This window comes from Clostridium sp. AM34-11AC, from assembly GCF_003435375.1.
GTDB lineage: Bacteria > Bacillota > Clostridia > Lachnospirales > Lachnospiraceae > Pilosibacter > Pilosibacter fragilis.
In genome coordinates this window covers 1-57671 of record NZ_QWGL01000019.1, presented here as the reverse complement: position 1 = coordinate 57671, position 57671 = coordinate 1, and the positions used below count along the sequence as shown (strand labels likewise).

Below are 57671 nucleotides of genomic sequence, written 5' to 3'. Positions count from 1 at the left end.
TATTGCATTTGAATGTGATACTGTTAATATTTTGAGGCGCATGGTGCAGGAGGGGTTAGGAATCGCCATCTGGCCAAGGTATTCCTGGAGAGATCACCTGAGAAGCGAGACAGATTTTGAAAATGTCTGTTACCGGCCGATCGATAACAACGAATTCAAACGATCTCTGTATCTGATCCTGCAGAAAGATCTGAAAATGACAGAAGAATTGGCTAAATTCTGTAAATACACAGAAGCATATTTTAATAGTATCAAAAAAGAATAGATAAATTTATACCGTATTTATTCGAAATGAGAATATAAGCCATTCATGAATAATATTTGAACAATAAATATAATTAATATATAATTAACTTATAAAAGAAAGCGCATCTTTTTAAGAATCAGCCATATGAAACTATGGTGAAGGCCTGAAAGACCTTCTTAAAAAGGAGCGCTTTTGTCGTGTTTCTATTATTTTTTGTTACCAGTAGTTGTTGATCACAAATGGAGGATGAAGCATGTATCAGGTATCAGAGCGGGTAAAAAAACAGTTTGCATATACAATGAGTATTCCGTGTGTAAAGGAAGCTATGAAATTTATACAGGAAGATGAGAGGAATACGATTGAAGAACAGAAAGAACTGGTTCTCATAGAGGCTCCGACGAGAGAGGAAGAAAAACGAGCTGCGGTCATGATGGAAAAATTTAAAGCTCTTGGCCTTGAAAATGTTCACATTGACCGCGGTGGAAATGTTGTTGGCCTTCGAAGAGGAAGCGGCAAAGGACCGAAGGTATTGATCGAGGGTCATCTGGATACAGTCTTTCCATTTGGAACGGTACATGGTGTAGAGGAGAGAGACGGATTCCTCTACGCACCGGGAATCGGTGATGATACAAGAGCACTGGCAATGCTGTTGGGACTTTTAAGAGCATTGAATCAGAACGAGATCAAGACATTCGGAGACATTGTATTTGTGGCAACTACCCGCGAGGAAGGTATGGGCGGCCTCGGCGGAATGAAAGATTTCCTGAATGATAATGACGACATTGATATTTCACTTACAATTGATAACAATGACATGAGCGCACTGATCTTCGAGGCGACAAGCGGAGAAACCTACGAGGTCAACTTTTATGGTATCGGCGGTCATGCGTTTGGATCGTTTGGCGAGATGGCACAGCCGATCCATGCAGCAGCCAGAGCAGTTGCGAAGATCGCTGATTTTACAGTTCCATCAGATCCGAAGACAAGCTTCTGTGTCTCAAATTTCCACGGTGGAACTGCGGCCGGAGTGCATGCGATCGCATCGCAGGCAACCATCAAATTTAATTTCAGATCAAATTCACCGGAGGAGCTTGCAAAGCTTCGCACAAAAATCTTTGATGCGATCGAAGAAGCATGCCGGGAAGAAACAGAAAAATGGGGAAAAGATGAGATCACCTGGGATAAAAACCTGATCAGTCAGGTTCCGGGCGGAACTCAGGATTCCCATACACCACTGGTAGAATCCGCGTGGCTTGGTTTGAAGTCTCTGGATATTGAACCGGTATTCCATAAAGGCGGCTGCACAAATGCGAACGTAGCGGTTTCGAAAGGAATTCCATCGATCTGTCTTGGACGCGCGTTTGCACCGGATGAAAATAGAAAAAATATAATGAATCATAGTGTTCATGAAAAGTTTCCGATCACCGACTCATATAAGGCAGTTCAGCAGGCATTTATGGTATTGATGATGGCAGCAGGAATCGACGGGGAGACTAATTCTGTTGTGGAGGGAAAATAGATTATGAAGAAAATGACACTAATCGCTACAGGAGATGCGTTTATCACAAGAAGATTTCCGGAAGGCGGTTATGAAGGATTTGAGCAGGTCAGAGACGTGATCAGTCAGTATGATGTGAAATTTTCGAATCTGGAGATGACATTCCACAATGAGGAAGGATATCCGGCAGCATTTTCCGGAGGAACCTGGGCAATGGCAGATCCAAGAACCCTTGATGATATGAGATCGTTTGGTTTTAATCTGTTTAATACGGCAAATAATCATTCCTGTGACTACAGTCATGGAGGCGTTCTTGCGACCATCCGGAATCTCGAAGAGAGAGACATGATCTTTGCCGGAACAGGAAAAAATCTTTCCGAGGCATCAAAACCATGCTATCTGGAGACGAAAAACGGACGTGTCGCAATGATTGCGATCTCTTCAAGCTTCCATGAGTCAGGAATGGCTGGTGGACAGAGCGCGGAATTGATCGGAAGACCTGGATTAAATCCTCTTCGTTATGAAACGATTTACCATGTCACGGAAGAGAATTATAAGAAAGCAGAAGAACTGGCGGCGCTTACAAAGATCAACGCAACGATGGAGCGGTCTGTAAAAAACGGATATAAGAATCCGCCGGCTTCCGGAACACTGCCCTTTGGAACATACAAATTTGTTCTGGATGAAAAAGACTGGATCGAGAGCGTTCCGTTCCCGGCTGATATGGAACGTGTCGAGAAGGAGATCATTGAGGCAAAAAAACAGGCAGATATCGTTCTTGTAAGCTTTCATGGTCATGAGACAGATGGGGAAGACACAACGGTTCCATCCATGTTCCTTGAGACATTTTCAAGAAGATGTGTGGATGCGGGAGCTGATGCGGTAATCGGACACGGACCGCATGAACTTCGTGGAATTGAGATCTATCACGGAGCGCCTATCTTCTACAGTCTGGGAAATTTCCTCTTTGAGACAGAAACTGTGGAAAAGCAGCCTTACGATGCATACATAAATAAAAAAATGCCGCTGGATACCAAGGTTGGTGCTTACATGGATGCCCGTAGTAAAAATGGCACGGCCGGATACGGAGTGCTTCCGGAGATCTGGTTATCCGTGATGGCAGGCTGGACCATGGAAGATGGACATTTAACAGAAATCAAACTGTATCCGATTTCTCTTGGAATGACAGAAAAAAGGCCGCAAAAAGGAGTTCCGGTGTTGACCGGTGATGAGAACGTACTGTCATACCTGGCAGAGCTTTCAAAACCTTATGGAACTGAGATGGAAATTAAAGACGGCGTAGGAACGATCAGACTTTAAAGAAGGTAGAAGGTGAGCGGATATGGAAGAGAGAAAGAGTAAAATCCTGAGCGAAATTGATCGGGACAGGGAAGAACTTGAATAAATCGATCAGAATCGATATAATCAATATGAAGACTGCGCACCTGTGTGAGAATCAGATCACCAGGTGCGCGCAGCGTAAAGGAGAGGAGTACCTATGAACAAAATCACAAATGCGTCAAGATTTCTTTTTGAGGAACTTGTATCCAGAATACAGGAACGTTCCAACGCAGTGGGAATCGCGGTTGCGATCGTTGACCGAAATGGAAAGACGCAGTATGAAAAGTTTTTTGGATACCGGGATCAGGAGAAAAAACTGCCGATCGATGAGGATACGATCTTCGGATTAGCGTCCGTCACGAAATCCTTTGTGGCTTTATCGATCATGCAGCTAGTCGAAGCTGGAAAAGTAGATCTGGATGATCCGGTGAGCAAATATATTCCGGAATTTACAAACCGCAATCAGAAACCGATAAAGCTATGGCACTTTTTATGTCACACAGCGGGCTTTTATCCGATGCACCGCACAATCATCAATGAGATCGCGCAGAAGGCAGGACTGGATGAGAATGAGACAGGGGATTTTGCGTTCTGTGAGAAGATCGCATTGGAAGGAACAAAGGCAGTCGCTGAGCTGCTGGATGCCCAGACAAAGGAAAACGGCGGTCTGATCGGAGATCCGGGAAACTACATGAGCTATTGCAATGATGGATTTGGACTTTTGTCAGAGATCGTGCGTCGTGTCGGCGGGGAGAACAGCTTTGCGGAATATGTGAAAAAACATATTCTTGAGCCTCTTCATATGGAGCGGAGCAGCGGAGAGTATGTAAGACCGGCAGCGGATGCGAATGCGGCAGTTCTCTACAAAATGCAAAAAGGTGTCATGACCTCCGGCAGAGATTACCATGACAATGCATTTTCCCTCGGAGGAGCCGGTTCCCTGAAATCTACGCTTGCCGACATGAAAAAATACATCTGCATGTATCTGAATTACGGAAAGGGGATCGATGGAACAAGGATCCTCTCCCAGGAGGGTGTACGGACGATGTGCCGCCCAAGAATCGATTATCGCCCGGATAGCCATTATTGCTTTGGCCTTGCGCAGAAGAAGCTGGATGACCTGACGGTTATGGAGCATGGCGGAAGCCTGCCGGGAGTTTCGTCGAATTTATCCTGGTCGTATGATGCCGGAGTGGGTGTTATGGTACTGTGCAACACGTCGGGCGTGCCGGTTAGCACGATTGCGGATGCAGCAATGCGGATGTATCATGGAAGAAATCCGATCGAGGACCGATTTGTTTATCAGGAGACGGAGTGGAATGCGGAAAAGAGAAAGGCGATGTGCGGCACCTTCCGTTCAGATGAAGATAACAATATCACGATCTTTGAAAAAGATGGAAATCTGGCAGTCAAAGAGGGAGAGACGCTTCTTCGATTTGTGCCGGTGCAGGAATTTTTAGGGATTGTGCGAAATCCGGATAAGGATGGCTACGTTAGATTTTTTGAAAATGAGAATGGTGAGATCTTTGCAATCGGATACGGCGGAAGAATGCTACCGAGAGTGAAAGACTGATTGGAGCAAGGTCTGAGTATGAAAAAATGCCGGGTGATCGGGAAGACCGATCATCCGGCATTTCGTGATTCTGATAGGAATATGTCAGCTTCGCTGACCAGAATCATGCGTAAAGTCTCACGGACGTTTCGACTTGAGTTTAACCGCCATACGGAATCCATGCAGTGCGTTTTATATGACGATCAATTAGTGGATAAAGCCTTCAGCCCACTTTTTAAAGTTTGCGAAGTCCTCTTCGTTCGGATGGGAGAGACCTTCCTGGTACGTATCGCGAAGAAGCTTTCCCTTTGCGTCCTCCGGGTCCTTTTCGAGCATTGCGGCAAATTTATCTGCGACTGCCGGCTGCATTTTCCCCTGGCAGACGAAGCCTGTAAGAACGGTGTTGTTTACGGGAATATTTGCCTCTGCCTGTTTTAAGATCGAGTGGATGTAATCAGGAGCTGCATATCCGGCTGTGCCGAAAAGAGCGATCTTTGTATTCTGAAGGTTCTTTAAGAAAACACGCGTCCTGTCATCGCAGCTTCCTTTATCGGTCCAGAAGCCGGCGAAGATAAGGTCCGCTCCAAGATCCGGGGAGTAATGGGACGTATCACCGAAATAAACACAGTGCTCATGCGGAAGGATATCATGGAGACGATCTGCAAGTGCTGCGGTATTTCCGGTCTTACTGGAATAAACGATTGCATATTTCATTGGCATTTCCTCCACTTACTGTAATGATGCGGCAATTGCGTCTGCAAGTGCGTCAAGCTCAGCCTCCTGATTGTCTTTCAGGGCAGATTTAATGGTCACATCTGACTCGAGCACATGGATATTTTTCATTGTACCGAGGATTTCCCCCATCTGTTTTGAGGTGGTTGCCGCCCAGGTTCCGTTCTGGATCAGGGCAGCGGTACGGTTTGTAAGACCGTGGGCTGCAAGCTGGTGGAGCAGTGTGTCCATATTGCAGAAGATACCGCCATTGTAGGTGATGGATGCAAAGACAATCGCGGAGGTACGGAACGCGTCTGCAATGATGTAGGACGGATGGGTCTTGGAAACGTCAAAGACGGAAATATGGCGGATGCCGCGGTCGGCAAGCTTTCCGGCAAGGATATCGGCAGCTTTTTCCGTATGACCGTAAACAGATCCGTAGGCGATCGTTACAGATTTCTCTTCCGGCGTATAGGAGCTCCATTTGAGGTATTTATCGATGAGCCATGGGAGATCTTCTCTCCAGATCACGCTGTGGAGCGGGCAGATCATCCGGATCTCGAGCCCGGCAGCCTTCTTTAAGAGACCCTGTACGGACATGCCGAATTTTCCAACGATATTTGTATAATAACGTCTCGCCTCAGAGAGCCAGGCAACCTTATCGTCGATCTCGTCAGCAAAGATATTTCCGTCGACAGCGCCGAAGGAACCGAAGGCATCAGCGGAGAACAGGATCTTTTCTGTCTTTTCATAGGTAACCATGACCTCCGGCCAGTGCACCATCGGGGCCATCACGAAGGTAAGCTCATGGGAGCCGAGAGAGATGGTATCGCCCTCTTTTACCGGAATCGCGCGGCTGTCCATATCAAAATCAAAGAACTGTTTCATCATTCCCACAGCCTTTGCGGTGCATACGATCTTTGCCTCCGGGTAAACGGCGATCACATCGGCGATGGACGCACAGTGGTCCGGCTCCATGTGGTTTACGATCAGATAGTCCAGAGTGCGGCCCTTTAAGGCAGCGGTCACATTTTCGAGAAAATCATGGGTGAAGGACGCGTCCACGGTATCGAAGAGTGCTGTCTTCTCGTCAAGAAGAACGTAAGAGTTATAGGACATTCCTGTAGGAACCGGATAAACATTTTCAAAGAGAGCGATGCGGCGGTCATTGACGCCGACCCAGAAAAGGGAATCTGTAAGCTTTCTTATGTTATTCATGTTAGAAACCTCCTGATATTAATATTGCTGTGGCGTTTTCCGAATCTGCCAGAACGAGAACGGTGAAATACCGGAAAGGTACTGGCTTCTGAAAGAGTCACAAAAGGTCAAAAAATAAAATCATCTGGACCTATATATTCCTATTGTCGGCAAATTTTAACAATATAAAAGTAAATCCAGACAAGACAGAAATATTGACGCAGATATACTATCATTTTAAATGGAAAGTCTTTGGAAAGCAAGTGAAACCATCCGGTAAAATCTTAAAAAATTATTAAATACCAGTTGACAAGTTGGGTATGAAGTCATATAATTCACTTGAAATTGATATTCGTTATCAATACGATTATTCCCATAAATGGTTTGGTGAGAGGTGATGGAAATGCTTACAGATGTAATTGTTTTGTTGCTGGTTGCCATGGCTGTGATCGGTGTGATAAAGAGTATCCGGAAACAGAAGAAGAGCGGTTCCTGTGGGGGCTGTTGCGGTTCCTGTTCCGGTTGCAGCGGATGCGGCAGTGTCCATTACGATACAGCTCCGAAAGCTCATAAAGCCTGAGCGGATGGGAGTGTAAAGAGGAGGAAACATGATGCCAATGACATTTTTACGTGCCGGTGAGACCGGCATGATCCAGCGTGTCGGCGGAGCGGAGGACACAAAGAGATTCCTCGCGAATCTTGGCTTCGTGGACGGAGCGGCAGTGACAGTGATCTCTGAACTCAACGGAAACCTGATCGTAAACATCAAGGATTCCAGAGTCGCGATCAACAAGGAGATGGCAAAGCACGTTATGGTGCAGTAGCTGTGAAAAAAGACGGTGACTGTTCAGCAGTTTGCCTTATCCCGCAGGGAAGTGCAGACTGGGAAGAATGGGCAGTTATGGATGATGAAAGTTCAAGTGGGAGATTTCCCACTTTGCTTTTTCCCCAATGGTTAGTATGCGCTAATTAGCATTGGCTAATCGAAAACTTTTGGAAAAAATTCACAAAAGGCGGGGGAATGGATCCGGACCGCAGGAGCGGTTCACAAGGATAGAAAGGAGAAGACATGACATTACGTGAAGTTCCGGTACATACAACGGTTAAAGTTGTAAAGATCAACGGAGAGGGCGCATTCCGCCGCAGAATCATGGACATGGGCATTACCAAAAACAGCGAGATCTACGTTCGTAAAGTAGCGCCGCTCGGTGATCCGGTCGAGATCACGGTCCGTGGATATGAACTGTCTTTGAGAAGAGACGATGCGGAAAGTGTCGAAGTCGTTACAGTCTGATGACGGGATAAATGTTTTACCTGATGTGTATGCAAAACATTGGCAAAACACGGTTGCTGTCCTCGCGGAGTGTGGACAGTGACAACACAAGTGCAGGAAAATAGGAGGATGAAAAATGGCTATTAAAATCGCATTAGCCGGCAACCCGAACTGTGGTAAGACGACCATGTTCAATGCCCTCACAGGCGCGAACCAGTACGTCGGAAACTGGCCGGGTGTAACTGTAGAGAAAAAAGAAGGTAAATTAAAATCTGCCAAAAGCGGTGAAGAGATCATCATCACAGACCTTCCGGGTGTTTACTCCCTTTCCCCGTACACACTGGAGGAAGTCGTAAGCCGTGATTACCTCGTTCACGAGAAACCGCAGGCGATCATCAATCTGGTAGACGCAACAAACATTGAGAGAAACTTATATCTGACGACTCAGATCCTCGAGATCGGTATTCCGGTTGTAATCGCGTTAAACATGGCTGATCTGCTTGCAAAGAGCGGGGATAAGATCGATGTGAAGAAGCTTTCCGAGATCTTCGGCTGTGAAGTCGTTGAAACCTCCGCATTAAAGGGCACAGGCCTTAAGGAGGTTGTCGAGAAGGCAATCGAGGCAGCGAAGAAGAACGAGTGGAAGAACCCGGTCGGCATCTTCTCCGGAAGCGTAGAAAACGCAATTGAGAAGGTTGAGGAGGCTGTCGGTGACGCTGTGGACGCAGACCAGAAGAGATGGTTCGCGATCAAGCTTCTTGAGAAGGACAGCAAGGTCATCGAGCAGTTACATCTTCCGGCATCCGCTATGGCAGCGGTCAACACGGAGGTTACACGTCTTGAGAAAGAGATGGATGATGATACAGAGAGTATTATCACAGATGAGCGTTATACATACATCGGAAGCGTGATCGACAGGGCTGTTAAGAAATCCGGCAAGAAGCTTTCCATCTCCGATAAGATCGATAAGATCGTTACAAACCGTATCTTAGGTATCCCGATCTTCGCGGCAGTAATGTGGTTCGTTTACTACATCTGCGTAAGTACACTTGGTACCATGGGTACAGACTGGGCAAATGATACATTCGGCGGCGGCATTCAGGAATGGGCAGGCGCGGCACTCGCGGCAGCAGGTGCAAGCGACTTCATCCAGAGTCTTGTTGTAGACGGCATCCTCGGCGGACTCTTCGCTGTATTCGGATTCCTCCCACAGATGGCACTCTTATTCTTAATGCTTTCCATCCTTGAGGACTGCGGATACATGGTACGTATCGCATTCGTCATGGACCGTGTGTTCCGTCACTTCGGACTTTCCGGTAAGAGCTTCATTCCGCTCCTTATCGCATCCGGATGCGGTATCCCGGGTATCATGGCTTCCAAGACCATCGAAAACGATAACGACAGACGTCTTACCATTATGACAGCCACATTTATTCCGTGCGGCGCGAAGCTTCCGGTTATCGCTCTTTTAGGCGGCATCATGGTCGGCTGGACCTCCGGAGATTACTCCGATGCGGGAAATACAGCATTCTTAATGTACGCGTTAGGCATCGTCTGCGTCCTTGTCGCAGCGATCATGTTAAAGAAGACAAAGCCGTTCTCCGGCGAGGCAGCTCCGTTCGTTATGGAGTTACCGGCATACCACATCCCGTCTGCAAAGACCGTTCTTATGCACACCTGGGAGCGTCTGTGGGGCTTCATCAAGAAAGCCGGAACAATCCTGTTCCTTGCATGCGTGATCATGTGGATCCTCTCCACATTCGGCTTTGAGAATGGTTCCTTTGGCATGGTAGAAGATACAGAGAACTGCCTGATGGCAATCCTCGGAAGTGCACTTGCATGGATCTTCACTCCGCTCGGATGGGGCAAATGGCAGTGTGTTGCAGCGGCGATCTCCGGATTCTCCGCAAAAGAGGGTATCGTTTCCACAATGGGTGTCCTTGCAAATGTCAGCGAGGATCTCTCCGAGGAGACAGACGTTGTCGCAGCCGCGATCAGAGACTGGTTCCCGACAATGGCAGCAGCCTTCTCCTTCCTTGTATTCAACCTGTTAAACTCCCCGTGTCTGGCGGCTATTTCCACAATGGCCCAGCAGATGCAGTCCAGAAAGTGGTTCTGGTTTGCAATCATCTTCCAGAACGTATTCGCTTACTGTGTAGCACTGATGTTCTACCAGTTCGGACTTCTTATGGAAGGCGGTTCCTTCGGAATCGGCACAGCAGCAGCTGTTGTTGTTCTTCTCGGATTCCTCTATATGCTGTTCCGTCCGGATCCATATAAGAACCAGAAGAAGGCATCCCGCCGTTCTGTGGCAGCATAATACCAGTACTCCATTACTCACCACCAACAGAGGTAGGAGCCTTCTCAGCTGAGATAAAGATCCAGGTCAGAAGTATATGTCACTTCTGGTTCTGGATCTTTTCTTTTCCGTATTACACGGTTTGATGGGAGGATTCATAGCTTATAGAAGGAGAATTGTGAAGATCTGACCGTGATTCGGAAGGTCTTTACAGAGTGAAGGAGATAAAAATAATGGGAATGATCATTCTTGGAATCCTGATTCCATTTGCCGGGACAACAATAGGGGCAGCAAGCGTTTATTTTATGCGGAATGGGATCCGGGATCACGTGAAAAAGGGATTGTTGGGCTTTGCCTCCGGTATTATGGTGGCAGCTTCCGTGTGGTCTCTTCTGATTCCGGCCATGAGGATTTCCGCGAATCTGGAGCGTCTTGCTTTTTTGCCGGCTGTGGCCGGATTCTTCTGCGGGATCCTGTTTTTGATGTTTCTTGATGGCCATGTGCCACAGCTTCAATTTGAAACAGAGAAGCCGGAGGGGATATCCGGTACATTGAAAAAAACGACGATGCTTGTTTTAGCGGTAACACTCCATAATATTCCGGAGGGAATGGCGGTGGGAGTCATGTTTGCCGGGCTCCTTATGGAAAACAGCGGGATCACGCTGGCGGGAGCGTATGCTCTGGCAATCGGGATCGGGATTCAGAACTTCCCGGAGGGAGCGATCGTTTCCATGCCGATCCACAGTGAAGGAATAAGCAAGAACCGTTCCTTTCTGTATGGGACGCTCTCCGGGGTGGTAGAACCGGCTGCTGCCGTTCTGACACTGCTTTTATACCGTCTTCTTGCTCCGATTCTCCCTTATCTGCTGGCTTTTGCGGCTGGAGCGATGATGTACGTGGTCGTGGAGGAGCTGATCCCGGAGACCGCGGAGGGAGAGCACTCGAATATCGGAACCATCGGTTTTGCGGTCGGGTTTGCCCTGATGATGATGCTTGACGTGGCACTTGGGTGATACAATATGGACGATTGAGTGTCATCTGTCTGCCCGCTGTCCGGTGGAAAAAAGACAGAAAAACAAAAAGGAAAGTGGATATCCAGAGTCCATGATGTGACTCTGGGATATCCACTTTTTATTTCCGGCAATCAGATTTTTCAACACGGATCAGTCAAATTGTCAAAATTACATCTATTATCGGTAATGTTTGCTTAATTAGAATCTCTTCCAGGTACCCCGATAGAAAAGCAGCAGCAGCGGGAAGAGCTCCAGACGTCCGGCAAGCATATCAAAGGTCAGGACAAGCTTGGAGAAGTTGGAGAAGAGCCCGAAGTTCTGGGCCGGGCCTACAAGTTCCAATCCCGGTCCGATGTTGTTTAAGGTCGCCGCGACGGCGGTAAAGTTTGTCACAAGATCGAAGTTGTCGATGCCGATGAGCAGCACGGAAATAGCGAAGATCAGGATGTATGCCGCCATGAAGACATTTACGGAGCGGAGGACCACATGATCCACCGCGCGTCCCTCAAAATGGATCTTGCGGACCTGATTCGGATGGAGACTCTGGGAGAGCTCTTTTGTCAGGGACCGGAATAACAGCACGACACGGGACACCTTAATGCCGCCGCCGGTACTTCCCGCGCAGGCACCGATAAACATTAAGAGCACCAGGATCGTTTTCGGGATCGTTGGCCAGAGGTTAAAATCCACGGTGGCGAAGCCGGTGGTCGTGATGATGGAAGCAACCTGAAACGCGACATGGTGGAACGCGAGGAACAGGCTGTCGAAGAAATCCCGGACAAAAAACGTGATGACAAGGATCGACGCGGCAATGATCCCGAGGTACCATCGCGCCTCCTCGCAGCGCAGTGCTTCCTTCGGCTTTTTCATATAGAAGAGGAAGTACACGTTAAAGTTGATGCCAAAAAGGATCATAAACACGGTAACTACGCCCTGCAGGTAGGTGGAATAGCTTCCGAAGCTGTCATTCTTGATACCGAAACCTCCGGTTCCCGCGGTGCCGAAAACGGTACACAGGGAATCAAACACCGGCATCTGTCCCACAAGCAGGAGAACAAACTCCATAACCGTCAGGAACAGATAGAGTCCATAGAGGATCTTTGCGGTGGACTGCACCTTCGGGACCAGCTTTGTGACAGAGGGGCCCGGGCTCTCTGCTTTCATGAGGTTCATATGATAGCCGCTTCCGGTAAGAGGAAGCAGGCAGAGGAGGAACACGAGAACTCCCATACCGCCGATCCAGTGTGTAAAGCTCCTCCAGAACAGGATGCCGTGCTGAAGCGGTTCCACGGCGGGAAGAATACTGGCACCGGTCGTCGTAAATCCGGACACAGTCTCAAACAGGGCATCCACCGGATTTGTGATGGATCCGCTTAAGAGGAACGGGATGGAACCCATGATACTCATGACGATCCAGCTTAAGGCAACCGTCACAGAACCTTCCCTTGTGTAGAATACCTTGTTTTTCGGCTGCTTGCGGACAAGGATCACACCTGGGATCAGGCAGAGGACGATCGTGATGAAGAATGCCAGCGCGCAGCTTTCATGGTAGATCAGGGAGACTGCCAGGGATGGCACAAGAAGCGCCGCCTCCACGTCCAGAATCCAGCCGATAATATAAAAGATCATCGAATAATTCATGGAATCGCTCCTTTATGATTTTAAGATATCCCGGATATCACCGAGACCGCGGTTTGTGGTCACGAGAATCACGGTATCCCCGACCTTGATTATATTCTGACCACGGGGGGTGAGGATCTGACCGTTGCGGTTGATGCAGCAGATCAGAAGGTTGTCTTTTAAGTTTAAGTCCATAAGCGGCACATTCGTGACAGGGGAATCCTCTTTGATGGAGAACTCCAGTGCTTCGGCACGGCCGTCCAGGATCTTATACAGCGTTTCCACGTTGCAGCCGATGGTGTTCTGGCGGGCACGGACGTACTGTAGGATATAATCTGCCGTCAGGTACTTCGGGTAGATGATGCTGTCGATACCGAAGCTGTCGATCACGTCGTCAAAGGCGATCTTATTGACCTTCGCGATGAGCTTTGCGTTGGAGTGGAGCTTTCCGTAGAGGGCGAGGAAGATATTCTCCTCGTCAAGTCCGGTGAGGGCCACAAGGGAATCAGCGTAGGTCAGGCCTTCTTCCAGAAGAAGATCCCGATCACTTCCGTCCCCGTTTATGATGTCAGCGCCGGGAATCACCTCGCTTAAGTAATCACAGCGCTCTTTCCGCTGCTCGATGATCCGGACACGGAACCCGATCTTTAAGAGGTCCTGGGCCAGATAGTGGGCGATGGTGCCGCCGCCGATGATCAGGGAATTTTTTACGGATTTTGAGCGGAGACCGATCTTTTCAAAAAACTGAGCCGTATTTTCAAGAGATCCCACGATAGAGAGGATATCCGTATCCTGAAGGACAAAGCTTCCGTTCGGGATCACGACCTCGGATCCGCGCTCAACGGCACAGATCAGGACATCGCATTTTAACTGCCGCATGATATCCATGACAGTTTTTCCGCCGAACCCGATCTCCGGCTTTAAGCGGAAGCGGAGAAGCTCGACACGTCCTTTTGCGAAGGTGTCGATCTTGATGGCGGACGGGAATTTTAAGAGCTTTAAGATCTCTCTGGCCGCCGTCAGCTCCGGGTTGATGATCATGGAGAGTCCGAGTTTTTCCTGAATGAAGCGGATCTCCTTATTATAGAGCGGGTTTCTTACGCGGGCGATGGTGTCACAGTGTCCGGTCTTCTTCGCCATCAGGCAGCAGAGGAGGTTTAATTCGTCCTCGCCGGTGACAGCGATAAAGAGGTCCGCGCTTTCCACACCGGCCTCCTGCTGGATATTGAAGCTGGCGCCGTTTCCAACGATTCCCAGGGCATCAAACTGGTTGGAAAGATGTTCCACTTTCTGCGGATTCATATCGACCATAACGAGATCGTGGCCCTCGGAGCTTAAGCGCTCCGCAAGGCTCACGCCGACTTTTCCGCAGCCGACAATGATGATCTTCATATGTTTACCGGTCCTTTCAATTAATTACGCTTCCCAGCGTCCGGAAGCGCCGCACGGGAGTACAAGTTTGGAACTTGTAACCGGAAGTCCGATCTCCTCGGAGCTTACAGTTCCGCCGAACTGCGGAACAACGGCTGTTCCGAGCATATAAGTCAGCACCGCCGGGGCGAGACCGGTGGTGTAGGAGTTGATCAGGTAGAATAACGGCTTGTCGGAGAGGAGCTTTGCGCAGAGCTTTACTAACGGGTAGATTGCGTCCTCGATCTTCCAGATCTCGCCCTTCGGGCCTCTTCCATAGGAAGGCGGATCCATGATGATCGCGTCGTAGTGGTTTCCACGGCGGATCTCACGCTCTACGAATTTTACGCAGTCATCCACGATCCAGCGGATCGGCGCGTCCTCAAGGCCGCTGGACTTCGCGTTCTCCTTTGCCCAGGCGACCATGCCCTTGGAGGCGTCAACGTGGGTCACGGAAGCTCCGGCTTTCGCGGCTGCCAGTGTCGCTCCGCCGGTGTAGGCGAAGAGGTTTAAGACTTTGACCGGGCGTCCCGCGTTTTTGATCTTTTCGCCAAACCAGTCCCAGTTTGCCGCCTGTTCCGGGAAAAGACCGGTATGCTTAAAGCTGAAGGGCTTTAACTGGAAGGTCAGGCCTTTGTAGTTGATGCTCCACTGCTCCGGGAGACTGAAGAATTCCCACTCGCCGCCGCCTTTTGAGCTTCTGTGGTAGTGGCCGTTCATCTTTCTCCACTGTGGTGCCTTTTTATCGGTATCCCAGATAACCTGGGGATCCGGACGGACCAGAATATATTTTCCCCAACGCTCCAGCTTTTCACCGCCGGAACAGTCGATGACTTCATAGTCCTTCCATCCATCTGCTATCCACATAATTGTATTCCATCTCTTTCTTTAGACTTTTTTTGCGTAAAAACGGATCAGGGGCATAAAATGCCTATGATATACCAGTATAATAGATTCGGGGGATACTGTCAAATAGGAGTGGGGATGGAATGCGGGATGTTGGCGGAAATATGGGGAACATGAACGGAAAATGTGTCTTTCTGTGGCGGGAATGCGGCAGAACTGTGGTGGGGACTTAAGAGAATTGACAGGTATTTTCTGTTGAATAATCAGGGAGTTACTGGTAAAATAAAATCAGATGTATTGCGAAATGAAAAATACGGCCGGAAGGCAGAAATCCCATCGGCGAAGCTGATCCGGAATGGATGTTGGCGATAGTTATGCGCCTTTTGGGGTACAGGAAGGAGACGGAGCGAGTGAAGAAAAAAGGGTTAAGAATACTGGCAGCAGCGGCGGTCCTGACTTTCGGATGTCTGACGATGAACGCCTACGCAGCGGAAGGCTGGGCGCTTTCCAATAATATATGGACGTATCTTGATAAAAACGGAAACCGCGTGACGAATGAGTGGAAAAAGGGCGCGGACAATCTCTGGAGATATTTAAACAGCAGCGGCGAGATGGCGGTCAACAGCTGGGCAGACAATGATTACTATGTGGATTCCAACGGAATCATGGTGTCAAATAAATGGATGCAGCTGGCTTCCCCGTACAGCAGGGATAATGGGACGACATACTGGTTCTATTTCGGTTCCAGCGGAAAAGTCACGAAGGACAGCTGGAAGAAGATCGACGGAAAGAGTTATCTCTTTGATTCCGACGGAATTATGCAGACCGGATGGTCCGAGGATGGGGATTACTATTTAAGCTCCAGCGGCGCTATGGTCACCGGCTGGAAGTATCTGGAGCCGAAGGATGAGGATAAGGATCTCTACGGACCGGAGAGCGACGACGGAAAATACTGGTTCTACTTCTCTGCGAGCGGAAAGAAGAACAGCCCGTCGACGAGCAGTAACGGCGGCGATTATAAGGTGATGAAGATCGATGGCAAATATTACTGCTTCGACGAGGACGGACGGATGCAGACCGGATGGGTGTATTTAGAAGGTGACCCGGAGAATGCAAGTAAGGACACGATCGAGAACTGGAGATATTTTGCGGAGAGTGGGATCCAGAACGCGACTCTCGGTGCGTCGATCACCGGATGGCTCTCCTTAAATCCGCCGGAACAGCTCCAGGACAATGTGGATGAGCCGGTTGTCTGGTACTATTTCGAGAAAGATGGAACACCGAAGACAGGTCCGGAGGACGGAAAAGCGTCCACAAGTGACTTTGTCAAGATCAACGGAAAGACATATCTCTTTGACCAGAAGGGAAATCCGGTGAAGGGATTAAAGAAGATACAGATCGGATCGACAGGAGAGTACACCTCCTATTACTTTGATGCATCCTCCAGAATTTCCGTAAAGGGAAAGATGACAGTGGAGGAAGGCGATGGAAATAAGACGACCTTCTACTTTAATGAGGGAACCTACGCGGGACGCGGTGTCAGCGGTGTGAAGAATGGCTATCTCTATTATATGGGTAAGCTTCAGGAAGCGGACAGCTCCAGCCGTTACGCATTGATCAGTATCCCGAATGGAAGCAACGGATACCAGACTTACGTTGTAAACTCCTCCGGACGTATCTCAAAGAATACGACGGTGAAGGACCGCGACGGAAACAAGTTTAAGGTAAATTCCAGCGGAATTTTGACTCAGATCAACGATGAGACGGCGAGCACGAAAGAAGAATACGGTGAGCCGACAGAACCAGTATTTGAGAATGATTGATGTGGATCTTGGATAAATGATAAAGGAGTTTTTGAAGGACCAGGGGCAGAGATGTTCCTGGTCTTTTCCGTTAGCTGCCATGTATCCAGGAAACTTCCGGCAGCAGGATCTGCAGCAGAGAACTTTTACATATGATGGTTAAATAAAAAGAGGATTCCGACTGCAAATACAGGCAGTCAGAAATCCTCAGTTTTTTAGTGCTTTAAACTTTCTCGCCGTTGATCAGCACATGCTTGATCACACCTGTCACATCAAACGGGCAGCCGTCAACAATGACAACATCGGCGTCTTTTCCTTCTTCCAGAGAACCGACACGGTCAGCGATGCCAATGTGCTCAGCCGGGTTGATGGTTACGGCGCGGAGTGCCTCATACTCGTCCATACCGGCTTTGATAGCGAGCCCTGCGCAGAGCGGCAGGTAGTGGAGCGGAGTTACCGGCGCATCTGTGATGATGGAAACATGACATCCGGCTTTCGCGAGAATGCCAGGTGTCTCCCAGGTCTTATTCTGGAGCTCAAATTTGGAGGCATGTCCGAAGGTCGGACCTACCGCGAGCGGGAGATTTTCCTTCGCGAGTTCATCCACGATCATATGGCCCTCGGTCACGTGCTCCAGAGTCAGGCCGACACCGAATTCTTTCGCGATACGGATCGCAGTGAAGATATCGTTTGCCTGATGGGCATGGGCTTTTAACGGGATCTCATGGTTTAATACCGGGATCAGAGCTTCGGACTTCTGGTCGTAAGCTGGAAGCTTGGAGGCGTCATCACCGGCAGCCTCGATCTTTGCCTTGTAAACCTTCGCTTTATTTAAAGCCTCGCGGATTTTTGCGGCATTTGTCATACGGCTGGAGATTCCCTGTTTCTGGTAGCAGCGTTTCGGGTTTTCACCGAAAGCGCATTTCATAGCGACGGGGAATTTAACGATCATATTGTCAACACGGGTTCCAACCGGTTTGATAGCAGCGAAGGTTCCGCCAATGGAGTTGGAGCTGCCTGGACCGGTTGCGAAGCAGGTAACACCGGCTTTCGCGGCCATCTTCATACACGGGTCAAACGGGTTGATTCCGTCGATCGCCTGTACCTGTGGAGTTACCGGGTCATTCAGTTCATTGTAGTCATGTCCCTCGTAGCCGATCCCGTAGCCGTCAAGACCGATATGGCAGTGGGCCTCAACAAATCCCGGATAAACCTGGAGTCCGGTGGCGTCGATAACCTCAGCACCGTCAGCAGAGAGACCTTTTCCGATCTTTACGATCTTTCCGCCGTCGATCAGGATGTCAGCGATAAAAGTTTCCTTTGATACCGCTGTGTGAAGTGTTCCGTTCTTGATACAAATCATGGGAATTCCTCCTCTTTTCAAATCATAACTCCATCATACATGAATTGCGAGAATATTTCAAGGATTCTTTCTGTACAGTAGTAAAAAAAGGTTACGATTCACGCTTTGCGCAAACAGTAATAAAAAAGGAACTATATCATCTAAAAAAAATGAAAAGTTCCTTATATTTGAGTTATGAAACTACATTCACCGGTGTTCCCTCAAGGAATCCTTTTACATTTCCGGCAAGGATGGAAACGAGACGCTGTCTTGTCTCAAGTCCCTTCCAGCCCATATGCGGGGTGAGGATCACGTTGTCGAGGGTGTAGAGCGGGTTGTCGGCTTTCGGCGGCTCAGTTTCCTGGACGTCGAGGCCTGCGCCTGCGATCTGGTGCTTTTCAAGCGCTTCGATCAGAGCCGGTTCATCGATGAGAGCACCGCGGGAGGTATTGATCAGGAATGCGGTCGGCTTCATGAGCGCAAGAGTCTCTTTATTGATCATATGCTTTGTCTGCGGAGTTAACGGGCAGTGCAGGGAAACATAGTCACTGTTCTTTAAGACTGTCTCAAGATCCACATAGCGGATGCCGTCTTCGTCGGCTCTCGGTGTTCTTGTATACACGAGAATGTTCATATCAAGAGCTTTTGCAATCTTCATTACAGTCTTTCCAATATGTCCGGCACCGATGATTCCTAAAGTCTTTCCGTTTACCTCAACGTGCGGAACCTGGAGATTTTTCGTAAAGTTATCATGGTTTCCGTTTGCCAGCATTTTCATCTGGACCTGCATGGTGGAGCTTAAATTTAAGATCATCATGACCGCCGTGTGGGCTACGCGCTCGGAGCTGTATGCCGGGATATTGCAGACGGTGATCCCCTTCTCCCTTGCGGCATCAAGATCCAGATTGTTGTATCCGGTACCGGCCTCACAGATCAGCTTTACGGAAGCTGGAAATTTGCGGATCAGGTCACCGTTTACCGGCATCTCCTTTGTGACGATAATATCAGCTCCCTCAATGCGCTCCAAAAGCTGTTCCGGGGTGGTATCATCGTAGATGGTCACGTCGGAAGAGAGAACGGAAAAGTCGAGATTTCCGTCAAAGTTCATTTTTTTTGCGTTTAATACAACGGTCTTGTCACTCATGGGTAAATCCTCCTGAGAATAGTAATAGTTCGTGATTAGCGGACATGTTTATTATAGCGCTCTTGAAACAAAGTAACAATAGAGATTTTGACCATCGTTTTAGTATTGTCGTGGCCTGATGGGGATTCCGACGGCTTTATCCGTCTGAAACTTGTGTGCCCAAGAGCGATACTTCCAGAAGAACTTAAACGGGCCTGTGAGACAGTGAGTGGGAAATATGCCACTGCCTAAGTGCTGGAAATTAGCGGGAAGCTACTTGCGCTGTCCTGATTTCGGAAGTATACTTATGCCATAATATTTGAAATGGATGGAATCATATGCTTGGATTAAAACCGGTAAAACTGATGCCTGCGAGGGAGCGGGTTGCTTCGGCGCTCAGAAAGGCAATTATATCGAGACAGATTAAGGAAGGCGAGACGCTGGCGCTCGAGGCGACGGCTCAGGAGCTTGGGGTGTCGATCACTCCGGTGCGGGAGGCGTTTCAGATCCTCGCGAGGGATGGGCTTTTAGAGCTGAAACAGAATAAAGGAGCCACCGTTTTAGGGGTTACGGAAAAGACGCTGCGGGATCACTATCAGATCCGGGCAGTGCTTGAAGGGTACGCCTGTGTGCTCTGCGTGGAAACCGGGGCAGATCTCTCTGCCCTGCAAAACTGTCTGAAGGCATCGGAGGAGATGCTCGCTTCCGGAGACAGCAGCAGATATTCGGATATGAACCAGTCGTTCCATTACGAGATCTGGAATGCGTCGGGGAATGAGAAGCTTGTGACAATGCTCTCAGAACTCTGGAACGGACTTTCCATGGGAGTCCAGATGACGGAGATGGAGTACGCGAAGAAATCGTTTGCGGAACATAAGGAAATTTATGAGGCGATCGCGGCGAAGGACGCGGAGACCGCGAGAGCGCGGATGGAGAAACATATCAGGAGAAGCCTGGATGATATGCTGACGCGGTACAGAGAATAAATACGATTTGTCTATAATGCACAAAAACATAAGCTACAAATTAGACAGTATGATGAAAAAGTAAAATTAGTATTGACTTTTTCATCATACTGTTTTATTTTAAATACATAAATTGTATACATGATAAAAAATAAAATATCAAACACAAGAAATCAACATGCAGACGAAAATCAAATGACTGCCGGAAGTCAAAATTAAAGCACGTACAGTCAAAAATTTTAAGGAGGTTATATGATGAACAGAGAGGAGCAGGTGGAGAAGCTTACCACATATATCGCCCATTTTACGGACTATATCGGAAAGCATCTCCCGGACGATGTAAAGGCAAAAATTTCAGAATTAGCAGAGGCGGAGACAAACCCGCTTGCAAAGTCCATCTATGAGACAATGAACTTAAACCAGAGATTAGCCTCTGAGTTAAACAGACCGAGCTGTCAGGATACCGGCGTGATCCAGTTCTGGGTAAAATGTGGAACAAAGTTCCCTCTGATCGATGATCTGGAAGTTCTTTTAAAGGAAGCGGTTGTCCGCGCGACTGTGGATGCCCCGCTCCGCCACAACAGTGTCGAGACTTTTGATGAGTACAACACCGGAAAGAACGTCGGAAAGGGAACACCGACCGTATTCTGGGATATCGTCCCGAACAGCGACCAGTGTGAGATTTATGTCTACATGGCAGGCGGCGGATGCACACTTCCTGGAAAAGCGATGGTTTTAATGCCAGGTGCCGGATATGAGGGTGTTGCGAAGTTCGTTCTGGACGTTATGACAAGCTACGGCTTAAACGCATGTCCTCCGCTTCTTGTTGGTGTAGGCGTTGCCACATCTGTCGAGACTGCAGCACTTCTTTCCAAGAAAGCACTGATGCGTCCGATCGGAAGCCACAATGAGAACGAGCGTGCCGCAAAGATGGAAGCACTTCTCGAAAAGGGAATCAATGATATTGGTCTCGGACCGCAGGGCATGGGCGGAAAAGCATCCGTCATGGGGGTCAATATCGAAAACACCGCAAGACATCCATCTGCAATCGGTGTGGCAGTAAACGTTGGCTGCTGGTCCCACCGCCGCGGACACATTATCTTTGATAAAGATTTAAATTACACGATCACAACACATTCGGAGGTGACTTTATAATGGTTGAGGTAAAGAACGGAAAGAAAATTCTGACAACACCGATCAGCGCTGAGGATCTCGAGGGGATCCATGTAGGCGATATCGTATATTTAAACGGAAGCATGACGACCTGCCGTGACGTGGCTCACCGCCGTCTTGTGGAAGAGCACAGGGAACTTCCGGTGGATGTAAAAGATGCGGCGATCTTCCACGCAGGCCCGATCATCCGCCCGCTTCCAGATGACAAATTTGAGATGGTCTCCATTGGACCGACAACGAGCATGAGAATGGAAAAGTTCGAGAAGGAATTCGTGGAGCAGACCGGCGTCCGCGTGATCATCGGAAAAGGCGGCATGGGCCCGAATACGGAGTACGCATGCAAGAACTTCAAGGCGATCCACTGCGTATTCCCGGCCGGATGTGCTGTTGTTGCCGCAACCCATGTGGAGCAGATCGTGGAAGCACAGTGGAGAGACCTCGGAATGCCAGAGACCTTATGGCACTGTGATGTGAAGGAACTTGGACCGTTAATCGTCTCCATTGATCCGGACGGTAGAAATCTCTTTGAGGAAAACAAGATCACATTTAACGAGAGAAAAGATAAGGCGTTAGAGGAGATCTATCCGCAGGTAAGTTTTATCAAATAAAGATAACAATATAATAAGTTTTGGGGGAGTACATCATGGATAATAAATTAGTCATCTGCATTGTCATATTTGCATTGACGCTTTTAAGCTACATTATCAATAAGATCCCGATGTGGGTCACTGCACTTTTATCACTCGCTGCGCTCTACATTACCGGCTGCGTGGACGCAAACGGTGCTCTCGGTGGATTCGCAAATGTCAACACGATCCTCATGGGCGCATGCTTTATGGTAGCATCGGGATTCCGCCGTACATCGCTCGTAAAGATCATGTGTGACTGGCTTTTGAAGCTCACAAATGGTTCATTCATGAAAGTTTATTTCGGATATCTGCTGCTTGGCGTATTGTTGACAAACTTCATGGGAAGTCCGATGGTTGTTTATGCTATTATTGGACCGTTACTCTGCGCACTCTGTGACAGAACCGGAAACAGCCGTTCCAAGTACATTTTCCCGTTAATGGTTATCGTGGTTGCCTGCTGTTTCGCACTTCCTCTTCCGACCTCCATCCAGAAAGCCGGTGAGTTCAACGGTTATTTGGAAACTTACCAGTTTACCGGATTGGAATTTGCTCCGCTCGATTTCTTCTTTGCAAGATTTCCGGTTATCATTCTCTGCCTGGTATGGGCTATGACGATCGGACCGAAAATGTGTCCGAGCAAGGCGGCAGTTGAACTTGCGGCAGCAGAAGAACAGAAGGATATTTCCAGCAAATTGTCTCCGATGGTTGATAAAATTGGTATGGTGATCTTTGTCGTAACCATGATCGGTCTGATTTTCTCCACACAGCTCCACATCGCATCCTGGTGGATCGCCCTTGCAGGCAGTATCCTGATGGCGATGTTCGGAGTTGTGGATCAGAAAAAGGCTCTGGCTGAGATCCCGTGGGAAATGCTGATCCTCTATGCAGGTGCTCTTGCACTTGGAAACGGACTTGTAAATACAGGCGCCGGTGACGCGATTGGTGGCTGGCTCGCGACAGCAGTCGGTGGTACCCACAACAACTACCTCTTAGGCGCTTTATTCTTCGTCATTCCGTTCTTCATGACCCAGTTCATGCTGAACCGTTCCGTGCAGGCAGTATTTGTTCCGATCTGTCTTCTGACCTGCCAGTCCTTAGGGGCAGCCCCGATGGGACTTGTTATGTGCGTGGCATCTGCATGCCAGACTGCATTTATGACACCGATGGCGACACCGGCAGTAGCAATGTGTATGGGAGAAGGCGGATATGATCTGAAAGCGCTCTTTAAGAGTGGCTGGCTGATCTGTATTCTGCTTTCAATCGTCAATGTTGTTTATACCATGACTGTATATCCTGCATTCTGATTTTACGGGGGAGATCTGGATGCGATCTCCCTCGCGGATAAATTTTTATAGGAGGAACTACCATGAAGATCACAGATGTAAAACTTGTTTTTGCGAAACATTACCTGTTCGTCCATGTTTACACGGACGAGGGCATCGTCGGACTCGGAGAGGCGGGCAACTGGGGTTATCTGATGGCGACAGCTGCGGCTATTGAGAAATTCAAGGAATATTTGATAGGAAAAGATCCGTTTAAGATTGAGGATTTTAACCAGAATTTTTACCGTTCCGTATATTTCCGCGGATCCGTAGTCATGAGTGCAATTTCCGCCATCGATATCGCACTCTGGGACATCAAGGGAAAAGCTCTCGGCGTACCGGTCTACGAGCTGCTTGGCGGTCTCACAAGAGATAAGGTCCGTGTTTATGCATCTCCGATGGTGCGGGATAAGGATCCGGAACAGTTGGCGAAGCGTTATATAGACCTGAAAAAGCAGGGATTTACAGCAGCGAAGATCTTTGTCAACGGAAATGACAAGTCCTTAAAAGAAGGCCATGACGAATATTTCTCCGGTCGTATCGAGATGGAACTTGAAAAAGTGAAGATCTGCAGAGAAGCCGTGGGATATGATTTCGATTTCATATTAGAGGCACACCGTGGAATGACGCTTCCGGAAGCAGTTGCGTTCGGACGTGCAGTGGAGCCATATCGCCCGATGGTTCTGGAGGATCCGGTGACACCGGATAATTACGATACCATGGCGGAAGTCGCGTCAAAGATCGGCGTTCCGATCGCTACCGGTGAGCGATTCACAAGTCTCAGAGAATTTGAGGTCCTGATGAGCCGCCATGCTGCTCAGTATGTCCGCCCGGACGTATGCGCCATCGGTGGAATCACCACCGCAAAGAAGGTAGCAGCGATCGCGGAGGCACACGATGTTCTCGTGATCCCGCACAATCCGTTAGGTCCGGTATCCACCGCAGCCTGCCTGCAGATCTGCGCAAGCATTCCGAACCTTGGAATTCAGGAGCTCCCGGGATTCTGCCTGAATGGTCAGGAAGATGCAATGGTGAAGGAACCGTTAAAATTCAAGGACGGTTATCTGGAAATTCCATCCAAACCTGGTATCGGTGTGGAACTTTCGGAGAATGCATCGGAGCTTTATCCGCTTCATGAGCGTGGAAGCAACTCCGCAAAACGGTACTTTGACGGTTCTGTCAAAGATATGTGATTTAGCCCCCTCATTATATAATTTTTCATATACCCCTTATTTTCAGTAACTGCTTAGAATTGTAGGCGGTTGCGATCGACAGCCGCCCCTGATCTCAGAGGCGGCTGTTGTCTTATTCTAATACACAGAGACAGGGGAGAGGGGAATCAATCGGCCACAAAGGGCAATTACAGGAAGGAGATCATCTATGAAGTATAGTTATGATAATCTGGAAATGACAGTAACATATAGAAAAGATAAAGAAATAGAAATCCGGGTCGCAAATCATAACACGTTCCGTGTCGGGAATATTACGGTGACAACAGAATACGCAGGAAAAAAACGGACAGAGTTTATTGGGAGGATCGAGGCGCATGAAACATGGAAGAGTGGAGATCGTACAGAAAATATCCCTCCGTTTCATGCGGCTTCCTTTTATGAAGGAAAAGAACAGATCATAGATCCGGGACTGTATGATGAAAAATCGGGAGTTTATCGCGGAGAACCCTTTCATGCGCTTGTATGGAGAGATGAAGAAAAAAGGAAAACATGGCAGCGGTCCCATACCTGGGTGTCTGAGGATCCGGCAGCAGAAGTAACATTAAGTTATTTTGCGGACGGACCGAGAGTGGCTTTCACCGGAAACAGCTTTACGGGACTCTGGGACAGTACTTATGAATATTTCCGTCAGATGGCGGAGGCGGACGGATACCATGCGCAGGTGGCATACAGCTACTGGGGAGGAACGGGACTTGCCCAGTATGCGGGACTGATCCCGGAGAGCATGGAACGTGCTGAGCAGTGCCAAAAGGTATTAGACGCGAATGAGGAATATGATTTTTGCTTTTTTGCGGGAAACAGCGATGAGGCTTTGTCAACCCATAGCGGAAAGCCGGGAGCAGAGGACTATTCGCTGCGGGAAAATATGGAGAAGGCAGTCAGAATCCTGAAGAAAAGGGCAGAAGAAAAACACGCGAAGATGGTTCTGTGGGCACCTCATGCTTATCAGTAGGGATTTTTCCGGGATAAGACAGCGAAACCATGGAAGGCAGGAAACGTGGGAGACTGGTATGAACGGGATGGATGGAGATATCAGCTGACCCTGTCGGAGCAGGAGATGGTGGAGAGGAATATGGAGTGGTACCGACATCTCTGTGAAGAACCGGAAAATAAGGGAATCCTGCTGGCACCGGTGGTGAGGGCATATCATGAAGTCGTGAAGTGTGGAATCGGAGATCCATATCTCGCAGAAGAGAAAACAGGAGATTTTGGACACCAGAATAATCTTGGAAATTATATCTCTGCCTGCGTCTGCTTTGAAATCGTTTTCGGAGAGATGCCGAAAGCAGACTTTGTGCCTGTCTCCCACACCTGGGGAATGGGAGGCGGAACACTTACGCCGCATCAGGCGGCGATGATCCGTAAGAAGGTCCATGAGGTGATGGAAGAGGAGCGGACTCGCTAAATACGATAAATCAGCCCCCACCTTGGGAAAAATAAGGCGGGGGCTATATAATGAATATTGGAGGAAGCAAAATTATAAAGAAATCAGCAAATTTAGTCATGCAGTACATCCGCAAAGACGCGGAGCGCATTCTGATAACATATCTTATCGATCTCAGACGGGGAAAATTCTTTTTCCATAGCGGCGATCAGTCCCGGAAATCCCGAATAATCCTTCATTTCCAGACCACACTCAATTCCGTCAAAATCAGATCCGATGGCAACGGTATCGATTCCGGCAACATCGGCGATGTACCTCATATGATGGACGATCTGTTCATTTCGGCAACAGATTCAAGACCAAACGACTTTAATCCACGGGCATGCTAAACGGGGGAATTGCTGCTGGGATATCCCATACAGTTTTCATAATTCCAGATCAGACCGATCATGCGGACACCACGGTCATAGAATGTCTGAAGATTGGAAAGATTTCCGTCAGCGGATGTACAGTCTTCCATGGTGAGCAGCGCAGAAATTTTATTCTGAGAAGGTGCTTTCCGAATATCGTAGGAGTTACGGACCGGCATAAAAAGTTCCGGCATGGAAGTAATCTCGCGATCAAAGAGATCTACGGTATCATGAAACCATTTCAGAGGAGAATCAGTGATCTGGTGGCGTTCCGCAATTCCGTTTGTCGGTGTAAACACGGCAAAGCTTTGGAGAAGAGAGTTGCCGATGCAGAGCTTTTCCGGAGTAATATGTCCCTCATATTCCGATAAATGCTTGTTCTGGAATCGAAGCTCCAGCAAAGTATCACAGTGGAGATCAACGATAAGATGAGAATTCATATGACAATCCTTTCCTTATATAGAATACGTACTGCCGCAGCAAATAGATGCAGCGGCAGTACTATAAAAAAAGAGAGGCAACGAAGTGAATAAAAGGAGGTTTAGGAGGGTTAAAAAGTATGGGTATTATCTGATTTCATTGCCGTCTATCAAAACATGATGGATCTGACCGCTTATTTCAAACGGGGATCCATCGGTGATCACAACGTCAGCGTCCTTGCCGACTTCAAGAGAACCAACCCGGTCAGCAATTCCGATATGCTCGGCTGCGCAGATCGTAATTGCGCGGAGAGCATCGTATTCGCCCATTCCGGCCTTGATTGCAAAACCTGCTAAGAGCGGAAGATAATGTAGAGGAACAACAGGAGCGTCTGTGATGATGGAAACATGGCAGCCAGCGTTGGCTAAGATACCGGCGGTTTCTCAGCATTTATTGTGCATTTCGAATTTTGACGCATGTCCAAAGGATGGATCAACGGCAAGAGGAAGATTTTCTTTTACAAGCTCATCTACAATGAGATGACCTTCAGTGACATGCTCCAGAGTGATATCAAGACCAAATTCTTTTGCAACACGGATCGCGTTGAAGATATCGTTTGCCTGGTGTGCATGAGCTTTTAATGGGATTTTATGCTCAAGGACCGGGATCAGAGCCTCACATTTTGCGTCATAGACCGGCATCTTTGTAATGTCACCATCAGCAGCATCAACTTTTGTTTTGTACTGGATTGCTTTGCGGAATGCCTCACGGATCAGTGCAACATTTGTCATACGGGTCGCAATTTTTTTATCACCATAACGTCGCTTGGGATTCTCACCGAAAGCACATTTCATGGCAATCGCTTCCTTGACGATCATATTGTCAACACGCTTTCCGTTCGGTTTGATAGCGGTAAATGTTCCGCCAAGAGCGTTGGTGCTGCCTGGACCTGTTGCAAAGCAGGTGATACCGGCTTTTGCGGCCATATTAAGGCACGGATCCATCGCGTTAATTCCGTCAATAGCCCGGAGCTGCGGAGTGACAGGGGCATTTGTTTCATTGTAATCGGCACCAGCATTTCCGGAGCCGTATCCATCGAGACCAATATGGCAGTGCGCCTCCACAAATCCCGGTCATACGTCAAGCCCGGACGCATCGATCACCTTTTCAAAGCTGCCATTGATCTGCGGTGCGATTTCTACAATTTTACCGGCATCAATAAGAATATCAGCCAAAACCGGTTCTTTTGAAACTGCGGTATGAAGGGTACCATTTTTAATACACAGCATGGCGAATCTCCTTTTCGTTTAAGATATCTCCAGTTTAATGATTTCAGAGAAGAAAGTCAAAATCCCAATAGTTTCTTTAAAAGAAACTTTTTGCTAAAATTTTACATTTGGAATAGAATTTAAAGTAGTATTGTGCTAAAATAAAGGGAAAAGGAAAGAAAACAGTCATATTTTATCAAAATCTGGATTTTAACGACACTTGCAATAACACAGAAAGAGATGAAGAGCAGGGACCGCTGGCGGTACTATTACGGGAAAGGAAGGGAAGACAATGTCGGAATTAAACCGGGAGATCGGAGGACTTATAAGAAACTACAGAAAAGCGAAGAATCTTACGCAGGACGAACTTTCGGAAAAGATCTGCAAAAGTAAATCAACGATCTCGAAATATGAAAAAGGAGAGATTGCCGTGGACATTGAAACGCTCTACGAGATCGCGGACGCGATCGGTGTCCATGTAGAGCAGCTTCTCTCACAGCGATCATTTGAACGAAAGGAAATGCAGAACGAGTTTTGTCCGGCATTCTTTCGGGGAAGAAACCGTTTTTATGGATATATATTTGATGGAAGGAGCAATCAGTTAATACGCTGTGTATTTGACCTTCTCTCAAAAGACGAAAGAAACCGTGATAAAGTTATGATGTATATGAATTTTAAGGATTACGCGCACTACCAGAAATGTGAAAATACATACTGGGGATACATGGAACATTATAACGCAGTTACTAATATCCACCTTGTAAATCAGGACTCTCCGATGGAGAAGGCAAGCGCCCAGTTACTGGCGTCATATCTTGATTCAGATACAAAATGGGGACTGTTTAATGGGTTTTCATCCAGACCTATGATGCCGATCGCAGCAAAGATGCTGTTCTCAAAAGAAAAACTGAAAGAGGATGATGCACTTTTATCCTCTTTAAAAATATCAAAAGAGGACATCCGGGTGATGAAACTTTACAATATGATGGCGATCACCTGACGGAAAAAACAATGCCGGATAGTATGAAAAATGTAACTGGCAGGTTTCCTAAAAATCATATTCTAAAAAGAATTAGGGGATTTTTTGGTGAGAAGGATATAATTTTGGAGGATCGGTCAAAAAAGTTTATTTTCATTCAAAAAATAAATATAAAAATCCACTCTGAGGAAACAAGAGGCGTTTTGACAGAGGGGATGCTGATTGGTACAATGTGTTCATAGCAAAGCATATTGCACAAAAAGAGATCAGCATCCCCTCTTTTTTGTGCAAAAAACGACAAGAGGAAAGGAGAAAACGAATGACAAAGCTTTCCATGAAAACGATACGTTTCCATATGATCACAGGAGTCTGTATTGGTATGATCTGGATGATATTTTCCCACGACCGGATCGGAGTTATGTACTTTGGAAAGCTTGTAGAGATGGCAGATGCGGATGAGCTGTTCCGCTACCCGCTGCATCCGTATACACGGTCACTTTTATCAGCGATCTCGGAACCGGATCCGATCAAGGAGAAGAAAAGGGTAAAAATCCATTATGACCCGTCGATTCACAATTACAGTGATGAGAACAGACCATCTTACCACGAAGTAAGCCCGGGTCACATGATCTACTGCTCAGACAGTGAGTTTGAAGAGTATAAAAAGATCAGACAGGCTGTAACAATCCAGTAGATAAATAGGAATCATTACAGTAAAAATAATGAAATTGCGAGGAAAACGATATGTATAATTTTGATGAGATCATTGACAGACGTCATACGAATGCAATGAACACGGATGGTTTCCGTGACTATATCTTCCATGCGGATGAGACAATGAAATTTCCGTATCAGGATGAAGAGTTTATCCGTATGTGGGTGGCGGATATGGAGTTTGCCACACCGGATGTTGTCATCGACGGAATTAAAAAGAGACTGGAAAAGCGTATTTTCGGTTACACAAGAGTTTTTGAGAAGAGCTATTATGACGCATTCGCGGCATGGTGCAAGAGCAAATACGACTGGACATTCGACCGCAAAGAACTGGTAATGTCCAACGGTATTATCCCGGCTCTGTTTGAGATGGTTGAGTATATCTGCAAACCGGATGAAAAGGTTCTTTTCCTGACCCCATCCTATGCATATTTTAAATATGCGGCAGATGCCAGCCACCGCGAGTCTGTTTGCTCCGATCTGATCAACACAGATGGATACTATACCATTGACTATGAGGATCTTGAAAAGAAAGCGGCAGATGAGAAAACAACGCTCTTTATCCTCTGCAATCCTCACAACCCAAGTGGACGTGTATGGAAGGAAGAGGAGTTAAAGAAAATCGGTGAGATCATTGAAAAGAACAATATGTGGGTGATTTCTGATGAGATCCACTGCGATCTGCTCCGGCTTGATCAGAAGCATATTCCGCTGGGAAAGGTTATGCCGGACTATAAAAAGCTTGTAACATGCATGGCGCCGAGTAAGACATTCAACCTTGCAGGTCTCATGATCTCCAATGTCATGATCCGTGATGAGGGATTAAAAAACATTTGGCTTTCCAAACATTATAACTTTGATAATCCATTGAGCATTGCAGCTGCCCAGGCCGCATACGAGGGCGGAGATGCATGGCTTCAGGAGTTACGTGCTTATCTTGATGGAAACTTTGAATTTACGCAGGAATACTTAAAAGAGCATCTTCCAAAAGCAACCTTCCGTATTTCTGAGGCAACGTATCTTGCCTGGGTAGATCTCAGCAAATATTTTGAACCGGATGAAGTTCTTACGCTGTTCTTTGCATACAAGGCAGGCGTTCTTCTCGAAGGCGGAAATATGTTTGTACAGCATTCAGATGGATTTATCCGCCTGAACCTTGCATGCCCACGCGCAACTCTTGAGGAAGGTTTAAAGAGGATCTGCGAGGCAGTCAATACGAAACATACAGAGAAGTATTATGGAGAAGAGAAGTAGTTAATACATAAATACAAAAAGCGGTTCTTCCCGCAATGGGACGAGCCGCTTTTTGTGTGATGGGTTTCTATCTGAAATTAAGGATTGTTGATGGGCTGTTTTACTGCGCTTTCCGCTGCATTTTCGCAACGAGGGCGCTGGTCCTCTGACGGTAGTCGTCGAGTTCGGTGACGATTCCCATGAAAGAGGAGATAAGATCTAAGGAGGCGCGCAGAGAACTCTGCTCACCCTGTACGACTGCGCGTTTTGTGAGGCGCATAGCCTGCTGCGGCGCTGCCAGAAGCTTCTCCATATACTGCTCCACAAATGCGTCAAGCTCTGCATCCGGGACGCAGTGGGTAACGAGCCCCATATCTGCGGCTTCTTTTCCCTTTAAGGTCCGGGCTGTCCAGAACAGGTCTAAAGCTTTGTCCCGGCCGACGAGACGGGGCAGGAAATATGCTCCGCCGTCACCAGGTACAATTCCGGCATTAAAATAGCTTTCCGACATGGAAGCATTCTCCCCGGCGATCCGCACATCGCACATGAGAGCCATGTCAAGACCGGCACCGACTGCGGCACCATGGATCTTGGCAACCACCGGTTTATCGATTTCTTCTAAAAGAAGCGGAATTCTTTGGATTCCCTTCCAGAGTGAATTCTTTCTTGCGAGGGCTGTGGAGGAGATATCTTCATGACTTTCGAAGAATCCGTCACCGGCTGCCATTGCCTTGACGTCACCGCCTGCGCAGAACGCTTTTCCGTTTCCGGAAAGCAGAAGCGCATATACATCATCGTTGTCACGGACATCTTCCAGTGCTTCTGTCCAGAGACGGATCATCTCCTCGCTGAAACAGTTGAGCTGCTTCGGACGATTCAGTGTGATGCGTGCAAGGTGGTTGTGTACTTCGTAGATCAAGTCTGCCATAGAATATCTCCTCCTCTATTTACTCTCTCAATATACCATATTGTGGAACTGATTTCATTATATGGAATTTCACACAGAATGTCAAGCCCTTGAAACTGGTTTTAACGTAAAATTTGCAAAAAAATATTGTCCAGAATCGAAAAATCCTGAACAATATCACAAATCGAAAAAGTATTGCATTCTATATCACAATATGAAATTCTGTTACAGACGTAATGATTGAACCATCCGCACACTTGATTTACAGAGAGAGCAGCATCCACCCCGCCGCGCACATAATTATGAGAAATATGAGATTGTAAAGGGTGAATACCATCATGTACGTTCCGGACTTTGCTTCCGGAATCCCAGCGTAGGCCCGGTAGGAGATCACGCTTGCCATGGATGCGATCAGGGTCCCAAGACCGCCGACATTCACACCAAAAAGCAGAGGACGCACCGCACCGGTAAAGCCGGAGAGCAGGATTGCCGCGGGGACATTGCTGATGCACTGGCTTAAGAGAACACCTGCCGGAAATTCATGACCGGAGATCAGCTTCGTGAGGAGTCCGGAGATCGCAGGGATCCGTTCCATATTGCCGATAAAGATAAAAAAGCAGACGAATGTCAGGAGCAGAAAGTAGTCGACCCGGATAAACAACGAGCGGTCCCTTATGAGAACAGCGGCCAGGATGATGAAAAACATGACCGGCCAGGAATAGATCCGAACGACGCAGCCCAGACAGACGAGAAAAAGCGCCAGATAGAAGATCAGAGAAGTCTTCGTGGGACAGCCGTCCTGGTGAAGGGAGGTCCGGCTGAGGGTGATGGCTTTATTTTTCAGCAGAAAAACGGCAGCTACAAGCAGCAGGGCTGAGAGTACCGTTAACGGCAGCATGTATCCCACAAGCTCACCGGCAGAGAGGCCAAAGGAAGAGTAGAGATACAGGTTCTGTGGATTCCCGATGGGTGTTGCCATACTGCCGAGGTTCGCGGCGATGGTCTGAAGGACGATCACGGGGATCATGAGTTCCGGAAGTCCAGCCATATTGAGGATCAGGATGGAAAACGGGACAAATGTGATCAGGGACACGTCGTTCGTGATCAGCATGCTGGAGAAAAAGCAGAGTGCTGTCAGGGTGAAGGCAAGCTGGCGAGTGGAATGCATTCCGGCGAGCAGGGATGATCCGAGATAACGGAACAGACCGATCTCCTTCAGCCCGGCGACCACCGTCATCAGGGAGAAGAGGAGTGCCAGAGTGCGGAAGTCAATGTAAGACAGATACTCCGGTGACGGAGCGACAAAAAACATGGAGAGGACCGCCAGAACCGCTGCCGCGGAAAGGACTGGTTCTTTTTTTATGAATGACATGGATCGATTTCCTTCCTTATATAAATATCATGCATGCGGCAGAAGACAGAAAAACTGTATACAAAGTGCCGCCCTGCAATTCAAGTCGAACATCCGAGAGACCTGGCGCGTGATTCTGGTCAGCGAAGCTGACAAATCCTATCAGAGTCACTGCGTATCCTCGCGGGATAGGAACAACCGTGTTACTGTACACGGGTAGGAATTTTCTGAACTGAAAATTCCGTACAATACAGTGGTGGTAGTGGATTTTGCCGATTTGGAATGCGAAGCATCGGCAAAATCAGTTACTGTTTGCGCAAGGCGTGAACAGTAACCAACCGCAAAACTTCTGTAATTATTATAAACAGTGGCTTTACGAATGTAAAGAAGAAGAGTATACTGTACATGTTTGGTCATTGCACACAGGTAGGAATTTTCTGAACTGAAAATTCCGTACAATACAGTGGTGGCAGTGGATTTTGCCGATTTGGAATGCGAAGCATCGGCAAAATCAGTTACTGTTTGGGCTTCTTTCATGCCCGTATCGACAATGATGTCAGAATAATGGAAAGCGGCAGCTCTGGATGAAAATTCCTGGGTGCCGCTAATTTACGCGGAATGGCAGCGCATAAACAGGACAGGATGTCTGCTGTTTCTGTTTGAGGGAGGAATATTATGGGGAACAACAAGTTTTCAATCGCCAGTGTTGGAAACCGGCGGGCATTCCGGGATGGAGCCCGGGATGGGGTGCCGATCGCGCTCGGGTATTTTGCGGTATCTTTTTCACTGGGAATCGTGGCGCGGAATGTCGGGATGACACCGATTCAGGGAATGATCACAAGCGCACTCTGCAACGCGTCCGCAGGGGAATACGCGGGCTTTACGATGATCGCCGCGGGGGCAGCGTATATTGAGATGGCGATCGTGACACTGATCGCGAACGCGAGATATTTACTGATGAGCTGTGCCATGAGCCAGAGAATGGATCCGGATATGCCGTTTTTCCACAGGCTTCTCATGGCATTTGATATTACCGATGAGCTGTTCGGAATTACGATTGCAAGACCGGGCTGCTTAAATCCCTGGTATATGTACGGGGCAATCGCATTAGCACTTCCCGGCTGGGCTGTCGGAACAGCCCTCGGTGCGCTGGCAGGTAATCTGATGCCGTGGCGTCTTGTGAGCGCCTTCAGCGTGGCACTCTACGGAATGTTCCTTGCGATCATAATTCCACCGGCGAGAAAGAGCCGCATCCTTGCAGGGCTCATCGCCATCAGCTTCGCGGCAAGCTACCTTGCGGAGCATCTGCCGGGGATCTCATCGATCTCCAGCGGCACGAGAACGATCATTCTGACTGTTGTGCTCTCATCCGCAGCAGCGATTCTCTTCCCGCATCCGGCAGAGGACAGTGAGATCGAGGTTCAAGAAGAAAACCAGGAAGGAAAAAATAATTCTTCTGCAGGTGCAGCAAAACAGGGAGCTTAACTGTATATATAGTAGAAAGCAGTTCTATTTGTAAGAAAAAGGAGTATTTACGAAAACTGTATCGTTAAATTAAGAGGAAATACATAAAAAACATGGAAAAGAATATTTATCTCTATATTGCGGTGATGGCGGGCGTTTCATATCTGATCCGTGTCCTGCCGCTCACATTGATCCGGAAACCGATCAAAAATCAGTTTATCCAGTCATTCTTATATTACGTCCCATATGTGACGTTAGCTGTTATGACGTTTCCGGCGATCCTCTCCGCCACAAACAGTACGGTGTCGGCGGCGTTGGCGCTGGTCATCGGAATCATCGCGGCATGGTGCGGAAGAAGTCTCCTGTCCGTTGCGGTGATCTGCTGCGCGATGGTATTCATTACGGAATTTTTCTTAGTGTAGTAAAAATACATAAAACACATATATTTAATAAAACAAAAGCAGTTTCGGTACCTGAGCATCCATCAATCAAATGACCGTGCTGCTTTTTTACTTTATAGAAGACCGATTACGACGTTCTCGCAGGGCGTGAAAAACCAAGAAAAAAAGCAGTACATGGCGCAGAATAACGGAATGCGGCGGTATCCCAGGCCAATGCTTTAACGTTGTAAAATAAATGAGATAAAATCCCATTGTCTGAAATTTCACAATACGAAATATATTCCATTTTAGCAAAAGTGCTGATTTTCTAAGCGGAAATTTGGCAATTATTTGGAAGAATCGTACTTGTATTTGTGCGGGAAAGTTGTTATAATCAGTAGCCGTGTTGAGCGAAAAAAAGAGTAATGGCTCATAAAAGCTGATTACATGGAGGTTTACCCATGAAGAAATTATTTGCATTCTGCGCAGGACTTCTGGCGGTCTTAAACCAGACTGCAGTTACAGCGCTTGCGGCAGAACCAGAGGCTGCCGGGGCGGCAGCACAGACGCCGTTATGGCTTTGTATTCCATTTGCAGGACTCCTGCTCTGCATTGCGGTCCTTCCGCTTGTGAAAGCAGAGTGGTGGGAGGCGCACCAGCCGCACGCGGTCGTGTTCTGGTCCCTGCTGTTCCTGATCCCGTTCGCCGTGAAGTACGGTGTGCCGAAGGCGGCGGAGACGACACTGGAATGTATCATAAACGACTACCTGACATTCATCGTCCTTCTTTTCGGATTGTTCTGTGTGTCCGGTAATATTACCCTGTCAGGTGATCTCGCTGGTTCCCCGAGGATCAATGTGGGACTTCTGGCACTCGGAACCCTGTTATCCAGCTGGATCGGAACCACCGGAGCCAGTATGTTAATGATCCGTCCGATCATCAAGATGAACGCGTGGAGAAAGAGAAGACGCCACATCGTGATCTTCTTTATCTTTATGGTGTCCAATATGGGCGGCTGCCTGACTCCGATCGGAGATCCGCCTCTGCTCATGGGATTCATGCGGGGTGTCCCGTTTTTCTGGAGCTTAAAGCTTTTACCGATCCTGATCTTCAATATGATCATCCTGCTGTTCATCTTCTATCATTTTGATATGAAGGCATACAGAAAAGATATCGCGTCAGGCTTAAAACCGGATATCAGCAAACCGGGTACTGAAGTGAAGATCCGCGGCGGCCACAACCTGATCTTTATCATTATGATCGTGATCGCCGTTATCTTAAGCGGTACCCTGCCGTCCATGCCGATGTTTCAGGATGCCGCAGGAAATGTCCTCGGGATCCATGTATTCGGAGAAGTTACATTATCCTATCCGGCGATCATTGAGTGCGTGATCATCCTTGTATCCGCATTCCTGTCCTTTAAGACGACGGATGGATCGATCCGCCGAGAGAACCACTTTACCTGGGGCGCGATCCACGAGGTTGCAGTTCTCTTCGTCGGTATCTTTATTACAATGCAGCCGGCTCTTATGATCTTAAAGGCGAACGGAGCGGAGCTTGGGATCACAGAACCGTTTGAGATGTTCTGGGCGACCGGTCTGTTATCCAGCTTCCTCGACAATACGCCGACCTATCTGGTATTCCTGACAACAGCAGGCGCATTAGGATTGTCACAGGGCATGGTGACGGCCCTCGGAACCGTTCCGGTCAAGATGCTGGAAGCGATCTCCTGCGGTGCCGTATTTATGGGCGCGAATACATATATCGGCAACGCGCCGAACTTTATGGTCAAATCCATTGCGGATGAGAACGGTATCCGGATGCCTTCGTTCTTCGGATATCTGATCTGGTCCTTTGGAATTCTTGTTCCGGTATTCATTGTGGATACTCTGGTATTCTTTTTATAGGAAGGGGGAGGAAATATGGCTGCAACGAAAGAAGAAATCAAAGAACTGGCAGAACATATCTACGATCTGGACGCGGAGGTCTATGTCCACCTTGGTTCCTCCCTGGGACGTGTATTCAACCGTGACAGAGAGCGCTGCGTCAATGAACTTACGGAGCTCCTCACAACAAGACCGCAGGGACATTTAGTCCGCAGCGAGCTTGGGCTGATCGCGAACATGGCCCGTACCATCGAGGATAAAGAAGAACGCGCGATGTGTATGACCGAGTACAACCGCATCCTCAATGAGGTCATGAGTCTTCCGACAAGCTTCGCCAGCGGCGATGTGATCGACCCGATCCTCGCGAAGTTAAACAGCTTCAACGTAGCGAACCGTTTCTCCAACGACGACCATCTGATTATCTGCATCAGCTGGACATACGGAAGCGGCGGAATCGATGTCGGCTTCAAGCTTGCGGATAAGCTTCATATTAACTACTACGATGCCGATATTTTCGCGGCAGTATTAAAACGCCTCGACGCGGAGAAGGATAAGACGATCCGTGACGCGGCGGGATATGCCCACGTCTCTGAGGAACTGCAGCAGAGTCCGGCGAGCGAGTTTGAGGCAGTGACCCATATGTCCCTGAAGGATCATATCAAATATTTCAGCCGTTACCACGGCCTGAACCGTCAGGATGCCGTCTTCTTCAACCAGAGCGACCTGATCTGTGATATGGCGAAAAAGGAAGACTTTATTATCATGGGCCGCTGTGCCGATGCGATCTTAACGAACAACGGTATTCCGCATATCAGTATCTATATCACTGCACCGATCGAGCAGAGGATCCAGCGCGCGATCGAGGTAAACTCCGGATTAGACCGGAAAAAAGCGCGCCATTTCCTGAAAAAACTTGACAAAAAACATGCGCATTATTACAATTTTTATACCGGAAGAAGCTGGGGAAACGCGAATAACTACGATCTATGCATCAACAGCGCAAGCTACGGAATTGACGGTACTGTCGATTTTATTCTGAGAATGATCGGTCGCGATAAGGATAAGAAAAAATCGGAATGATCCCCAAATGAAATGTGCTGCCGGCCTGTTTGCCGGACATGACAAATTATGATTTTGATGCCTGGCTGATATCAGTCAGGCATTTTTATGTAAAAAGAAAGGATCAACAGCATGCAGCTCGATATGACAAAAGGAAAACCGCTGCCGGTGATTTTGCAATTTACGATTCCATTGGTGATCGGAAATATCTTTCAGCAGCTTTATAATATGGCGGACACGATCATCGTCGGCCGCTACGTCGGTGCCGGGGCGCTGGCGGCGGTCGGCTCCACCGGAACGATCATGTTTCTGGCGACCGGCTTTGCTCAGGGAATCACTGCCGGTTTTTCGATCCTTACCGCCCAACGGTATGGGGCAGGGGATGAAAAAGGTGTGAAACGCAGCGTGGCAAACGGAATGATCCTGGCGGTGATCGCAGCGGTCATCCTGACACTGGTCTGTGTGGCGATCATGAACCCGCTTTTGCACCTGATGAATACGCCGTCAGATATCTTTCAGGATGCCTACACGTATATCATGGGAATCAGCGTCGGACTCACGGCAAATATCTTCTACAACCTGTTTTCCTCCTATCTGCGGGCGGTGGGAAACAGTCAGATCCCACTCTTTTTCCTGATATTTTCCGCCTGCCTGAACGTGGGTCTGGATCTGCTTTTTATCATCCGCGGCGGCATGGGTGTGGCAGGAGCAGCCTGGGCGACAAATCTGTCCCAGGCGATCTCGGCGGTGCTCTGCGCGGGATATATCTGGGTGAAGGTTCCATCCTTAAAGCCGGAGAGAGAACACTGGAAGATCCACGGAAGCGACACGAGAAACCAGCTTGCGGCCGGGATTCCCATGGCGTTTCAGTTCGCGATCACAGCGTCGGGAACCATGATCATGCAGTCCGCTATCAACCTCTTCGGTTCCGTGGCAGTTGCGGCTTACACAGCTGCGGCGAAGCTCCAGAGTCTCGTGATCCAGGGCATGATCGCCATGGGACAGACGATGGCGACCTACGGCGGGCAGAACTACGGCTGTGGGGATGTGAAGAGGATCAAGGCAGGGGTAAAGGCAGCGCTTCTTGCGGAGTTTGTGTATTCCGTCGCAGTAGCATTACTCATGTGTGCGCTGCTCAGACCATGTCTCGGACTTTTCTTTACCGGGGACGTGGATATTTCAGCGATGATGCCGTGGGCGGAGACTTACTGCTATATGACTGCGATGTTTTTCCTGCCGCTCTGCACGATCTTTATTTTCCGCAATATCATGCAGGGCTGCGGATATGGCTTTCTGCCGATGATGGGAGGTGTATCGGAGCTCATCGCGAGACTGATTGTCTCCATGGCGGCGATGAAGCTTTTGAGCTATCCGCTCGCCTGTTTCGCCGATCCGGCGGCATGGATCGCAGCGGCGGTATTTACGGGTGTCTCGTATCTCTTTGTGATAAAAAAGATCGGGAGAGAGCTTAAGGAAAAGACAACTTAGGTTCCTGAGACTGGTGATGTGACACATGGCTATCTGTGGTTTTTACTTGCGGGAATTTCCCTCACTGGTCTTCTTGCACGGATACTCGGAAAGGAGCACTCTGACAGAAGGAGAAAGAGCTGATGGCAGAAGGAAAGAAGAAACAGAAAAAAAGCCCATGGTGGTACAAATTAGGAATCCTGGTGTTCGGCGCGGTGTTTTGCGTCTCCGCCTTTATGGCGGGCCGGGATTACCTGGCGGCCAAAAAGGAAGCGGACGCGTTCGACAGCCTGAGTAAGCTGGCGGCGGATTACGCGGAGGAAAAAGCTCCGGCAGATCTGACGGAGAGTGCCGGGGAGACAACGGATCAGGAGAAAGCGGCGGAGTGGGCAGAACTCTTAAAGGAGGCTGCCGGATACGCGGCGCTTAAGAATGAGAACCCCGATTACGTCGGCTGGATCAGGATCCCGGATACAAGGATCGATTACCCGGTGGTGGACCGGGAGTCTGATCCGGAATATTACCTCCACAGGGCCTTTGATGGTTCCAAGTCATTTGGCGGAACCCCGTTTCTCGGCGAGGCATCCGGCGTGGACACGAAGTGTCTGATCATCTATGGGCACAACATGAAAAACGGGTCCATATTCGGAACCCTTGATTCCTACAAAAAGGCTGATTACTGGAAAGAACATCCGATCGTCCGTTTTTACGTCGACGGAGAACCGCGGACTTATGAGGTCTTTGCGGCGGTGGAGACGCAGGTGCTCTATGAAGATGAGGATGGATTCCGGTATTACCGCTACGACGGGGATATTCCGGAGGAGGAATACGATGAGCTGGTGACCTGGCTCAGAGGACATTCCGACTACGACACGGAGATCGTCCCGGAGTACGAGGACCAGATCCTGATGCTGTCCACATGCAGCTACCATACGAAAAATGGACGGTTTGTGGTGGCGGCGAGACGGGTTGCGGAGCCGTAAATATAAGCTACTATCGCGCAGGTCCGCGATCAATGGAATGCGGGCCGTGCAGGACAGGGAGAAGAAAAATGCCTTCTGGGTGGAAACTCAGGGGCATTTTGCTGCTGATCCGGAAAAACGCTTGACAGGGCAGGTGGTCTGGGGTATCCTCGACCTAAGACAGATCCGGATTCGGAGAAAGGAAGATGAGCTATGGCAGAGAAGATTTTGATCGTTGTGGATATGCAGAAGGATTTTGTGAACGGAAGTCTCGGCAGCAAGGACGCGGAGGCGATCGTCCCGGCTGTTGTAAAGAAGGCAAAAGAGTTTGATGGGGACCTGATCTTTACGAAGGACACGCATTTCGAGAATTATATGGACACCCAGGAGGGACATTTCCTTCCGGTTCCCCACTGTATGAAAGGAACCGACGGATGGAACCTGATCCCGGAGCTTGAGAAGATTTTCGTGGAGCGCGACGCGGCGATGTATGAGAAGATCACCTTCGGATGTCCGGAGTTAGCGGAAGACCTTCTTGAGAGAAATAAGAAGACACCGATCGAGTCCATCGAGCTTGTGGGACTCTGTACGGATATCTGTGTGGTTTCAAACGCACTCCTCATCAAAGCGTTCCTCCCGGAGACCCCGGTCTTCGTGGATTCCGCATGTGCGGCAGGCGTGACGAGGGAAAGACATGAGGCGGCTTTAGAGACCATGAGAAGCTGTCAGATCGTGGTGAAGTAAGAAAATTAAAGATTTAGAGTGAAATGATGTGCAGATATGGAGATCCTTTTATGGAGGGGACCTATATCTGCACATTTTTGTATATAGGAAAATTCGAGGAATGCACTGCTATACCAGAGGACGATAACGTATCAGGAATACGCATCTGCGCAAAAATACAGACTGCTGCGGCGCGGGAATGCGTTGAGATATAGGATAGGAATCTTGCCCGCATAAATTCTCAAATTCTGTAATAAGATGGTAAAAATATCATCGAGGGGCAACCCTATGAAGGAATATATTGAAGAACGGGCGATCCAGATCGCGAACTATATTATTGACGAGAATGCGACGGTGAGACAGACGGCGAAACGGTTTGGAATCTCAAAGAGCACGGTACACAAGGATGTGACGGATCGTCTGATCCATATCGATCCGTCCCTGGCGGCACAGGCGAGAGTGGTTCTGGATATCAACAAGGCGGAGCGGCATATCCGCGGCGGGCTTGCGACGAAGGAGAAGTACGAGCATGAACATCAGCTGCAGGCCTGCAGCAGGGTGGAGATGTGAGAGGGAAACTGCTGCGGATATTTTGAGAGAAAAAATCTCAGTATCGACAAAAGGTCTGAAAACTGTTGAAAAATCCGATTGAATTTTCGAAATACATGCGATAGAATGGGAGCAGGACTGTTTCTGCAAGGGGAAACCCGGAAAAGATTCCTTCCGGAACAGCCTTATCAGAGGCAGAAAAAGTGACATGAAAGAAACGAACGGAGGAATAAATCATGAGCAAAATAGAGGCAATAATCGAGAAAGTTAAAGCACTTATCAATGCGCCGTCCTGCTGTGCGGAGGCAAATGAAGCTGCAAACAAATGGCTTGAAGCCGTCAATACAGAGAAACAGGACGAGGCAGCAAAGGCGCTGATCGAGGAGATCGCGGCAGATATTATCCCGATCGATGGTCTGATCGCTTTTGCGGGATCTGAGGATGGGAAGAAGATCTTTGGAGAGGAAAAGGCAGCAGGAATCGAGGCTCACGCGAAGAAGATCAAGGCAGAGGGCGCGAGATTCTGCGACTGTCCGGCATGCACAGCTGTTGCTGCAATCTTAGCTGACAAAGCAGATCTCTACGCACCGACATACAGCCTCACATGGACTGTTACCGATGACATGACCGCAAAACGCATCGGCAGCGCCGGTTCCAAGATCCTCTCCACCCCGAACATGGTGGCTCTTATGGAGGACGCAGCCCTGGAACTTGCGAAATCCTACCTCGAAGAGGGACAGACGACCGTCGGCGCGGAGATCCACTGCCGCCACCTGGCACCGACACCGGTGGGAATGAAAGTGACAGCTACCGCGAAGCTCCGCAGCATCGAGAGAAGAAAGCTCTGGTTCGACATTGAAGTGAACGATGAAAAAGGCAAGTGCGGAGAAGGTTCCCACCTGCGCGTTATCGTAAACTCCAAGGCGATGAGTGAGAAGGCGGAGAAGAAAGCAGAATAATCCGACAGCAAAGGAGAAGAGACACATGGGAAAACACACCATCGATCCGCAGATCAGCGCGGAACACCTTGCGGGCGCGGTCCGCTTCGCAACCGTATCAAACGCGGACAATTCACTGACTGACTACACAAAATTTGACGCGTTCCACGAGTATTTAAAGGAAACATACCCGTTAGTACATAAACACCTGACCCTGGAACATACCGGACAGGCAGGACTTCTCTATCACTGGAAAGGAACCGGAAAATCCGGTGCCGCGCCGCTTCTCTTAATGGCGCATCAGGACGTTGTCCCGGAAGGCGACCTTGAAAAGTGGACATATCCGCCATACTCCGGAACCATCGCCGATGGAAAGATCTGGGGCCGCGGATCCAGTGACTGCAAGAGCAACCTGATCGGACAGCTGGAAGCCGTTGAGGAACTTCTGGAAAAAGGCTGCGAGCCGGACTATGACCTTTACCTTTCCTACGGATACATGGAAGAGGTCGCAGGCGGAAAGATCCCGGCGGAGACACTCCGCGGAACCGGCATCCGCTTCGGCGCCGTCCTTGACGAAGGCGGCGGAGTCCGCCCGGGAAGTGATTACGGAATCGACGATAAGGGACTCTGCACCATTGGTCTCTGCGAAAAAGGATATGTGGACTTTGAACTCTCCTACACCGCAAAAGGCGGACACTCCAGCCGCCCGGGCGAGAATTTCGCGACGACCATGATTGCAAAGGCACTGATAGCGATCCAGGAGAATCCGATGCCATATCGCGTGACGGATACGATCCGACGCCGCTTCGAGGTCCTTGCGCCGTATATGGCGAAGGAAAATCCGGAGCTGGCAAAGCTGCTTGAGAAACCGGATGAGAATCTGGAAAAGCTTGTTCCGTACTTTAAGAAAGATCCGGCCCTCGACGCGATGTTCCACACCACCGTCGTTCCGACGATGCTTTCCGGATCCGCCCAGGCGAACATTCTTCCGGCGAAGGTCACCGCAGTTGTAAACAGCCGTATCCTCACGGGAGATACCGTTGAGAGCGTAAAGAAACACCTGGAAGACATCGTGCCGGATGAGGTGGAAGTGCGCGTTCTCAAAGGCAGCAACGCGTCCCCGACATCCCTGTACGATGGAGCCATCAAAGACCTTCTCGTTGAGATCAGCGGTAAGATCTATGGCGATGTGATCCCGTGTCCGGAGATGATGCTCGGCGGAACAGACGCGAGATTCGTCTACGATCTCAGCGACCGCGTATACCGCTTCTCAACGATCTACGCGCGAGAAGACCATCATGTCCATGCAGCGAACGAGTTCACAGGAGTAGAAGAGCTGGCGGACAGCATCGACTTCTATATGGAACTGCTGACCAGATATGGGGAGACCGCGAAATAATTATATGAAAATCTTTTAAGCTAACAAAAACAAACTCAGAGCCAGGGATATAAGTCTCTGGCTCTTTCTGATTATTATTAATCTAAATAACTTTTCATTGCCTTTAAGGCATTTTTTTCCAGACGGGACACCTGCGCCTGACTAATTCCAACTTCCCCCGCAACCTCCGTCTGCGTCTTCCCCTCAAAAAACCTCATATCAATAATCCGCCTCTCCCTGACCGGCAGCCTCTTCATCGCCTCACTCAGAGAAAGCTGCTCCACCCAATTTTCCTCCCGGTTCTTTTTATCACTGATCTGATCCATCACACAAAGCGGATCCCCACCATCCGTATAAACCGGCTCATAAAGACTCACCGGACTCTGGATCGCATCCATCGCATAGGTGATCTCCTCTTTCGAGATCCCCACCTCATCCGCGATCTCCATGATCGTAGGTTCCCGCAGATTCTTCTTCGTGAGAAGCTCCCGCGCTGAAAGCGCCTTATAAGCCGTATCCCTGAGCGACCTGCTCACCCGGATCGAATTATTATCCCTCAGATACCGCCGCACCTCCCCCAGGATCATCGGCACCGCATAAGTTGAAAACTTCACATTCTGCGACAGATCAAAATTATCGATGGCCTTGATAAGCCCGATGCACCCGATCTGAAACAAGTCATCCAGATTCTCACTGCTCCCTGAAAACCTCTGGATCACACTTAGAACAAGCCTCAGATTCCCCTTAATATATGTTTCTCTTGCGTCCGTATCTCCATTCTGGATCCGTCTGAAAAGGTCGGTTTTTTCCTCATTCGTCAGAAGCGGGAGTTTAGAAGTATTTACCCCGCAGATTTCAACCTTATATCCTGCCATGATAAGAACCTCCGCAATTTGTTTTCATAGAAAAATGATTCACGAAAACAGGGCAGTTTATACATGAAAAAAACGGGAGTTATTTCCTGAGAATCATTCCTGATTTTGACATCTTATGCGGAATTTTGACATCTTGTGCAGAAAGAATTGCGGGTGGAACAGAAAAAACGTATAATAAAATCAACTATGAACCGTGGAATGGTCTGAAATTTTGCAAGTATAATCCAAAAGAACCTGTCATAAAGGGGGAAATGAATATGAGAAAGAGAAAATGGTATGAACGTATGTCAGCAGCAGTCCTGATTGCAGTCCTTCTGGTCAATCATGGCGATATGGGAATTATGGCGAAGGCGGAGACAATAACTGCGCTGGAAGAAAATCTGGAAAAAGAGAATAAAAAAATCGAGGCCGAGACAGCCAGCGCGTCCAATGCGGACGAGAAGCGGGATACAACTGTGGATTCAAACGAGACGACCGAGTCCGACCTTGAGAAGGAGACCGCGACAGCATCGAATGGGAAAGAGAACCCGGCGACGAAGAGAAAAATGGCTAAGCGTGCGATGAATGCGGAGTCGGTTACGGAAGGAATATATACGATCAGCCAGACAGATGGGAAGTTTAAGGTTGTTGGCGGAAGCTTGACAGAAGATGGGGAAAACTTAAATAGTCTGACAGATGCGTTCAACAAGATTTTGAGTTTCGGTACAGATACGAACATAAATATTAATTTTGATAATGTCAATATTAGTAGAGAAGCGCCGACACTTACGGAAGGCTGCGAATTGACTTTGAAAGGCACATATACGAGTGCAGCTGAAGCATTTATTATTGGCTCAAATGACACATTTATTATACACAATGAGGCTGATATAACAACAAGTTCGTACGTTATTCGTAGGTCGTCGAATGCTAAGAATTCTACAGCTATTTTTGAACAAAATGGCGGTACTGTTAAGTCTGTAGATGGCTTTTATATGTATGAAAATGATGTGATTTCTTTAAATGGAGGAATAATTAATGGAAATGCCAGAGGAAACGGTGGAACAGGCAGTATTAAAATAAAAGACGGTACATGGAATGGACAACTGGCACATATAAAAGATATAGATATATGTGGGGGACAACTCAATAATATAAAAGATGATACGAGTACGATTACTGCAATTAGCGAAAGCGAAGAGGTTTCTATCAGTGGTGGAAAAATTTATGCCAAGAACACTAATTCATCAGGAAGAGCTTTTGCAATTTCAATGTTAGATAAGACAAAATTATCATTATCAGGTAATATTGATATATCTGCTGAAGGCGGAAATACGAATGGATCGATATATTATGGTAGTATGACTAATTCCTGTGCTACTATTGATGCTGTGAATTTAGAAACGATAAATGACTCATTCAAATTTGTGGTAAGTGACCTTGCAATGAAGGCCAGTTCTTCATTGAAAAACTGGATCAAAGGTTCATACACGAACATGGAGAAGTTAGTCAAAGGGATTCATTTAAGCATTGTCAATCATAATTCTGATAGTGGATATGCGGATCAGTATCAGAGTTACGAAGCGAGAGCTGTGGGCAACTATATCCGTATTATGGATCCAAAGGCTGAATCAAGTTTGATTCCGGCAGGAAATATTAAAAGTGCAGAAATCCAGTTACCTTCCGATACGGAAAAGTATCAGGTTAAGATTACGTATGACAAAACTGAGGATGGGACTGAGAAAGTAGAGACGGTCAAGTACACTAAAGCCGAAGTTACAGTATCCGGAATTATAGATGAAATTCTGCTGAGAAACACTGGAACGGATGGATTAGAAATCAGTGTGGGAAGAACAGAAAATCCAATTGATGGAGATATTACAGTAGATTCAGGCAACGCTGACGATAAACCGGTTCTGCTTAAGGGAAAGATCACTGGAAAAGTAAATGTTGTTGGAACGGGAACTTTGGAATCTGAAATTAACTGCAGCGGTTTCAATGGAGAGACAAAAAGTACGATCCATATTACAGGTGGGGAGATTATTGGAACTGTGAATGCAGATAATGCGAATGAGTCTGTTATCACATTGACCTGGGCAGATCTGATTGTAGATGGTAACGCGCATATTGTAGATCAGTCCGCTTATTCTTCGCAAAATCGATATGCGATCAGTGCAATTGGTGGAGTATCAGTAACAATTAAAAATGGACTGATTGAGTCAACATATAACACAGCTGTTTATATAAACAGACTTGGAAGCAGCGGATTACAGAAAGACCATGCTAAGTTCGAGATGACAGGGGGAACGATCAAAGGCGGAGAGTATGGTTTAAAGCATACCCAACTTAATGAAATTACCTTGTCTGGCGGAACAATTTCCGGTGGTGAGAATCAGCCGGATGTTTATATGGCTTGGGAGAAAAACAGTGTCAGCGGGACTGCAAAATTTACGGTTAAAGGAAATTTCCCGTTCGCATCTATGAAGATCGAAAGTGCATCAAAAATAAATGAGATCGATTTTACAACGGCAACGGCAACAGGAGAAGAAAACCTTCAAATTAATCTCCCGTGGGACGGAAATGAAACAGGGGCGAACATGAAGCTTTTCAAAGCCTCGACCTCAAATTATCGGGATCTCCTTGAACATATTACACTGTCAGGCGGAAAGACTCCAATCTTTGCAGTATATAATGAGCATATGATTTCTAAAAATCCGGAAACCACTGAGATTTATGCATTCAGTGCACCGAATATTTATACGGTTCACGTGAAGTATTATACTAAAAGCAGCGAAGCGGCTCCGTTTTACGATGAATATCTTCTGAATCTTGACGATGATCATCGAAGCTATTTGAGCAATCTCGGGTTGCCAGATGGCGCGGCTTTTTCAGTATGGAGATACAAAGAAAATTCAAACAGAAATGGTACTGCGACAGATACAACAGCAACAGTGAATCAACTTGTCGAAGATAGGTTAAATCCACAAGGTCAAATACCGGAAATTGAACTTTACGCAGGATATCAGGTTAAGTTTGACGCAGCAATATCATCTGATGATATCAAAGAGAATTTTGCGACTATAAAGGGAACTTCAGATGGAACAAAAGTATACTATACAAATTCTAATTATCAAGGATACACTGGAGAAGCGCTCAGAGCAGAAGCAAAGAAAGAGGATAGTAAGGCGAGCTTTGCAACAGTAGATGTAGAAAATGGTAAATTTTCTATTGAATTGAATAATCTCTCTGTTGATACGTCATATACATATTATCTTGTAGCAGAGAATGATAATAATGATGTGTCGGAAATGCAGACAGTCAAATTTAAGACTCTCAAACGCACGCTGACAACGGATGATTTCCAGATAGTTGGATCCACTGAATTTACCTATACACATAATGGTGATATACATGAGATAGAAGTGCGACCTGTAGAGGGAAAAGAAGGATCGTTTGGCATCGATGCTGTTCAGTATAAGGAAAAAGTTGGTGCAGAGGATGCTGATAATTTCATCGGTGCTCCGGCGGCAGCAGGAACCTATGGAATCTATGTAAGCACCAATAGTGAAAATGGAGTTGAACGTGTTACAAATTTGCGGATTGGAGAGATAACGATCAAGAAAGCCACGTTCAATCCTGACTGGTTTCAGACTGTAACAAGCATCGACTATGGAAAAGATGAAGAGGACTACCTTAAACCGGGAATAAAGGACGCTTATTCCGTTGGCGGACATACGGTGACAGGTTATGGAGAGATCCGGTTTGAACTGTATCGTGACGCAGAGTTGACCCAGAAGGTTTCGAGAAATGCAGAAGGACATTATGAGGTCAATGCAGATCCGGATCAAGAATATGCAACTTATTATATGGGAATTACCAGCAGCGGTGGAAAGAATGTGGAAGCGCAGGAAAATCCTGTACGCATAGGGACAGATTTAAAGATCTATCGCGCTTCAAACACAATCTCCACAGTAACATGCCCGGATATCCGCTACGGAGAAACACCGAAGCCGGAGCTCACGGCAGCGGACACCACAGGAGAAATTAAATACACCTACAGTAGTACCGAAAACGGTGAATATAAGGAATGGAATGCAGAGAATAAACCTGGACTCTGGTATGTAAAGGCAACCGTAAGCCAGAGCCGGAATTACAAGAAAGCGGAAAGAACCCCGGTCGCATTTACAGTCTCCAAAGCGCAGCTCGTTCCTTCTGTAAACACTCTTCAGTCAAAGACCTATGATGGAGATACAAACGCTGAGGGAACGCTCACGCTCAGTTCTGCTGACGGAAAACCGATCCTACCGGAGGATGCGGGGAAATTAAAGGCCAATGGAACTTTCCAATGGACCTCCAGCGATTCCGGGACAGATACTGTGAATGTGACAGAGATCACATTGGATCCGAAATTTGCGGATCGCTATGAACTTACAACGAGTGAGCTTTCCAATGTTTCCTGCAGCGGTGCAAAGATCGAAAATGCCCAAATTAAGAATGTTTCTGTACGGCAGATGATGGAATTGACCTACAATGGAAGGGAACAGTTGCCGAAAGTCACGGCAACAGGAAGTACGACCGGTGGAACGGCTATCACCTTCCGCTATGGCCTCACAGCAGAACAGGCCGCAGACGAAACGCAGGCATTAAAAACTGCTCCTGCCTTCACCGACGCCGGCATCTATACGGTATACTACACTGCATCCGCAGCAAACCATGATTCCGTATCCGGCAGCTTTGAAATCGAGATCAAAAATGCCTCGATCACAGGCGTCGACGCAGCCGGATATACAGGAATCTACGACGGACAGTCCCACGGAATCAAGATCACCCTTTCCGGAAACGCTGGAGACGGTGAGATCCTTTACGGTGAGTCCGAAGATAACTGCACGCTCACAGAAAGCCCTGTATACAAGAACACAGGCAGCTATACCGTATACTACACGGTGACAAAGAAAAACTTTGACACCATAAGCGGCTCCGCAACCGTTGCGATCACCCCGGCACAGCTCACTGTGACGGCAGAATCAAGAAACGTGACCTATAAGGACGAACCGCCGGTATACAGCAGCACGTTCGAAGGTTTCGTAAACGGAGAAAACGCAGAAGTCCTCGGCGGAACACTCTCCTACGAGTGCGCTTATGCAGACGGTAGCGATGTGAACGAGTACGAGATCATCCCGTCCGGCCTTATAGCGGAAAATGGAAACTATGTGATCACATATCAGCCAGGAAAACTGACCGTATCCCAGGCGAAGCCAGAGTTTGAACTTCGGAATCTGGATCAGTTAAACCGTGTCTATGACGCGAAAAACACCGCGCCGGAGGCATGGACGGACAGTGATGGAAACATGACCGTGACGATCAAAAAGGGCAGCGAGATCTTAACGGAAGTGCCGATGAATGCCGGAACCTACACGGTGGAAGTTCATACGGAAGCCGGAAAGAACTATGAGGCTGGAAACCAGACATTCTCCTTTGAGATCAAAAAAGCTCCGCTCAGCGTAAAAGCAGTGGATCAGAATGTCACAGTCGGAGATGCGATTCCGGAGTACAAAGTCCTCTACGAAGGATTTGCGGGAACAGATACCGCGGATGTGCTGAACGGCAGCTTGCAGTTTACCTGTGAATACGCGCCAGACAGCGCGGCAGGAGATTATTCGATTCTGCCGTCCGGTCTGACATCTGGAAATTACGAGATCCTCTTTGAGAACGGAACACTTCACGCAGTCCGCAGAGCAAGCAGCGGATCCGATGATTCCGACAATTCCGGCGGTTCCGGCAGCACAAAGAACCCGGCGGCAACGAACTTTGGAAAGAATGTTTCTAACAGCAGCTCTTCTGAAAATGACGCACAGGGAACCTGGAAACGCGATGAAAAGGGCTGGTGGTTCGAATTCAAGGACGGCACCTATCCGGCAGGAGAAAAGACCAGTGATCAGAACGGTGAAAAGCTGGGATGGATCCAGAAAGACGGAAAATGGTGGGCTTTCGGTTCTGACGGCTATCTGAAGACCGGCTGGGTGTTCGATGGCGCAAGCGGAAAATGGTATCTGCTTAATGAGAAGACCGGAATGCAGATTGGCTTGTATTACGATGAGTCAGGACGCTTCTGGTATTATCTCGATCCGGCGAGCGGAGCGATGCTCACAGGTTGGCAGTTCATCAATGGAAAATGGTACTACTTGTCAAAGACATCCGGAGCTGTGCCGCTTGGCTCCATGTACAAAGAAACCAGGACACCGGATGGATATTATGTCGACAAAGACGGTGCATGGGATGGACTTGAAGCAAAAGAAAATTAAGACATGAAGTAACTGTTCAGTAGGTCTGCGCATTTACTGCGCTGACCGTAAGAAAACTTAGAATAGAAGGCAAAAATCCTATCGGCACAGCCGATTAGGAATGGATTTTTGCGCGTAACTGTGAGGGCACTGAACCGTTACGACATGAAGTAAAAAAGATCCGCAGGATCCTAAAAATGGGAACCTGCGGATCTTTCTTTTTCTGCAATCGAAATTCGTGTGAAATGAAGCCATAATACGCTTCACTTCCGGCATTTATGCGATATTTAAGCGAAAAAAAATCTCCCCATGCATTGCTGCATGAAGAGACGATGATTTTCACCGCGTTACCACTCTGATTCGTCCATAGAAGACGTTGCTTTACAGGGTACCGGCCGGATACCCTTTCCCTGTAACGGGAGAACCTGTTTCCGCCTACCGTTCAATTTCAGCGGAACCGCTCAGAAGCGAGTTCGGACTGTTTCATCCCGCCGTGCTCCCAGCAACCACGGCTCTCTGTGGGGAATCCTGCAGCCTACTATTCTCCGTCTACGCGTATTTCGATTTTTTACGGCATTATTTTACTACTTTAATGTGAGATAGTAAAAAAGTCTGAAAAATTACAGTGAACGATCGAAATTGCCCGGAAATATTTTGCTATTTCTATCATGATTCTGCAGACGGAATTAAGATCACCGATGCGTAGAACATCCCGTTCTTCCATTCAAACCGCGCATCTCCATGGTGCCGTTCAGCGATGAGCCGGATGGACTGTGTGCCTATGCCGGGGCCACTGTGCTTTGTGGAGAGAAAACGCTTTCCTTCAAGAACTGGAGGATTTCTGCAGGGATTGTCCACCGTGATGGCTATGAGGGAGGTGGCGGTCTGGCGGATATGGACCTTGATCGCGCCGCTTTCATTGTTTTCCCGACATGCGTCCACCGCGTTTTCTAGTAAATTTCCCAAAAGCACGCAGAATTCCGGCTCCGGAACTGGTATTTCTTTTTCCATCTGTGCCTGGATCTCCAGAGCAGTTCCGGCTTTTTCTGCAATCTGCGCGTAGTAGCTAAGGATCGCGTTGACAGCTTGATTTTCACAGTAAGCAGGCAGCCATTCCGGCATCATATGTTTCCGGAAGGACGCGAGATAGTCTGAGATCGCGTCAAGATCTTTGTTCGCCGCGTATCCCGAGAGCACCGTGAGATGCTGACGGAGGTCATGGCGGGCGATCCGCGTCTCATCGATGGAGCGCTGGAGATTGCGGTACTGGGCACTCTGGAGCTGCAGAAGCTCATTTTCCCTCAAAAGTCTCGTATTCTGGTTCATCTCCGATGCCATCAGATAGAACATAAAATAGAAGAGCAGGAGGAAGGTCAGAAGCGCCAGAATTAAAATCGGATAAAACTTCATGACCCGGTTCGTGTAGAGCGTCTCATAGTAGCGCGGACGGATCAGGCGGTTCAGCAGGAAGAAGGCTGCCGGGAATACCCAGAATATATACCAGATCTTCGCCATTTCGATATCGTCCACCAGCCATTTCGCGGCATGGGTTGCCGGATACCATACGATGGCCACGATGAGAACGGAGAGCAGCAGGTGGATCCCCGCGCCCGGAAGCGTGAACAGACCGGAGGTGTTCGTCCGGTCAATGAGGGCATCCGCGAAGAGCGTCAGGTTTGTGATACAGGAGAAGACCGCGCAGACGGAGAGCAGGATACTGAACGGCTTCCAGAGGGCAAGATCACAGACCCGATGGAAGAATACTGCAAACAGGATAAAGGACGGCAGGATCCAGAAGTCTCTCGCAATCCCGAAGTCTGCGCAGACGAGGCCTCCGGCGAAAGCCCAGAGGATCGAGAGCGGGATACCGGTGAGAAAAATATTCAGCGGTTTTATGCGGAGCCGGTCCTGAACCGGAAGAAAGCAGAGAACCGCACAGGGCACCATGGAAAAAAATTCCAGAAAATACCGCATGACAAGGGACCAGAATGGGCTGTTCATACTCAACAACCTCCTCTCGTTTCTATATGATCCATTATAACAAAGTTTTACTGTTCTGAAAGTATAACTTATGCAGGATTTTGACATCTTGTGCAGGGATGAGAAGTTTTAGGATACACAGAAAAAAAGGTATTCTTTTTTTACGATCTATGCTATACTAACCCCATCAACTTGAAACTTTACAGTGATATAGTGATGTAGCGGGCGGATCATGATCGCCCGGAGATATTTATGGTGTCGAAAAGTGAAAAGTCGATCACATCGAGGGAATTTTTTGTTAAGAAGGAGAAGATACATGAAGCTTGAGAATTATGAGGTACATCTTCCGAGCTATTCCATCGGAAATACCATTTACAATAAGATCGGTCCGGTCTGCGAATCCTACGGAAAGACAGTCCTGGTGATCGGCGGAAAGCTGGCTCTGGAGGCGGCTTATGATAAGATCAAGGCGGTTGTGGATAAGACGAACCTCACGATCATCGGAAAAGAACTGTTCGGGGAGGACTGTACCTACAAGACTGTGGAGGCGCTCCGGGCGCTGCAGGTCTATCACGAGGCAGACATGGTCTTTGGTGTCGGCGGCGGAAAAGCGCTGGATACCGTAAAGTGCCTCTGCATCACGGACGATAAGCCGGTATTCACATTCCCGACCATCGCCTCCAACTGCGCCGCGACGACCTCCGTCTCCATCATGTACAACGATGACGGGACATTCTTAAAACCGCACTTCTTTATCCGCCCGGCGATGCACGCCTTCATTGATACGGAGATCATCGCAAAAGCTCCGGCGAGATACATGTGGGCTGGAATTGGCGATACTTACGCAAAATATTATGAGGCGAAGATCTCATCCAGGGACGAGCGTCTGGAGCACTTCACAGCGGTAGGCGTCGCGGTCAGTGAGATGTGTCTGCAGCCGCTTCTTGAGTATGGTGTAAAGGCGTATGCGGATCATCAGAAAGGGCTCTGCACTTACGATGTGGAGCAGGTGGTCCTCGCCATCGTTGTCACCACGGGAATTGCGTCTATCTTCCTCACAAAGGACTGTACTCCGGATTACAACAGCGGACTTGCCCATGCGGTCTTCTACGCGCTGACGTCTTATCCGGTGATCGAGAAACGCCATCTTCACGGGGAGGTCGTTGGCTTTGGTGTTCTCCTTGCACTGCTTGTGGACAGACAGGAAGAGGAGTTTGAGAAGATCTATAAGCTGAACCGTGAAATCGGACTTCCGGTATCCCTAAAGGAGATCGAGATCACAGAGGACGAGTGGGAGGAGAGCATGAACCGAATCCCGGAGATGTCCGATGTTGCCCATTATCCGTACAGGGTGACAAAAGAAATGCTGAGAGATGCCATGGACCGCTTAAAGGAACGGGCAGGAAAGGACGCCTATGACACAGAAAAATAAAGCCGGTTCCATGATCTTAGGGGTTGCGTTTGTGTGGTTTACGACTCATTTCGGCGGCGGTTTTGCCTCCGGCGCGCAGATCTACAGTTACTATGTGCGTTATGGGATCTGGTGCCTGATCATGCCGGCGGCCGCGATGCTCTATAATACAGTGTTTTTTGCCTACTGCCTGCGGTTTGCGAGAAAACATGAGGTGCACGATTACCGGTCCTACAATAACGCGTTTTACGGAAAGTTTGCACCAGTCTTTTCCAACCTGTTTGAGATCCTGTATCTCTGTGTGATGTGCGTGGCCCCGGCGGTTGCCTTTGCGACGGGCGGCGCGACGCTGTCTGCGCTCACGGGACTTCCGTATTTACTCTGCACGTTTGTGATCGGTGTGTTTATTTTTATCGTGGCGATCTTCGGAACGGATCTTGTCTGGAAAGTGGCATCGGTGCTTTCCGTCTGCATCATCGCGGGACTACTGATCGTGTATATTCCGAACATCGCGGCAGGCTTCGGCGCGATCAAAGAGACCGCAGCCGCAATGCAGGCGGAGCCGGTTCCTTTCGGGAAAGCGCTGTATTCTGCATTCCTCTACGGAACATTCCAGTTAGCGAATGTGGCTGTTTTCGTGCAGCACGCGAAGTCCTTCGAGAAACCGGATGACGCGGTGAAAAGCATGGGGATCGGATTCGTGGTGAATACGCTGATGATGACTATGGTAGTTCTGGGAATCATGACGGTTTGCCAAAACCCGGAGATGAAAAACCAGAGCGTTCCGACTTTATTTATGGTTCAGAATGGTGTCGGAAAGGCATTTATGACACCGCTGATCTCGGTCCTTATTATTCTCGGGGCAGTCTCCACGGCGGTCAATATGGTGGCTGCGATGGTGAGGAGGATCTGCAGCGGAATCGAAGCCGGATGTGCTGACAGAAAGAAAACTGTTTTGGCCGGAGAATCCGTGAAAAACACAGGCGAAACGCCTAAGAGAAAGATCTCCCGCCACGAGATCTTTGCAGCCCTGATTTGCTGCATTGTAGATTTCGCCATCGCCCAGTTCGGTCTCCTGACCCTGATCCAGCGTGCGTACAGCGTCCTCGCATACCTCGCGATCCCTGTGATCCTGATCCCATATCTGGTGCATATGGCGGTTACGAGATTTGATACGAAATAAATAGAAATTGTATGGATAAAAAGCATTCATGGTGCATTTGATATGTCCCTGTCAGGAAGACAGGTGGGATATTGGAGGCGCTGTGGGTGCTTTTTGTTATGGAGTTGGGGTAAGTGATCAGCAATCAGTGAAATAGTGGCGTCAGAGGATCCTGCCTGTTTGGAATGTGAAGAATAGAAAGAAATTTGTTCTTAAAAATATGTGTATGATATGAAGCAGGTATGATATACTTTATAGTATGATATTCTGCAGTTAGCCATTATATATGAACAAGATAACAGTAGGCAAGAAAATAGAAATCATATAGAAATATTTGGAGTGAAAAAGGAATGCTGAAAATCTTTCTCGGAAACATGGGTGGAGTTATTTATCATCCGCCTACATATTTTGACAATCAGTATGAAGATGAGTGGATCACAGATCCATTGACAAAAGAGATGGTTAAGGATGTGGATCAGTCGGAGGTTATCAGCTCCAGACTAATCGACAGCCCTGTTCTTGGACCGGTTTCAGTAAAGGAATTGTCAGGTGGTGTGAAAACCCTGATCCTGCTTGCATTTGATAAAAATCAGAAGATATTTAATATATCCGTATGTGGAAACAACTGTGCGAAGTGGATTCTGGAAATTGGGAAAAAGAAAGATCTCACGGTCAATCTTCGTCATGTCATGAATTTTGGAGACGGAAAATTCGAGATCGAAATACTGAACACGGGTGAAATTGTTTATGACATGGAAAAGTTTTCGGAAATCGCCGGGAAATATGTGTAGGAGAGAGGTATGAAAGGAAAATATAAAGTAATTGTACAGAATAACCGGCTTCACTATGAACTGGAGATCAGACGAAATATCACGATTATTCAGGGCAATAGCGCGACAGGGAAAACTACGCTGGTCAATATGTTAAGGCAGGCAGAAAATCTGGGGAATTCCAGTGGAATCGATGTTCAGTGCGATGTGCCATGCAGAATTCTGGAGGGAACATCCTGGAAACTGATTCTTGAGAATTCACAGAAAACGATCTTCTTTATTGATGAAGAAAATGCGTTTATGAACACAGAGGAGTTTGCATCAGCTGTATGCAAGTCCGATAATTATGTTGTTCTGATTACAAGAGAAAATCTTTATAATCTCCCTTACAGTGTCGAAGAGATATATGGCTTGCATTCATCGGGAAAATACCAGAATACAAGAAAAGTGTATCAGCAAATGTATCAGATTTATTCCAATATGGAAAATGTTCCGGTGAAACCGGAAATATTGATTACGGAAGATTCAAATTCCGGTTATGATTTTTTTTATGCTGTCGCAAAAGAAAAACATATGGAATGTATGAGCGCAGAAGGAAAATCTAATATTTACTTTAAGCTGAACGGATTGGAGCAAAAAGAAGTCTGTGTCATTGCTGACGGTGCCGCGATAGGACCGGAGATGAACCGGTTATATGAAATTGTGAGGAAAAAGAAGAGGATTCATCTGTATTTGCCGGAATCCTTTGAGTGGCTGGTATTGAGTTCAGGATTGATTGAGGGGAAAGACATTGAAAACATGCTGGAAGAACCAGAGAAATATATAGACAGCAAAGAGTATTTTAGCTGGGAAAGGTACTTTACAAAAGTCCTTGTAGATCGGACGCAGGACAGTTATCTGCAGTATAGGAAAGCAAAGCTTAACGCGGCATATCTGCATGAGAGAAATAAGAGGACGATTTTGAAAAGTATTCGCGGAATTGAATTTTAAGTGTCAAGTATATGTGATAAGCAGAAAATATGATTCTAAATAACGAAAGGAGACGACTGATTGCCGTCTCCTTAATTGTTTTATAAATAAATACCAGCCCATGGTCTGAGCGCAACATCATAAACTTAAGGAAAAAATGGAAAGGAATCTGTT

51 protein-coding genes and 1 other annotated feature (1 of these 52 running past the window's edge) are annotated in these 57671 nt (G+C 47.9%); of the genes, 35 read left to right on the top strand and 16 right to left on the bottom strand.

Annotation, left to right across the window (positions count from 1 at the left end):
- The 4 genes from DW826_RS11750 to DW826_RS11735 all read left to right on the top strand — a co-directional run.
- A protein-coding gene (locus tag DW826_RS11750) for a LysR family transcriptional regulator (protein WP_117552801.1) crosses the window boundary here: on the top strand, positions 1-265 show its final stretch. It extends 611 nt beyond the left edge of the window; the window shows 265 of its 876 coding nt (coding positions 612-876); its start codon lies beyond the left edge, outside the window; it ends in the stop codon at positions 263-265.
- A 235-nt stretch (positions 266-500) separates the two neighbouring features.
- A complete protein-coding gene (locus tag DW826_RS11745) occupies positions 501-1766 on the top strand; it encodes a M20/M25/M40 family metallo-hydrolase (protein ID WP_117552800.1) in 1266 nt (421 codons plus the stop codon).
- Positions 1767-1769: 3 nt separating this feature from the next.
- Positions 1770-3065 (top strand): CapA family protein, encoded by a 1296-nt coding sequence (locus DW826_RS11740; protein ID WP_117552799.1) that lies wholly within the window; start codon positions 1770-1772, stop codon positions 3063-3065.
- A gap of 178 nt (positions 3066-3243) precedes the next feature.
- Complete coding sequence (locus DW826_RS11735) at positions 3244-4659, top strand: serine hydrolase domain-containing protein (RefSeq protein WP_117552798.1); 1416 nt, start codon at positions 3244-3246, stop codon at positions 4657-4659.
- Positions 4660-4845: 186 nt separating this feature from the next.
- On the opposite strand, the gene bilS is transcribed toward DW826_RS11735, so the two are convergent.
- Positions 4846-5352: a flavodoxin family protein BilS gene (bilS, locus tag DW826_RS11730; protein WP_158553017.1), complete on the bottom strand. Its 507-nt coding sequence runs from the start codon at positions 5350-5352 to the stop codon at positions 4846-4848.
- Positions 5353-5367: 15 nt separating this feature from the next.
- The gene (locus DW826_RS11725; protein ID WP_117552797.1) at positions 5368-6570 is read right to left on the bottom strand and encodes an FprA family A-type flavoprotein; all 1203 of its coding nucleotides are present in this window, start codon (positions 6568-6570) and stop codon (positions 5368-5370) included.
- Between the two features lie 382 nt (positions 6571-6952).
- On the opposite strand from DW826_RS11725, the gene DW826_RS11720 reads away from it, so the two are divergent.
- From DW826_RS11720 to DW826_RS11700, 5 genes are all read left to right on the top strand, one after another.
- Positions 6953-7129, top strand: coding sequence for a FeoB-associated Cys-rich membrane protein (locus DW826_RS11720; protein WP_015552721.1), 177 nt, complete (start codon positions 6953-6955; stop codon positions 7127-7129).
- A gap of 28 nt (positions 7130-7157) precedes the next feature.
- Positions 7158-7373, top strand: a complete 216-nt coding sequence (locus DW826_RS11715; protein ID WP_117470097.1) for a FeoA family protein — start codon at positions 7158-7160, stop codon at positions 7371-7373.
- Between the two features lie 245 nt (positions 7374-7618).
- The gene (locus tag DW826_RS11710; RefSeq protein WP_015552719.1) at positions 7619-7843 is read left to right on the top strand and encodes a ferrous iron transport protein A; all 225 of its coding nucleotides are present in this window, start codon (positions 7619-7621) and stop codon (positions 7841-7843) included.
- 115 nt (positions 7844-7958) lie between these two features.
- Complete coding sequence (feoB, locus tag DW826_RS11705; protein WP_117552796.1) at positions 7959-10142, top strand: ferrous iron transport protein B; 2184 nt, start codon at positions 7959-7961, stop codon at positions 10140-10142.
- A 212-nt stretch (positions 10143-10354) separates the two neighbouring features.
- Positions 10355-11134 carry a ZIP family metal transporter gene (locus DW826_RS11700; RefSeq protein ID WP_117552795.1) on the top strand — a complete coding sequence of 260 codons (780 nt, stop codon included), beginning with the start codon at positions 10355-10357 and terminating at the stop codon, positions 11132-11134.
- Between the two features lie 198 nt (positions 11135-11332).
- Here DW826_RS11700 and DW826_RS11695 read toward each other — a convergent pair whose 3' ends face one another.
- The 3 genes from DW826_RS11695 to DW826_RS11685 are packed head-to-tail and all read right to left on the bottom strand — an operon-like array spanning position 11333 to position 15031.
- A complete protein-coding gene (locus tag DW826_RS11695) occupies positions 11333-12775 on the bottom strand; it encodes a TrkH family potassium uptake protein (protein ID WP_117552794.1) in 1443 nt (480 codons plus the stop codon).
- A gap of 12 nt (positions 12776-12787) precedes the next feature.
- Positions 12788-14146, bottom strand: coding sequence for a Trk system potassium transporter TrkA (gene trkA, locus DW826_RS11690; RefSeq protein WP_117552793.1), 1359 nt, complete (start codon positions 14144-14146; stop codon positions 12788-12790).
- A 24-nt stretch (positions 14147-14170) separates the two neighbouring features.
- Positions 14171-15031, bottom strand: coding sequence for a class I SAM-dependent methyltransferase (locus DW826_RS11685; RefSeq protein ID WP_015552713.1), 861 nt, complete (start codon positions 15029-15031; stop codon positions 14171-14173).
- 389 nt (positions 15032-15420) lie between these two features.
- On the opposite strand from DW826_RS11685, the gene DW826_RS11680 reads away from it, so the two are divergent.
- Positions 15421-16833: a cell wall-binding protein gene (locus tag DW826_RS11680; protein WP_117552792.1), complete on the top strand. Its 1413-nt coding sequence runs from the start codon at positions 15421-15423 to the stop codon at positions 16831-16833.
- A gap of 202 nt (positions 16834-17035) precedes the next feature.
- Here the strand turns inward: DW826_RS11680 and DW826_RS11675 are convergent, their stop codons facing one another.
- A complete protein-coding gene (locus DW826_RS11675; protein WP_181968052.1) occupies positions 17036-18175 on the bottom strand; it encodes an amidohydrolase in 1140 nt (379 codons plus the stop codon).
- 172 nt (positions 18176-18347) lie between these two features.
- Complete coding sequence (locus DW826_RS11670; RefSeq protein ID WP_117552791.1) at positions 18348-19298, bottom strand: NAD(P)-dependent oxidoreductase; 951 nt, start codon at positions 19296-19298, stop codon at positions 18348-18350.
- A gap of 317 nt (positions 19299-19615) precedes the next feature.
- Here DW826_RS11670 and DW826_RS11665 point away from each other — a divergent pair, with 317 nt between their 5' ends.
- The 7 genes from DW826_RS11665 to DW826_RS11635 all read left to right on the top strand — a co-directional run bounded on the left by DW826_RS11665 (position 19616) and on the right by DW826_RS11635 (position 26003).
- Positions 19616-20263 carry a GntR family transcriptional regulator gene (locus tag DW826_RS11665; protein WP_117552790.1) on the top strand — a complete coding sequence of 216 codons (648 nt, stop codon included), beginning with the start codon at positions 19616-19618 and terminating at the stop codon, positions 20261-20263.
- Between the two features lie 231 nt (positions 20264-20494).
- Entirely contained in the window at positions 20495-21397 is a 903-nt protein-coding gene (gene ttdA, locus DW826_RS11660; RefSeq protein WP_345941794.1) for a L(+)-tartrate dehydratase subunit alpha, read from the top strand.
- Positions 21397-22023 carry a L(+)-tartrate dehydratase subunit beta gene (gene ttdB / locus DW826_RS11655; protein WP_117552788.1) on the top strand — a complete coding sequence of 209 codons (627 nt, stop codon included), beginning with the start codon at positions 21397-21399 and terminating at the stop codon, positions 22021-22023. Before ttdA ends, ttdB begins: the two co-directional genes overlap by 1 nt.
- Positions 22024-22058: 35 nt before the next feature.
- Positions 22059-23348: an SLC13 family permease gene (locus DW826_RS11650; protein WP_117552787.1), complete on the top strand. Its 1290-nt coding sequence runs from the start codon at positions 22059-22061 to the stop codon at positions 23346-23348.
- A gap of 62 nt (positions 23349-23410) precedes the next feature.
- Positions 23411-24559 (top strand): mandelate racemase/muconate lactonizing enzyme family protein, encoded by a 1149-nt coding sequence (locus DW826_RS11645; RefSeq protein ID WP_117552786.1) that lies wholly within the window; start codon positions 23411-23413, stop codon positions 24557-24559.
- A 187-nt stretch (positions 24560-24746) separates the two neighbouring features.
- Positions 24747-25550: a hypothetical protein gene (locus tag DW826_RS11640; RefSeq protein ID WP_117552785.1), complete on the top strand. Its 804-nt coding sequence runs from the start codon at positions 24747-24749 to the stop codon at positions 25548-25550.
- Positions 25551-25595: 45 nt separating this feature from the next.
- Entirely contained in the window at positions 25596-26003 is a 408-nt protein-coding gene (locus DW826_RS11635) for a hypothetical protein (RefSeq protein ID WP_117552784.1), read from the top strand.
- 92 nt (positions 26004-26095) lie between these two features.
- On the opposite strand, the gene DW826_RS11630 is transcribed toward DW826_RS11635, so the two are convergent.
- From DW826_RS11630 to DW826_RS18985, 5 genes are all read right to left on the bottom strand, one after another.
- Positions 26096-26314 carry a membrane dipeptidase gene (locus DW826_RS11630; protein ID WP_278286577.1) on the bottom strand — a complete coding sequence of 73 codons (219 nt, stop codon included), beginning with the start codon at positions 26312-26314 and terminating at the stop codon, positions 26096-26098.
- Between the two features lie 53 nt (positions 26315-26367).
- Positions 26368-26832, bottom strand: a complete 465-nt coding sequence (locus DW826_RS11625; RefSeq protein WP_117552782.1) for a membrane dipeptidase — start codon at positions 26830-26832, stop codon at positions 26368-26370.
- Between the two features lie 126 nt (positions 26833-26958).
- Positions 26959-27243 carry an amidohydrolase family protein gene (locus DW826_RS18995; protein ID WP_347472358.1) on the bottom strand — a complete coding sequence of 95 codons (285 nt, stop codon included), beginning with the start codon at positions 27241-27243 and terminating at the stop codon, positions 26959-26961.
- A 12-nt stretch (positions 27244-27255) separates the two neighbouring features.
- The gene (locus DW826_RS18990) at positions 27256-27936 is read right to left on the bottom strand and encodes a hypothetical protein (protein ID WP_347472355.1); all 681 of its coding nucleotides are present in this window, start codon (positions 27934-27936) and stop codon (positions 27256-27258) included.
- 9 nt (positions 27937-27945) lie between these two features.
- Positions 27946-28101: a hypothetical protein gene (locus DW826_RS18985; protein WP_345941754.1), complete on the bottom strand. Its 156-nt coding sequence runs from the start codon at positions 28099-28101 to the stop codon at positions 27946-27948.
- Between the two features lie 271 nt (positions 28102-28372).
- Between DW826_RS18985 and DW826_RS11615 the strand changes: the two genes are divergently transcribed.
- From DW826_RS11615 to DW826_RS11600, 3 genes are all read left to right on the top strand, one after another.
- Positions 28373-29080 carry a helix-turn-helix transcriptional regulator gene (locus tag DW826_RS11615; RefSeq protein ID WP_117552781.1) on the top strand — a complete coding sequence of 236 codons (708 nt, stop codon included), beginning with the start codon at positions 28373-28375 and terminating at the stop codon, positions 29078-29080.
- A gap of 298 nt (positions 29081-29378) precedes the next feature.
- Positions 29379-29753 (top strand): hypothetical protein, encoded by a 375-nt coding sequence (locus DW826_RS18865; RefSeq protein ID WP_117552779.1) that lies wholly within the window; start codon positions 29379-29381, stop codon positions 29751-29753.
- A gap of 50 nt (positions 29754-29803) precedes the next feature.
- Complete coding sequence (locus tag DW826_RS11600; RefSeq protein ID WP_117552778.1) at positions 29804-31027, top strand: PatB family C-S lyase; 1224 nt, start codon at positions 29804-29806, stop codon at positions 31025-31027.
- A 100-nt stretch (positions 31028-31127) separates the two neighbouring features.
- On the opposite strand, the gene DW826_RS11595 is transcribed toward DW826_RS11600, so the two are convergent.
- Together DW826_RS11595 and DW826_RS11590 are read right to left on the bottom strand one after the other, a co-directional pair.
- On the bottom strand, positions 31128-31934 hold the full coding sequence (locus DW826_RS11595) for an enoyl-CoA hydratase/isomerase family protein (protein ID WP_117552777.1): 807 nt from the start codon (positions 31932-31934) through the stop codon (positions 31128-31130).
- Positions 31935-32175: 241 nt separating this feature from the next.
- Positions 32176-33285 carry an SLC13 family permease gene (locus tag DW826_RS11590; protein ID WP_117552776.1) on the bottom strand — a complete coding sequence of 370 codons (1110 nt, stop codon included), beginning with the start codon at positions 33283-33285 and terminating at the stop codon, positions 32176-32178.
- 654 nt (positions 33286-33939) lie between these two features.
- Here DW826_RS11590 and DW826_RS11585 point away from each other — a divergent pair.
- From DW826_RS11585 to DW826_RS11530, 10 genes are all read left to right on the top strand, one after another.
- Positions 33940-34749 carry an AzlC family ABC transporter permease gene (locus DW826_RS11585; protein ID WP_015552659.1) on the top strand — a complete coding sequence of 270 codons (810 nt, stop codon included), beginning with the start codon at positions 33940-33942 and terminating at the stop codon, positions 34747-34749.
- Between the two features lie 92 nt (positions 34750-34841).
- Complete coding sequence (locus DW826_RS11580) at positions 34842-35150, top strand: AzlD domain-containing protein (RefSeq protein WP_015552658.1); 309 nt, start codon at positions 34842-34844, stop codon at positions 35148-35150.
- A gap of 419 nt (positions 35151-35569) precedes the next feature.
- Positions 35570-37015 carry a sodium:proton antiporter gene (locus tag DW826_RS11575; RefSeq protein ID WP_117484722.1) on the top strand — a complete coding sequence of 482 codons (1446 nt, stop codon included), beginning with the start codon at positions 35570-35572 and terminating at the stop codon, positions 37013-37015.
- 15 nt (positions 37016-37030) lie between these two features.
- Positions 37031-38074 carry a cytidylate kinase-like family protein gene (locus DW826_RS11570; RefSeq protein ID WP_117470081.1) on the top strand — a complete coding sequence of 348 codons (1044 nt, stop codon included), beginning with the start codon at positions 37031-37033 and terminating at the stop codon, positions 38072-38074.
- 123 nt (positions 38075-38197) lie between these two features.
- Positions 38198-39541: an MATE family efflux transporter gene (locus tag DW826_RS11565; protein ID WP_347472354.1), complete on the top strand. Its 1344-nt coding sequence runs from the start codon at positions 38198-38200 to the stop codon at positions 39539-39541.
- Between the two features lie 122 nt (positions 39542-39663).
- Positions 39664-40503, top strand: a complete 840-nt coding sequence (locus DW826_RS11560) for a class B sortase (RefSeq protein ID WP_117484720.1) — start codon at positions 39664-39666, stop codon at positions 40501-40503.
- Positions 40504-40695: 192 nt separating this feature from the next.
- Entirely contained in the window at positions 40696-41226 is a 531-nt protein-coding gene (locus DW826_RS11550) for an isochorismatase family cysteine hydrolase (RefSeq protein WP_015552652.1), read from the top strand.
- 267 nt (positions 41227-41493) lie between these two features.
- Positions 41494-41775: a sporulation transcriptional regulator SpoIIID gene (spoIIID, locus tag DW826_RS11545; protein ID WP_015552650.1), complete on the top strand. Its 282-nt coding sequence runs from the start codon at positions 41494-41496 to the stop codon at positions 41773-41775.
- Positions 41776-41990: 215 nt separating this feature from the next.
- Complete coding sequence (locus tag DW826_RS18980; protein ID WP_347472352.1) at positions 41991-42713, top strand: thioesterase family protein; 723 nt, start codon at positions 41991-41993, stop codon at positions 42711-42713.
- A 25-nt stretch (positions 42714-42738) separates the two neighbouring features.
- Entirely contained in the window at positions 42739-44091 is a 1353-nt protein-coding gene (locus DW826_RS11530) for a M20/M25/M40 family metallo-hydrolase (RefSeq protein WP_117552774.1), read from the top strand.
- Between the two features lie 77 nt (positions 44092-44168).
- On the opposite strand, the gene sigG is transcribed toward DW826_RS11530, so the two are convergent.
- Positions 44169-44945: an RNA polymerase sporulation sigma factor SigG gene (gene sigG, locus DW826_RS11525; RefSeq protein WP_117472242.1), complete on the bottom strand. Its 777-nt coding sequence runs from the start codon at positions 44943-44945 to the stop codon at positions 44169-44171.
- 257 nt (positions 44946-45202) lie between these two features.
- Between sigG and DW826_RS11520 the strand changes: the two genes are divergently transcribed.
- A complete protein-coding gene (locus DW826_RS11520; protein ID WP_117552773.1) occupies positions 45203-51226 on the top strand; it encodes an MBG domain-containing protein in 6024 nt (2007 codons plus the stop codon).
- Positions 51227-51527: 301 nt separating this feature from the next.
- Positions 51528-51766 (bottom strand) — a binding site (T-box leader).
- Between the two features lie 105 nt (positions 51767-51871).
- On the opposite strand, the gene DW826_RS11515 is transcribed toward DW826_RS11520, so the two are convergent.
- A complete protein-coding gene (locus DW826_RS11515) occupies positions 51872-53206 on the bottom strand; it encodes a sensor histidine kinase (protein ID WP_181968051.1) in 1335 nt (444 codons plus the stop codon).
- Between the two features lie 295 nt (positions 53207-53501).
- Here DW826_RS11515 and DW826_RS11510 point away from each other — a divergent pair, with 295 nt between their 5' ends.
- From DW826_RS11510 to DW826_RS11495, 4 genes are all read left to right on the top strand, one after another.
- A complete protein-coding gene (locus tag DW826_RS11510) occupies positions 53502-54617 on the top strand; it encodes an iron-containing alcohol dehydrogenase family protein (RefSeq protein WP_117552771.1) in 1116 nt (371 codons plus the stop codon).
- On the top strand, positions 54601-55779 hold the full coding sequence (locus DW826_RS11505) for a hypothetical protein (RefSeq protein ID WP_117552770.1): 1179 nt from the start codon (positions 54601-54603) through the stop codon (positions 55777-55779). The genes DW826_RS11510 and DW826_RS11505 overlap by 17 nt, the downstream gene beginning before the upstream one ends.
- 329 nt (positions 55780-56108) lie before the next feature.
- Entirely contained in the window at positions 56109-56549 is a 441-nt protein-coding gene (locus DW826_RS11500; protein ID WP_117503399.1) for a DUF4869 domain-containing protein, read from the top strand.
- A 9-nt stretch (positions 56550-56558) separates the two neighbouring features.
- The gene (locus DW826_RS11495) at positions 56559-57518 is read left to right on the top strand and encodes a translation initiation factor 2 (protein WP_117552769.1); all 960 of its coding nucleotides are present in this window, start codon (positions 56559-56561) and stop codon (positions 57516-57518) included.
- The last annotated feature ends 153 nt before the right edge of the window (positions 57519-57671 follow it).

What these genes read in the sequence shown, in the direction of transcription:
- DW826_RS11745 (WP_117552800.1), top strand. Translation starts at nt 501, where the DNA reads ATGTATCAGGTATCAGAGCGGGTAAAAAAACAGTTTGCATATACAATG.
- DW826_RS11740 (WP_117552799.1), top strand. Translation starts at nt 1,770, where the DNA reads ATGAAGAAAATGACACTAATCGCTACAGGAGATGCGTTTATCACAAGA.
- DW826_RS11735 (WP_117552798.1), top strand. Translation starts at nt 3,244, where the DNA reads ATGAACAAAATCACAAATGCGTCAAGATTTCTTTTTGAGGAACTTGTA.
- bilS (WP_158553017.1), bottom strand. Translation starts at nt 5,352, where the DNA reads ATGAAATATGCAATCGTTTATTCCAGTAAGACCGGAAATACCGCAGCA.
- DW826_RS11725 (WP_117552797.1), bottom strand. Translation starts at nt 6,570, where the DNA reads ATGAATAACATAAGAAAGCTTACAGATTCCCTTTTCTGGGTCGGCGTC.
- DW826_RS11720 (WP_015552721.1), top strand. Translation starts at nt 6,953, where the DNA reads ATGCTTACAGATGTAATTGTTTTGTTGCTGGTTGCCATGGCTGTGATC.
- DW826_RS11715 (WP_117470097.1), top strand. Translation starts at nt 7,158, where the DNA reads ATGATGCCAATGACATTTTTACGTGCCGGTGAGACCGGCATGATCCAG.
- DW826_RS11710 (WP_015552719.1), top strand. Translation starts at nt 7,619, where the DNA reads ATGACATTACGTGAAGTTCCGGTACATACAACGGTTAAAGTTGTAAAG.
- feoB (WP_117552796.1), top strand. Translation starts at nt 7,959, where the DNA reads ATGGCTATTAAAATCGCATTAGCCGGCAACCCGAACTGTGGTAAGACG.
- DW826_RS11700 (WP_117552795.1), top strand. Translation starts at nt 10,355, where the DNA reads ATGGGAATGATCATTCTTGGAATCCTGATTCCATTTGCCGGGACAACA.
- DW826_RS11695 (WP_117552794.1), bottom strand. Translation starts at nt 12,775, where the DNA reads ATGAATTATTCGATGATCTTTTATATTATCGGCTGGATTCTGGACGTG.
- trkA (WP_117552793.1), bottom strand. Translation starts at nt 14,146, where the DNA reads ATGAAGATCATCATTGTCGGCTGCGGAAAAGTCGGCGTGAGCCTTGCG.
- DW826_RS11685 (WP_015552713.1), bottom strand. Translation starts at nt 15,031, where the DNA reads ATGTGGATAGCAGATGGATGGAAGGACTATGAAGTCATCGACTGTTCC.
- DW826_RS11675 (WP_181968052.1), bottom strand. Translation starts at nt 18,175, where the DNA reads ATGATTTGTATCAAGAACGGAACACTTCACACAGCGGTATCAAAGGAA.
- DW826_RS11670 (WP_117552791.1), bottom strand. Translation starts at nt 19,298, where the DNA reads ATGAGTGACAAGACCGTTGTATTAAACGCAAAAAAAATGAACTTTGAC.
- DW826_RS11665 (WP_117552790.1), top strand. Translation starts at nt 19,616, where the DNA reads ATGCTTGGATTAAAACCGGTAAAACTGATGCCTGCGAGGGAGCGGGTT.
- ttdA (WP_345941794.1), top strand. Translation starts at nt 20,495, where the DNA reads ATGATGAACAGAGAGGAGCAGGTGGAGAAGCTTACCACATATATCGCC.
- ttdB (WP_117552788.1), top strand. Translation starts at nt 21,397, where the DNA reads ATGGTTGAGGTAAAGAACGGAAAGAAAATTCTGACAACACCGATCAGC.
- DW826_RS11650 (WP_117552787.1), top strand. Translation starts at nt 22,059, where the DNA reads ATGGATAATAAATTAGTCATCTGCATTGTCATATTTGCATTGACGCTT.
- DW826_RS11645 (WP_117552786.1), top strand. Translation starts at nt 23,411, where the DNA reads ATGAAGATCACAGATGTAAAACTTGTTTTTGCGAAACATTACCTGTTC.
- DW826_RS11640 (WP_117552785.1), top strand. Translation starts at nt 24,747, where the DNA reads ATGAAGTATAGTTATGATAATCTGGAAATGACAGTAACATATAGAAAA.
- DW826_RS11625 (WP_117552782.1), bottom strand. Translation starts at nt 26,832, where the DNA reads ATGAATTCTCATCTTATCGTTGATCTCCACTGTGATACTTTGCTGGAG.
- DW826_RS18985 (WP_345941754.1), bottom strand. Translation starts at nt 28,101, where the DNA reads ATGCTGTGTATTAAAAATGGTACCCTTCATACCGCAGTTTCAAAAGAA.
- DW826_RS11615 (WP_117552781.1), top strand. Translation starts at nt 28,373, where the DNA reads ATGTCGGAATTAAACCGGGAGATCGGAGGACTTATAAGAAACTACAGA.
- DW826_RS18865 (WP_117552779.1), top strand. Translation starts at nt 29,379, where the DNA reads ATGACAAAGCTTTCCATGAAAACGATACGTTTCCATATGATCACAGGA.
- DW826_RS11600 (WP_117552778.1), top strand. Translation starts at nt 29,804, where the DNA reads ATGTATAATTTTGATGAGATCATTGACAGACGTCATACGAATGCAATG.
- DW826_RS11595 (WP_117552777.1), bottom strand. Translation starts at nt 31,934, where the DNA reads ATGGCAGACTTGATCTACGAAGTACACAACCACCTTGCACGCATCACA.
- DW826_RS11590 (WP_117552776.1), bottom strand. Translation starts at nt 33,285, where the DNA reads ATGTCATTCATAAAAAAAGAACCAGTCCTTTCCGCGGCAGCGGTTCTG.
- DW826_RS11585 (WP_015552659.1), top strand. Translation starts at nt 33,940, where the DNA reads ATGGGGAACAACAAGTTTTCAATCGCCAGTGTTGGAAACCGGCGGGCA.
- DW826_RS11580 (WP_015552658.1), top strand. Translation starts at nt 34,842, where the DNA reads ATGGAAAAGAATATTTATCTCTATATTGCGGTGATGGCGGGCGTTTCA.
- DW826_RS11575 (WP_117484722.1), top strand. Translation starts at nt 35,570, where the DNA reads ATGAAGAAATTATTTGCATTCTGCGCAGGACTTCTGGCGGTCTTAAAC.
- DW826_RS11570 (WP_117470081.1), top strand. Translation starts at nt 37,031, where the DNA reads ATGGCTGCAACGAAAGAAGAAATCAAAGAACTGGCAGAACATATCTAC.
- DW826_RS11565 (WP_347472354.1), top strand. Translation starts at nt 38,198, where the DNA reads ATGACAAAAGGAAAACCGCTGCCGGTGATTTTGCAATTTACGATTCCA.
- DW826_RS11560 (WP_117484720.1), top strand. Translation starts at nt 39,664, where the DNA reads ATGGCAGAAGGAAAGAAGAAACAGAAAAAAAGCCCATGGTGGTACAAA.
- DW826_RS11550 (WP_015552652.1), top strand. Translation starts at nt 40,696, where the DNA reads ATGGCAGAGAAGATTTTGATCGTTGTGGATATGCAGAAGGATTTTGTG.
- spoIIID (WP_015552650.1), top strand. Translation starts at nt 41,494, where the DNA reads ATGAAGGAATATATTGAAGAACGGGCGATCCAGATCGCGAACTATATT.
- DW826_RS18980 (WP_347472352.1), top strand. Translation starts at nt 41,991, where the DNA reads ATGAGCAAAATAGAGGCAATAATCGAGAAAGTTAAAGCACTTATCAAT.
- DW826_RS11530 (WP_117552774.1), top strand. Translation starts at nt 42,739, where the DNA reads ATGGGAAAACACACCATCGATCCGCAGATCAGCGCGGAACACCTTGCG.
- sigG (WP_117472242.1), bottom strand. Translation starts at nt 44,945, where the DNA reads ATGGCAGGATATAAGGTTGAAATCTGCGGGGTAAATACTTCTAAACTC.
- DW826_RS11520 (WP_117552773.1), top strand. Translation starts at nt 45,203, where the DNA reads ATGAGAAAGAGAAAATGGTATGAACGTATGTCAGCAGCAGTCCTGATT.
- DW826_RS11515 (WP_181968051.1), bottom strand. Translation starts at nt 53,206, where the DNA reads ATGAACAGCCCATTCTGGTCCCTTGTCATGCGGTATTTTCTGGAATTT.
- DW826_RS11510 (WP_117552771.1), top strand. Translation starts at nt 53,502, where the DNA reads ATGAAGCTTGAGAATTATGAGGTACATCTTCCGAGCTATTCCATCGGA.
- DW826_RS11505 (WP_117552770.1), top strand. Translation starts at nt 54,601, where the DNA reads ATGACACAGAAAAATAAAGCCGGTTCCATGATCTTAGGGGTTGCGTTT.
- DW826_RS11500 (WP_117503399.1), top strand. Translation starts at nt 56,109, where the DNA reads ATGCTGAAAATCTTTCTCGGAAACATGGGTGGAGTTATTTATCATCCG.
- DW826_RS11495 (WP_117552769.1), top strand. Translation starts at nt 56,559, where the DNA reads ATGAAAGGAAAATATAAAGTAATTGTACAGAATAACCGGCTTCACTAT.